The organism is Halorubrum sp. 2020YC2, assembly GCF_018623055.1.
Lineage (GTDB): Archaea > Halobacteriota > Halobacteria > Halobacteriales > Haloferacaceae > Halorubrum.
In genome coordinates this window covers 788,076-843,063 of record NZ_CP076019.1, presented here as the reverse complement: position 1 = coordinate 843,063, position 54,988 = coordinate 788,076, and the positions used below count along the sequence as shown (strand labels likewise).

Genomic DNA, 54,988 nt, shown 5'->3' with positions numbered 1-54,988 from the left:
CGCAGCCAACGATTTATAAATGAACGCGGCGGTGGCGCGTGCCGGTGAGCGCCGCACCGCGGCGCGAACCGCACGCGCGAGGGAGTCAGTCGCCGGAGCGAAGCGACGGCGACTGACGAGGCTGGGAGGTGTGAGGCTGTGGTCGGGACGGGACTCGAAGGGGCAGCCGGGAGGCCGGCGCACGCTCGCTGCGCTCCTCGTCACTCGCTTCGCTCGTTCCTGCGGTCCTTGCGTCGCCTGCGCCGGCCTCCCGGCTGGGGCTTTGGAGGAGTTCTTCACCGATCAGTAAGCAACCGTTTATAAACGAGCGGCCGGGGACTCAAGAGAGTTCCTCACCGACTCGTCGTCAACCACTTATAAACGACACTTTTAATCGTCGAGTTCTTCAGCCACGGAGTCCGGGGCCGCGTCGGGACCGCCGGCCGCGGCGTCAGTCATGTCCGTCTCCTCCACCTGCGACGTGAAATCGGGGTCGAACAGGCGGAGCGCGGTCCGGATCGTCTCCCAGTCGTCCTCGCCGGCGGCGTCCCGGAGCGAGCGCGTCGGGGCCGCGAGCAGCTGGCCGACCAGCGCGTCCGCCAGGTCCTCGACCGTCTCGCGCTGCTCGTCGGTCAGGCCGCCCTGCGCCTCCAGCTTCGACATCGCGCGGTCGAGCTCGCGCGCCTTCACCTGATCGGCGCCCGCGTACATCGACGAGATGGCGTCGTCCGCGCGCTTGCGCTTGTACGCCTCGAGGATGCGGTCCAGCTCGTCGTCGATGATCGCCTCAACGTCGCGGGCCTCCTGCGCGCGGCTCTCGCGGGTCCGGCGGGTGACGTCTTCGAGGTCGTCGATGTCGTAGACGGTGACGCCCTCGCGGGCGCCGGCCGCGGGGTCGACGTCGCGCGGCTGCGCGATGTCGATACAGACGAGCCGACCGGCCCCGTCGACGTACGACGGGTGGACGATCAGGTCCGGGCTGCCCGTCGCGGTGACGACGAGGTCGGCGTCGGGGATGATCGCCGGGAGGTCAGCGAGCGACACCGCCTCCGCGGGGGTGTCGACCTCCTCCGCGACGAACTCCGCGTTCGGGACGGTGCGGTTCGCGACGGTTATCTCGGAGACCGCGGTGTCGTCGAGCGTGCGCGCCGCGAGCGTGCCCATCTCGCCGGCGCCGACAACGACGGCCGACCCGTCGGTGAGGTCTATCTCGCTCGCCGCCAGCCGGACCGCCGCGGAGCCGAGCGAGACGACGCCCTCGTTGATCTCGGTCTCCGTCCGCGCGCGTTCTCCGACGTGGAGCGCCTTCGTCACGGCGTCCTTGAGGACGGGACCGATCCCGCCGGCGGACTTCGACTCCTCGTAGGCCTCGCGCAACTGGCCGATGATCTGGTCTTCCCCGAGCACGAGCGACTCCAGCCCGGAGGCGACTCTCATGAGGTGCTCCAAGCTCTCCTCGTGGTCGAGGCGACGGACCGCGCCGCCGCGCACCTCCGGCGCGAACGTCGACAGCGCCGTCGCGCCGTCGACCGTGCGGTCGGTGACGACGTACGCCTCCGAGCGGTTACACGTCTGCACCGCGAACGCCTCTTCGACCCCTTCGCGAGCGAGCAGGTCGGAGACGGTCGCGCGGACGCCGTCGCCGCCGGCGGCCTCGATCTCGTCGACGGTCGCGTCGCCGTGAGCGACGCTCGCGCCGGCGATCGCACCCGTCTCTCTCATCGATTGAGTACCTCCTCGATCACGGTGTCGGCCTCTTGCCGTCCGTTGGATCTCCCCTTTTGTAAACCCTTCCAAACCCCCCGCGATCTGACGACGCGCCGGACCGCCTCTCGGCGCTTCTCTGGGGCGATACCCGCCGATTTCAGCTCCTCGCGGATCTCCCCCGAGAGCGCCGCCATCTCGCCGGCCCCCTCGATCTCGCCTTCGATCCGCTCCCGGAGCGCCTTCGCGAGCGCGGGGCTGGTCCCCCCCGTCGAGAGCGCCACGGTCACGGGGTCGTCCTCGACGGTCGCCGGCACCACGACGCTCCCGGGGTCGCGGCCGCCCGAGACGTCCGTCCGGTTGACCAGGATCCCCCGGTCGAGCGCGGCCGACTCGACCGCGGCGTTGACCGCCGCGTCGTCCGTCGCGGCGACCGCGAGCGCCGGGTCGAACCGCTCGATCCACTCCGAGACCGCGTCGGCGTCCGGCGCGGCGCGGACCAGTTCGATCGGTCCGTCGGACTCGCTCGTACCGTCGTCAGCCGGGCGCAACCGTTCGTCGAACTCGGGGCTGACGACGACGACGCGCACGGCCTCGTCGAGCCCGCGCGCCTTCCGCGAGCCGACGGCGCCGCCGCCGAAGACGACCACCGTCTCGCCCGAGAGGTCGTGGTACAGCGGCGTCACGGCGCACCCCCGGGCGACTCGGTTCGGCTGGTCACGCCGTGTTGCTGTCCGCCCGGTCCGCGATGCGGATACCGGTCTTCTTCAGGATGCGCGTCGAGAACAGGGTGTCCCAGTCGTCGGCGCCGACGTCCCAGTGCTCGTCCATCAGCTCCCGCACCTCCGCGATCCGGCGCTCGCTCTCCGCCTCCGTGCGGCCGTGCGTCATCGCGAAGAAGTTGTACTCCCAGACGCCCGCGTGTCGCGGGCGCTCGTAGCAGTGGGTGACGAAGTCCAGCCCCGCCACCGCGGGACCCACCTCGTCGAGCGCGTCCTCGGGGACGTCCCAGACCGTCATCCCGTTCTCCGTGTAGCCGAGCGCGTAGTGGTTCGGGATGACGCCGACGCGGCGCACCTTCCCCTCCCGCTCGAACCGCTTCACCGTCTCGATAACCCAGTCGACGTCGGCGCCGATCGCGGCCGCCACGTCCGCGTACGGCGTCTCCGTCACCGGCAGCCCGCCCTGAATTTCGACCACGAGGTCGCGCTCGTCGGGCGTGAGCGTCCCGCGGTCGCTCGGCGTCACCTCGGGACCGAGGTCCGAGAGGTCCACGTCTCCCTCGGGGACCGGCCCGTCGACGAGGAACTTCGCGCCGACGTGGAACTCGCGGAGCTTCGGGAGGTTGTACGTCTCTTGCCCGGTCGTGGCCTCGATCTCTTCGAGCACCTCCTCGACGCGGTCGCTCCCGTCTTTGTCCGGGTCCGGGTGGTCCGCGACGCTCACCACGAACCACATGTTGAGATGGGGGTGTTCCCGCTCGTAGTTGTGCGCGACCGCGGTGAACTCGTTGACCGTCTCCGCGACCTCCTCGTAGCGGTCCTCGGGCGCGTGCATCGCCACGAGCGACGCCGCCCCGCCGATCTCCTCCGCGTTGACGAGCGCGCCGAACCGCGAGAGGATTCCCTCCTCGTCGAGTTCGCGCACGCGCTCGCAGAGCTCCGGGCCCGTCACGTCGACGCCGCGCTCGCGGAGCGCGGCCGCCGCCGCGTCGAAGGGGCGCTCCGCGACCGGGAAGCCGCCCTGGAACGCGTTGATGATCGCGCGGTCGAGCGCCGTCAGATCCGCGTCGACCTCTTGCATAAACTGATGTCGGGACCGAGCGAGAATAAGCGATCCGACCTGATCCGGCGGGCTCGCGCCGCGCCGCTTCAAACGGGATCGGTCGGCCGGTCGATCGGGGAGCGGCGCTACTCGTCGACGTCGCGGGCGATGTCCGCGAGCGACGACCGCGGCCCGCGGTTCGCGTCGTAGACGGTCCGCTCGCCCGGAATTCGAAGCCCGTACAGTTCGCCGGGCACGACCACGTCGAGGACGACGCCCTCGCCCGGCTCCCGGCCGTTCGCGTCGATCCACTCGACGAGGCGGTTCGCCCCCTCGCCGCCCTCGCGGGCGAGCCGCCGGTTGTCGAACGCGCCGCGGAGGAGCCGTCCCTTGGAGTCGCTCGCGACCCGCGCGTGGTGCTCCTCGCGGTCGATCGCGACGCGAACGATATCGCCCGCGCTCACGCCGAGTTCGTCACAGCTTCCGGACTCGACGCGCCCGTCGAGCGCGTCGTCGTCTGGGAGCCTGACGCAGGGGCGGCGAGTGCTGCCGCTCCGCGCAAGGGAGACGCGAACCGAGGAAACGTCCTCGCCGTCGGAGGGGACGCGAGGCATCGGACCCTTACTCGTCGGCGTCGTCCGCGTCGCCCTCGCCGAACGCGGCCGCCACGTCGCCGTCGCCGTCGACGACGCTCGCGTTGATCTGCGCGACATCGTCGTCGACCTCGCGGCCGCGGACGGTGATGCGCTTGCGCTCGCCCTCGCGGGACGGCTCGAAGCCGACGCCGCCTTCGAGGAGGAGCTCCTTCAGGCGGGTGCCGGAGACGTCCTCGCGCATCGGGCGCCCGGTCTCGTCGGAGCCGCCAGTGAGTTCGATCGTGTGCTCTGAGAGCCCGACGGCGTCGCCGCCGATCTCGTCGCCGAGTTCGCGACCGAGGAATCGGTTGGCGTCCTGTCCGTCGACCTCTCGCTGGAACGTCTCGCCGGTCTCGGGGTCGGCGACGACGACTTTGAATTCGGCCATGCGCGAACCCAGTCCCCCGCGCATAAAAAGCACGTCGAAACGTCGGAACCGCGGGCCGCGCCGCGCTCAGGCGTCTCCCCCGTCGACGCGCACGATCTCCCGCTCGCCGTCGCCCCACGCGCCCTCGACGAACGCGTCCTCGACCGCGCGAGCGACGGCGTCCGGGTCGCCCGGACCGCCCGCGTCCGCGACGCTCCCGACCGAGTCGGGGTCGAAGGGGACGTCGAGCGCGTCGTAGACGGGGTCGGTGACCCGCGCTATCGGGCCGGGGTCGTCCGCCGAGACGACGAGGACGCCCGCGACGAGCGCCGCGTCGGCGCGGACGCGCTGGGCGAGCCCCGCTATCTTGCCGTCGTCCGTTGCGTTCGCTTCGCCCGCGACCCGGAGCGAGTGGTCGCCGGGACAGAACGCGGCCGGCGGCTCTCCCCGGACCACGTCGGCGCCGAGCCCCCGGAGCGCGCCGCGCAGCGCCTCGGTCGCGACCTCGTACCGCGAGTCGATCGACCCGCGCCCGTCCCCGGTCGGCACCGCGACGCCGAACGAGAGCGTCGCCCCGGTGTACGCGACCGCCCGGCCGCCGACGTCGCGCTCGACGGCGGGGAATCCGGCGTCGCGAGCCGCCCGCTTCGCCCGCTCGAATCCGGACTCGCGGGCGTCTCGACGACCGAACGCGACCTGCCGGGGTGGCGCGGTGACGCGCACGGCCGGAACCCCGTCCGCGGCCGAGGCGAGCAGGTCTGCGGTCGGCTTCCGGTCCGCGGCGGGCGTGGCGAACTCGCCCCTGTACACGCGCATGGACGGGACTGACGGCGGGAGCGCACAAGCCGTTTGCGCCGAGCGGGGCGGTCGCGGTCCCCCGGTCCGGAGCGCGCTCGTCGCCGCGTGACACAACAGTTTTGTCCGCGCTGAGAGTGGTACGGATACCGATGAGCGACCTCGGCGCGCTGCCGGTCCAAGCGTACCTGACCGCCTGCCTGCTGGCGGGGGGCGTCGGACTCTGGCTCGGCCGGGTCGCGTGGCGGGAGCGCGACGAGCCGGGCGGGATCGAGGTCGCGCTCTACCTGCTGTGCGGCGGCGGCATCTCCCTCCTGTACGCCCTCCGCATCGCCGCGCCCGGGGAGGTCGCGATGACGGTCGCGCTCAACCTGGCGACGCCGCTGGTCGGCGCGCTGCCCGTGCTCTGGACCCTCTTCGCCTTCGCATTCACGGGCCACGACCGCTGGCGGACGGAGAACCGGATCGTCGCGCTCGCGACGCCCGCCTTCGTCTGGGTGCTGCTCGCGTGGTCGAGCGGGACCCACGGGCTGGCACGGGACGCGGTGACCCCCGTCACCGACGGGCCGTTCACGCTGCTCGGCTACGGGCTGGGCCCGGTCGGGGGCGCGTACGTCCTCCTCGCGTACGCGCTGTGCGTCGCGGGCGCGCTCCTCGTCGTGGACCTCTACGAGCGGACCGGGAACCGGTACCGGCTTCAGACGTTCGTGGTGCTGCTCGGCACGCTGTTCCCGTTCCTGGCCGGCGTGGCGACGTTCGTCGACCTCGGGAGCTACGCGCACCTCTCGTGGCTGCCGACCGCGTTCGTGATCCACGGCGTGTTCCTCTACGGCACCGTCTTCTGGCTCGGCACCCTCGACGCGGCGGTCGTCGCGCGCGACACCGCCGTCGAGGTGATGCAGGACCCGGTGATCGTCTCCGGTTCGGACGGCCGGATCCGCGACCTCAACCCGGCCGCCGAGGCGCTCCTCTCGCCGGACGCGGTCGGCTCGTCGCTGTCCGAGGCGTTCCCGCGGCTGGAGGACGGCGCCGAACACCCGGTGGTCGTCGGGGACCGCCGGTTCGACATCCAAGAGAACCCGATAACCGACCCGCGCGGGACCGACCGCGGCCACGTCTTCCTGCTCCGCGACGTGACCGAACGGGAGCGGCGACAGACGGAGCTCGAACGCCGAGAGGCGGAGCTGGAGCGGCAGAACGAGCGGTTAGAGGAGTTCGCCGGCGTGGTCTCGCACGACCTGCGGAACCCCCTCGCCGCCGCGTCAGCGGCCGTCGAGTTGGCCCGTCAGCGCGGCGACGACCCGGACGGCGCCTTAGAGCGGGCCGCGAACGCCCACGACCGGATGGACGACATGATCGAGGGGTTGCTCGCGCTGGCGACGGCGGGGGAGACGGTCGACGACCTCGACCGCGTCTCGCTCGACGGGACGGTCAGGCGCGTCTGGTCGCGGCTGGAGACCGCGGACGCGACGCTGGCCGTCGAGGGCGACGCGACCGCGCTGGCCGACCGCGACCGACTCGAACAGCTGATCTCGAACCTGTTCCGCAACGCGATCGACCACGCGAGCGACGACGTCGCGGTCACAGTCACCGTCACGGTCGGCGGCGGCGAGGTGACGCTCGCGGTCGGGGACGACGGCCCGGGGATCCCGCCGGCGGAGCGCGAGCGCGTCACCGAGCGCGGCGTGTCGCTCGGCGGCGGCACCGGCCTGGGGCTGGCGATCGTCGGCGACATCGTCGAGGCCCACGGCTGGGGCCTCTCGGTCGTCGAGTCCGACGCGGGCGGCGCGCGGTTCGTGATCGAGGGAATGGAGGCGGCGGAGCCGTGACGGGGGCGCCGACCGGCGACGACGATGACGGTGACGGCGCCACCGACCCCGACCCGCCGGCGCCGACGGTCTCGCTCCCGGCGGACGTGATCGAGCGCTACGAGAAGTTCTCGCGGTTCAACTCGCCGTACCCGGCCCACCGCCGCGGCCGCGCGGTGGACCTGTACCCCGGAGACGGCGTCGGGCGCTCCCCGGTCGCCGGCGTCGTCAGCGAGGTCCGCACTGTCGGCTGTCCGGACCGCCCGTACGCGGCCGGCGAGGACCACCTGATCGTCGTCGACCTCGCGGACGAGTGGTGCGCCCGCGCCGGCGTCGCGCCCGGGACGGTCGCGCGGGTCCTCCACGTGATCCCCGAGGTGGCACCCGGCGACCAGGTCGCGGTCGGCGACGCGCTCGGGCCGACGACGCGCTCCGGCTTCTTCGGCCAGTGGGTCGACGACCACGTCCACCTCGGCTTCCGCCCGCCGGACGCGAACCCGCTCAGGGCGAGCGGGTCGCTCCCGGTCGCCGTCGACGCCCCGGTCGAGCCGGTCGCGTGGGACGGGACGGGGACCGTCGTCGAGCGCGGCCCGACGCACGTTGTCCTCGACGGGCCGCGGCGCGGGGGCCCGGGCCGGTCCGAGTCCGGCCCGCAGTTCGCGGCGCTCGCGAGCGACGAGGGCGTCCCGCTCGACGGCGGGGTGACGCATTACGCGGGCGGCGGGACGTTCGGCGTCGGGGGCGGGACCGTCGCGGGGGGCGAGCCGGCCGAGGCGGTCGAACCGATCAAGCCAGACGACCCGCTCTCCCTCTTCGGCGCTCGAATCGGAACCGCGACCGACCATGGCGCGGGGGTGGGGCCGGGAGCACCCCGCGTCGAGTGGGCGCCCGTGGACGTCCTCGCGAACGGCGAGCGCGTCGTCGGGCTGTCGCTGTTCGCGGCGCGCGGCGACCGGTTCGGCGTCAAGATAGTCTGTCCCGACCGCGAGTTCGCGGTCGGGGAGTCGGTGACGGTCGCGGTCGTCCCGAGCGACGATCCGGTCCGCCTCGGCGTCGGGTGACCGGCGACTCCGGCGCCGACACGCCTGCGGCGTCCGTCGTCGACCCCACAATCGATCGCCGGTTGTCGGGCGTTTCCGGGGGCTACAAACCGTCCGAGAGCGAGTCCCGGAACATGGACCGCACGGACATCGCGGCGATGGACCCGCTCCCCGACGCGGCGACGGAGTTCGTCGAGCGGAAGCTGGAAGACGATCACGGCTACCTCTCGTGGCTGAACACGTCGGTCGAGACGATCGAGCGCGGCCGCGTCGTGCTCTCTATCCCCTTCGACGACAAGCTCACGAACGCCGACGGGCGGACGATCCACGGCGGCGTCGCGGCGACCCTGATCGACACGGCCGGCGGCGTCGCGCAGCGCACGACGTTCGAGGACCCGCTCGACGGCGGCGTGGCGACCGTGAACCTCAACGCGAACTACCTCCGGCCCGCGGACGGCGACCTCCGCGCGGAGGCAGAGGTCGTCAGGGCCGGCGGCTCGATCGGCGTCAGCGAGATGACGGTCACCACCGCCGGGAACGGGGGCGGGGCGGCCGAGGGAGACGACGGGAGCGACGGGACCCGCTCCGAGGTCGTCGTCGGTCAGGGGTCGTTCCGGCTGTTCCGGGAGTAGCCCGAGAGGTCGTCGAGGACCGCGCAGAAGGCGGAGGGACCGTCCGGAGCGTCGCCCTCAGAGCCCTCACCGGCCAGCTCGGCCGCCAGCGCCGCGACCGGCCCGCGGTCGGCGCGGTCCGAGGCGGCGCGAACGACGACGGACTGCTCGCCAAGCGAGACGAACCCGCAGCCGAGCCGGTCCGCGGTCTCGCGGAGGCCGAGCCCGGCGTCCGCGTCGCCGGCGACGACCGCGCGGACCGGGCTCTCGAACGCCTTCGCCGTGCGCTCGTAGCCGTCGATCCGCTCCGCGAGCGCGCGGCGGTCGGCGTCGCGGTCGCCCGCGACGTCGTCGAGCGCCGCGTCGAGGCTGCGACGGAGCCCCGAGACGGTCGGGCGGTTCCGGAAGCGGAGGTCGCGGTCGACGAGATCCGCGAGCCCCGTCACCCCGTCGGGGTTGCCCTCCGGGACGACGAGGCCCCACTCGCGGCTCCAGCCGCCGAGTTCCTCGGCGTCGGCGTCGCGGTCGGTCGGACCGGCGGTGACGGCCACGTCGGGGACGCCGTCGCGGAGCCGGCGGAGCCCCTCGCGCGAGCCGACGGCGAGGTACCGCGGGTCGTCGAGCCGGTCGAGCAGGCGGTTGAGCGCGGGGTCGTCCTCTCCGACGCCGAGCAGCGTCGGCGGGCGCACGTCGGGCGAGAACAGGTCGACGGAGACCGTCTCGCCGGCGTCGAGGTACTCCGTGTCCGGGTCGACCGCGACGACGCCGTCCGCCTCGACGAGGCTCGTCGTCGCGCCCGACCCCTTGTCGACCGGGTAGACGAGCGGGCGGTCGCCGTCAGCCAGATCGAGTAAGCCGACCGGCATCAGCCGCATGCGGCCCTCGCCGTAGCGCTCACCGACGCCCATCCGCCCCTCGACGGTCGCCGTCGCCGGCTCGGGCCGGCCGGCCGCCTCGCGGATCGCGGGCGCGACGAACGTCCGGAAGATGGTCAGGGCGGACACCGGGTAGCCGGGGAGGCCGATGTAGGCCGACTCGCCGGGTCGATCGCCGTCCGGACCGCTATCTCCGGTTCGGTCGAGCCGCCCGACGAGCATCGGCTTGCCGGGCTTGACCGCGACGCCGTGGAGGAGCAGTTCGCCGCGCGCCTCGATCACGCGGTAGATCACGTCGACCGCGCTGGCCGAGGTCGACCCGGAGGAGCACACGAGGTCGCACTCGTCGGCCGCCCGGCGGAGCAGCCGCTCCATCTCGTCGTAGTCGTCGCCGGCGTGCGGGTAGAGGACGGGCTCGCCGCCCGCCTCCTCGACGCCCGCGGCGATCGTCGTCGAGTTCACGTCGTATATCTCGCCGCGCTCCGGGTCGAGCTCCTCGCCCGGCCGGACCAGCTCGTCGCCCGTCGAGACGATCCCGACGCGCGGGCGGCCCTCGACCGGGACCTCGTCGACGCCGAGCGCCGAGAGCAGGCCGATCTCGCGGGGCGTCAGCCGCGTGCCGGGACCGAGCGCGCGGGCGCCGGCGGCGATGTCGGTCCCCGCGGTCATCACGTGGTCGCCCGGCGCGACCGAGGTCCGGACCGCGATGCGAGAGGGGTCGTCGCCGGCGTCGTCGCTCCCCCCGACCTCGTCCGTCCGCTCGACCATCACGACCGCGTCCGCGCCCTCCGGCATCACCGCGCCCGTCGATATCTCCGCGCAGGTCCCGGGCTCGACGGTCACGTCGGGCGCCGCGCCGGCGTGGACCGCGCCGACGAGGTCGAGTTCGACGGGGTCGGCCTCGTCGGCGCCGAAGGTGTCGCGCGCCCGCACGGCGTACCCGTCCATCGAGGCGCGGTCGAAGCCGGGCACGTCAATCGAGGCGTCGACCCGCTCCGCGAGGACGCGCCCGCGGGCCTCTCGCAGCGGGACCGCCTCCGGCGCCGGTGAGAGGTCGAGCGACGCGATCGCCTCGCGGGCGGCCTCGGGGGTCGCGAGGTCGCGGAACTCCTTGCGGTCGCTCATCGGTTTGCCTCCCACAGCTCCACGTCGACTGCCTCGCCCGCGTCGAGCCCCTCCCGCGGCTCCGGGACGACGACCCAGCCGTCCGCGAGCGCGACGCTGGAGAGGATTCCGGAGCCGCTCGCGCGGGTCGGCGTCGCGGTCGGGAGGCCGTCGTTGCTCTCGTCGTCGTCTTCGTCGGGGGGACTGAGCGTCACCCGGGCGAACGTCCGCACGCCCGGTTCGCTCGCGACCTTCCGGGCGAGCGTCGCGCGCCGCGTCGGGAACGGCTCCGCGTCGGTCCCACCGGCCCGCTTCATCGCAGGGCGGAGGAACTGCGCCGCGTTGACGATGCACGCGACCGGGTAGCCCGGGAGCGAGACGATCGGCGTCCCCTCCGCCCGTCCGAGACACACCGGGTGGCCGGGCTTCAGCGCGACGCCGTGGACGAGCACCTCCCCGAGGCCGTCGACGACTTCGGGGATCAGGTCCCGCTCGCCGACGGAGGAGCCGCCGGTGGTGACGACCACGTCGGCGTCGAGGTCGGACTCCACCGCCTCGCGCAGCGCGTCGGGGTCGTCGGTGACGACGTCGCGGTAGCGCGCCGCGCCGCCCCAGCGCTCGACGAGCCGCGAGACGGTGAGCCCGTTCGTCTCGATCACCTCGCCGGGGCCGGGGTCGGACTCGACCAACTCCTCGCCGGTCGGGATCACGGCGACCTCGGGCGGCTCGCGGACCGCGACGCGGTCGAGACCGACCGAGCGCAGCAGGCCGACGTCGGACGGCCGCAGGACGTGGCCCGGCTCGTAGAGCCGCTGGCCGGCCGCGACGTCCTCGCCGGCCTCGCCGACGTTCTCGCCGGCCGCGACCGCGTCGAACACCTCGACGTCGTCTCCGACCGACTCGACCTGCTCGATCATCACGACCGCGTCCGCGCCCTCGGGCACCGCGCTGCCGGTGTGGACGCGGGCCGCCTCGCCGGGCGCGACCGCGTCCGCCTCGACCGGCTTCGCCGCGAGGACCGCGGGCGAGCGGTCGCCCGCACCGAAGGTGTCGCTCGCGCGGACCGCGTACCCGTCCATCGCGGCGCGGTCGTACCCCGGTACCGGGGCGGGCGCGTCGATCGGTTCGGCGACGACGCGGCCGTCGGCCGCCGCGACCGGGACCGATTCCTCTCGGTCGTGGGGCGTGACGGCGTCGAGGAGCGTCGCCCTCGCGTCCGCGACCCGGGTCCGTCGCTTGAACCCGGACTCGCGTCTGTCGTGGCTCATACTCCACAATTCGCGGCCGCGGGCAAAAACCCCGTTCTCCGCGGGCGGCGTCGCCGGCATCCGCGTCGTTCGAAGGCCCGCCGACCCGTCAGGCGAACCAGGAGAGGAGCCGGCGGGTGCGGTGGGCCGACTGGAGGGCCGCGACCTTCGCGGCCGTGAGCGCGTCGCGGGCCGTCCGCTCGGTGGCCCGAGCGCCCCGAGACGCGCCGGTCCGGGCGTAGTACGCCGACCGACGCCCGGCCGCGCCGACGTAGTGTTTCGCGGCCATCCGGATCGGCGCGCGCCGGCCGTCGACGGTCGTCGTGCCGCGGCGGATCGCCGTCAGCACGTCGGCGGCGGTGACCGCGGCCGCCGACTCCCGGCCCGCTATCTCCAGTTCCGTGAACGCGCGCCCGACGTACTGGAGGTGGTGGGCGTCGCTGGCGGCGATCCCCGGGTAGCCGTGCTCGGCCGCGAACCGACGCGCGCGCCGGTTCCGGTACCCGGTGAACAGCCAGGCGTTGAACACCTCTATCGCGTCGACCTCCTCGACCGCGCCGAACTCCCCGACGCCGTCGGTCTCCGCGACCGAATCGGCCCGTTCCGGGGACGGTTCGGGCTCCCGGTCCCCCCTCGTCGACTCGTCGGCCGGGGCGGGCGTCGGAATGTTGCGCTGGCGGACGCCGTGGCGCGAGCGCTGGAACGGGTGGGGGACGACCGCGACGCCGCCCTGCTCGTGGATCCGGCGGACCGTCTCGGCGTACGGGCGGCCGCGCGGCGGCATCCGGTCGACGCCGATCGCCAGCAGGTGGCCGTGCGCGGTCGACACCTCGACGCCGGGGATGCCGATCAGCCCGTACTCGGAGGCGAGCTCCGCGGCGTGTTTCGACTCCCGGATCACGTCGTGGTCGGTGATGACGACGGCGTCAAGCCCGATCTCGGCCGCGTGTTCGAGAATCAGCTCGACCGGCTCGTGGCCGTCGTAGCTCCCCTCGGAGTGGACGTGCGGGTCGATGCTGACGGTGACGCGGGACACGCTCGGACTACGCGGCGGGAGCTATATAAATGGGCGAACGACGGCCGTCGGACAACTGACTCGCGTACATTCGCAAATTGACTCGCGGTGGCGCGTGCCTGCGAGGCCGCCTTTGCGGCCGAGCAGTACTGCGCGAGGGAGTCGCGGCCGCTTAAAAGCGGCCGCGACGAGGCTGGGGAGGTGTGAGGTGCTGTGCGGGGCGGGACTCAAAGGGGCAGTCGCGAGGGCGCCGTAGGCGACGCAAGGACCGCAGGGCGGGAGCGAGCGAAGCGAGCGACCAACCGAGGACCGCAGCGAGCGTACGGCGCCCTCGCGGCTGGGGCTTTGGAAGTGTTCACCGCCGATCCGCTATCACTCATTTATAAGCGAGCGACTGAAACTTCAGCGATGTCCTCCGCCGAGGCGTCTCTTTATAAATAACACCGAACGCAATTCGCCCGATTCAACCGAACAGCCCCTTGATCTTGTCGACGACCGAGCCATCTTCATCGGCCTCATCGGCCTCCTTCCGCTGCTGTTCGCGCAGTTCGCGGAGCTTCGCGGCCTGGTCGTCGGTCCCCTGCCCGCTGTCGGTCTTCGCCTCGCCGCCCTGGAGGCCCTCCAGCTCAGAGACGGCGTCGTTGACCGTCCCGGAGGTCGTCCGCGTCTCGGTGGCCGATCCCGCGAGCTTCTCGGTGTCGACGTCGACGTCGTCGACCGCGCTGGTGTTCAGCTCCAGCCGGCGCGTCTCGGAGCGCTCGACGCCGCCCCACGTCAGCTCCGCGTCGTCCAGTTCGCGCTCGATGTCGGCGCGGACCGCCTCGTCGGTGACTTCCTCGCCGCCGCCGGCCGCCCCCGAACCCGCCTCGCCGCCGGCGCTCGCGCCGGTGCCGTCACCGGCTTCGGCCGCGCTCGCACCGCCCGCGGCCGCGCCGCCCGTCGCGCGCTCGACGCGGTGGGCGACCAGCGCGCCGCCGGTCGCGCCGATGACCGCAACCAGCCCGACGGTGTAGACGGCGACGACCTGCGCGCTGTAGTCGGGGTTGCCGACGACGTTCCAGTTGTACGGGTACGCCCAGACGAACGCGCCGGTACCGGCGAGGGTGATCGCGACTCCGGCGCTCGCGAGGTACAGCATTCGGCGGTCGACGGGCAGGAGGACGACGGTGCCGAACAGCAGCGCGGGGAGCCCGACCGCGCCGGCGACGGCCGCGACCTCGCGGACCGCGAACGTCGAGAGCGCGGTCGGGTCGAGCGTCGCGCTGTAGAGGAACACGACGACCCCGATCACCCCGAGGGCGATGCCGGCGAAGAACAGCCCGAACCCGCCGTACACGTCGATCGTCCGCTCCGGGTCACCGACGTACCGCCGGTAGTACTCCATGAGGACGTTGTCGGCGTCCGCTTCGCTCATATGCGAACGTTTCCGCCGAGTGTAATGACTGTTACCCCGAGCGGCGACGGTCGGGAGTGGGGGCGAGCTCGTGGGGACGCCGGCGGCGGTGAGAGCGGGGGCGCGGCGCCTGGGAGCCGTCGGGCCCCCGACCCGTGCGTTTTTCACGGCGGGCGACGACCTCCTATGCGAGAATCCGTGTCGTCCGACTGCCCCCGTTGTGGCGCCGCCCTGTCGTCGCTCTCGCTGGGCGCCGCCACCGCCGTCGCGTGCGACGACTGCGGCTACGCCGACGTCGAGGCCGACCACTCCGGCGAGCCGGAGTTCGCAGAGAGCTGGGCGGACGCGCTCGCGCGCTTCGAGGAGGACCAGTAACCGCCCGACAGAGACCACACCATGCCAACGCTCGACATCACCGACGACCACGCGGACCGGATCGAAGCGCTCCGGCGGGAGCTCGCTGCGGCCCACGCCGGCCCGTACGCCTCCGTCGACCGCGAGGACGCGCTCGCGTACCTGCTCGACCTCGCGGACGCCGTCGACGACCCGGACCGCGCCGCGGACCCGGTAAGCGGCGACGACGGGGGCGACGACGAGGAGTCCGGCGACCGGGCCGACGCCGGGCCGCCCTTCGACCGCGACGAGGCCCGCGAGGCGCTGGCGGCGCGGAACCGGCGGCGCAGCGATCCGGATCCTGACGATCCGATGGACCTCTCCGACATCGCGGCCGCCTTCGAGGTCACGGGACGCAGCGAGATGACGAAGGCCGAACTCGTCGACGCGGTCCTCGACGCGGCCGAGCGGCTCGCCGCCGACCCCTTCGCGCGCGTCGACCTCGACCTCGACTCGGCCGGTGACGACCTCGACTCCCCCGGCGACGACTCCGACGCCGGCGAGACCGAACCCGACGGCGAGACCGAACCCGACGGCGAGTCCGACGACGGCGACGCGGTCGGCGACGACGACGACGGCGGCGCCGGCCAGTTGGACGCGATGATGAGCCTCCTCGACACCCACGGCGACAAGTGGCGGGAGGCCGACGGCGACGCGCGGTACGAGGTCGACCTCCCGGACGGGAGCGTCGAGACGGCGCGGACGAAAGACGACGTGCGCGCGCTGCTGTTCAAGAACTACTGACCACGACACCGACCAATGGGACTCATCGACGCGGTCCGCGCGTGGCTCTTCGGCGCGGACGACGACGCGGCCGACGCGGCGGAATCGGACGACGAGACGGAAGCGAGCGAGGCGGCCGGCGGCGGCGAGAGCGCGGTCGACGACGACGGGTCCGAGGGTCTCGACCCCGCCGCCGCCACCGAGACCCGGACCGCGACCGCCACCGACGACGCGGTCGACGCCCTCCGCGACGTCCGGGAGTCCGGACCGCCGGTCGACGGGGACGGCGAGACCGGAAACGGCGAGGCCGACGACGACGATGGCGCCCCGGAGCGACCGACCGACGGTGACCGCGGGAAGCGTTAGGTGCCCGGAGCGGGACGTGTCCGTATGGCAGACGAGAACGCGCCGGGAGACCCGGTCGCGGCCGACCTTCCGTCCGACGCGACCGACCGCGAGTACGTGGACCGAGCGATCGACTTGGCCGAGGCCGCCGTCGCGGCCGGCGACACGCCGTTCGGCGCGCTGCTCGTCGTCGACGGCGAGGTCGTCCGCGAGGCGCGAAACGAGACGCGGACCGGCGACGACGTCGCCGCGCACCCAGAGCTGACGCTCGCGCGGTGGGCCGCGCGCGAGCTGGACGCCGACGAGCTTTCGGCCTGTACGATGTACGCCAGCACGGAGCCGTGCCCCATGTGCGCGACGGCGGTCCACTACGCCGGGATCGACCGGGTCGTCTTCGGCGTCGACGGCGAGGCGCTCGGCGACCTCTCCGGCGGGGTGGTGCCGATCCCCTGCGAGGAGGTGATCCGACGCGCCGGCGGCGAGACGACCGTCGAGGGACCGATCGCCGTCGACGCGGCGATGCGCGTCCACGAGTCCTTTTACGGCGAGCCGTGACGCGGGGACCGGACTCCGGCGAGGCGGAGCGGGACCGCTCGCCCGCGGTCCTCTCCGTCGGCGCCGCGGCGATAGACGAGTGGTACGCGGTCTCGAACCTCCCTGAGCCGGACGGCGGCGCGTTCGCCCGCGAGGTCACGTCCGCGTTCGGCGGCGTCGGCGCGAACGTCGCGGTCGCGCTCGACCGCCTGGGCCGCGACGCGGGCCTCGTCAGCCGCGTCGGGGACGACGAGTACGGGCGGCGGGCGCTGGAACACCTCGCGGAGACCGGCGTCGACGCGACCCACGTCGCGGTCGGTGACGGGCCGCACACCCGGTCGCTGATCCTCCGCGACCCGGACGGCGAGCGCGCCATCGTCACCGCGGGCGAGAGCTTCCGGCGGCTCCGGCCGGACGGCGACGCGCTCGCGGCGATGGCCGACGCCGACGCCGTCTTCCTCACCGCCTACGCGCCGGACCGCGCGGCCAGGCGGGTCCTCGACCGGGTCGAGTCGCTCCGAGAGCGCGCCGCGGAGAGTCCGGAGGCCGACCCGCCCGCGCTCGTCTTCGATCTGTCCGGGCCGGTCGAGGAGCTAGTCGGGCGCGGGACCGAACCGCAGACGATCCACCGGTTCCTCCACCGGGCCGACGTGTTCGTCGCGGGCGGGGTGGCCGCCCCCGCGTTCTTCGGCTCGGCGGCGGCGGCCGTCGAGCGAGTCGCGGCCGCGCAGACCGGCGGGTCCGGGTCTCACTCCGAGGCCGGGTCCCGCTCCAAGGCCGGGTCCCGCTCGCGACGCGGGCCGACGTGGCCCCGGGCGGTCCTCACGCGCGGCGCCGACGGGATGACGGCGGTAGCGGGCGGCCAGGCTTCTCGGTTCGACGCGTTCGACGTCGAGACCGTCGACGCGACCGGCGCCGGCGACGCGTTCACCGCCGGGCTGATCGACCGGTGGATCGCGGGGCGGGCTGCCGGGGCGAGCGCGGAGCCGACCGCGGAGCCGCGCGACGACGGCGACGGGGTCGCCTCCGGCGTCAGGTTCGCGGCCGCGGTCGCCGCGATCAACTGCACCGCCCGGTTCACGCAGCCGGGGCTTCCGACGCGGAGCGAGGTCGAGTCGTTCCTCGCGGAGCGCGGGCACGGGCCGGACGGGAGCCGGTGAGGCGGGTCGGGGCTACGAGCGTCACCGGACCGCGTCGGCGGCCGCGACGAGGTCCGCGACGCGGTCCGGGTCGACCGGGGCGGTCGTCTCGCCGCCCTCCTTGAGCGCGGTGCCGACGATGGCGCCGTCGGCGACGCCGAGCAGACCGCCGACCGTCTCCGGCGTGACGCCGCTCCCGACGAGGACGGGGGTGTCGAGCCCGTGGCGCTCGCGCTCGGCCACGACCGCCTCGAGGGCGTCGGCGTCGACGGCTTCGCCGGTCCCGGGGCCGGAGGCGATGACGGCGTCCGCGAGGCCGCGCTCGGCGGTGTCCGCGAACGACTCGGCGGTGTACCCCGCCGGGGTCAGCGGCGCGGAGTGTTTCACGTCGGTGTCGGCGAAGACGCCGACGTCGACGCCGAGGCGGTCGCGCAGGCGGAGCGTCTCGTGGGCGCGCCCCTGAACGATCCCCTGGTCCGTCACGCGGGCGCCGGTGTGGACGTTCACGCGGACGAACTGGGCGTCGACGGCGGCGGCGACGGAGAGGGCGGCCTCGGCGTCGTTCCGGAGGACGTTGACGCCGAGCGGGAGGTCCGTCTCGGCGGCGACCGCGGTCGCGGCGCGGGTCACGCCCGCGACGACGTGGGGCGGGACCTCGTCGGGGTAGAAGGGCGCGTCCCCGAAGTTCTCGATCACGATCCCGTCGACGCCGCCGCGGTCGAGCGCCCGCGCGTCGCTCGCGGCCCGGTCGACCGCCGCGCGCATCGCCTCGCGCCCGTCGTCCGGCGCCCGGGGAGCGCCGGGGAGCGGCGGGAGGTGGACCATGCCGAGCAGCGGCGCGCCCGTGCCGAAGGTGGATTCGAACTCCATCGTCGAGGGCGACGGGACGGTCGGGTAAAAGCCTCCCCACAGCGTTTAGGGCGCCGACCGTCTGGATCCGTTCGAGATGGGAATCGACGCGACGACGCCCGGCGACGGGGACGTGACGCTGGTCTTCTCGCTCGGGGCCGCGCGGTCGCTCGCGGACCCGGCCGCGGCGTTCGACGACGCGCGGCGGTGGAGCCGCCACGTCGGCATCGTCGCGAACGAGGCCGACCGGGTGGCGGCGTTCGTTCGCGACCACGGGGTCGACAACGACTACGAGCTCACGAACTGGGACAAGTGGGGCACGCTCGCGGACGTCCGCGAGGAGAGCACGGCCCCGCGGTACGTGTTCGTCGGCACCACCCGCGCGGACGAGCGCGTGGCGACCGAGACCGGCTACGAGTACCTGCCGGTGACCGAGGCCGCCGAGAAGGCCGGGTGGGAGCTCTCGGAGCCGGGAGCGACGGGAGCGGACGGTGACGAGCGGGGCGGGGCGGACCGCGGGGGCGGGCGCCTCGCCCGACTGCGGCGGGCGGTCCGCGACGCGGTCTCGCGGCTCCGGTGACCGGTCGGGTCCCGCCGGCCGTCGGGCGGCGTTCCCCGCGGAAGGTACAAACCGCTCCTCGCACAACGTGGGGTATGTCCTCACCGCTCGCGGACGAGCCGGTCGAGACGGCCGGCGACGACGCGGAGCCGCTCGACGCCGACGAGTACGCCGACTACTTCGACGAGCTCGGTCCCGCGTGGGAGGTCGTGGACGACCACCACCTGGAGGCGAGCTACGAGTTCCCCGACTTCGAGACGGCGCTGGCGTTCACGAACGACGTGGGCGAACTGGCCGAACGGGAGTGGCACCACCCGGACATCGCGCTGTCGTGGGGCGAGGTCGGGGTCGAGATATGGAGCCACGAGGTCGGCGGCCTCACCCGGGCCGACTTCGTGATGGCGGCGCGGATGGACCGCCTGTACGCCGACTACGACGAGTGACCGGACGGCCGCCGGCCCGACACGGCAACGAACGGCTTTAAACCTCTCCCGGCGAAACGACGGGTAATGAGCGAGAACGTCTTCCTGGTCCCGATCGACCCGGAGAACTTCGACCGAACGGTCCGGTCGCCCGTCGACCTCACCGACTACCCGGACCGCCCCGAGCCCCTCGCGGACCTCGACGAGGCCCGCCTGTGGGCCGTCGACGACGACAGCGGCAACGGGTCGACGTTCGAGAAGATGGGCGCCGGCGACCTCCTGCTGTTCTACGCGGACGACGAGTACGTCGCGACCGGCCGCATCGGCGAGGCGTTCGCGGACGACGACCGCTGGGCGAGCAGCACGTTCTGGACCGCGTTCCCGACCACGCGGGTGTACACGGTCACCGGTTTCAACGCCGTCACCGCGCCCAAGCGCGCCGTCAACCGCATCTTCGACTACTCGTCGTCGTACACGCCCGGGTTCATGCGCGTCGCGGACAGCCGGGTGAACGCCGACCTCTCATCAATCGAGTCCGCGCTGGAACACTACACGAAACGGAACGCCTGAACGCGCCGGACGCCCCCCTTTTATTCCGCAACCGCGCCGGTGAGCGCCGCGTACGCCGATTCGTACCGCGACGCGATCCGATCCGGATCCCCGCGAACGTCGCCTGCGAGCGCCGGGAGCGAGGCGGTCGCGAGCGGTTCGATCATCTCCGTCACCGCGTCGACGTGCTCCTCGCGGGTGCCCTCTCGCGGGCTGCCGGCGGCGACCGCGCGGGCCTTCGCGTAGCGGTCGCCCGCGTAGACCCGCGCGCGACCGGGGTCGACGACGGCGACCGCGTCGGGGGCGACCGGCCCGTCGCGCGGGAGCGTCCCGGCGACGTCGGCGTACGACTCGACGACGACCGGGACCGGCGTCCGCGCGACGCGTTCCGCGAGCCGTCCGACCGCCGGGAGGTGCGCCTCGGCCATCACGTCGTTGAACTCGGGGACATCGTACACCCGGGTCGCGTCCGCGAGCGGGAGGCGCTCCGTCAGTCCCTCGGGGAGCAGCCCCGCGTCCTCGGCCGCGCCGTTGACGACGAACCGCGTCCCGGACGCGGTCGTCACGCGGTCACAGAGGAAGGTGCGGTCGGCGTCGCCCAGCATGCCGGTCCGGCCGGGCGTCGGTCGCCAGAGCCGGTGAACTGGGTTGATCGACTCGGGCGCGACCGCCGAGGGCGACGGGGACGCGTCGTCGACCGTCGCCAGCGGGCGGGTGGTCGCGGCCGCGAGGGTCCGGGCGTCCTTCCCGTACAGGCGGCCCGAATCGGTCGCGATCCGGTAGTCGTCGTGGTCGAACCAGAAGTCGTTGCCCGCGCGGGGCTTGACGCCGACCACGTCGCCCGCGCGGTCCGCGAGGTGCGCGACCAGCCCCGCCGAAAAGGTGGTCTTGCCGGCGTCGACGCGCGCGCCGCCGGCGACGAGGTAGGTCGGCGGGTCGGAGGCGTCCCCGGTCACGCCGACTCGTCGGCGTCTGCGGTGGCGTCACCCTCGACGTCCGGATCGGAGTCGGTGTCGGGCGCAGCGTCCGATTCCTCCTCGGTCGCCAGCCCGTAGTACCCCGGGCCGTCATCGTGTAGCGGCTCAGCGACGACCATGTCCTCGGCGTGGACCATCACCCACGGGACCGCCCAGTCGACCAGCACGGCCTCGGTGTCGGGGTCGACCTCGGCGTCCGGCTCTACCCCCTGAAGGAGGCGACCGATCTCGGGGATCGTGTACATCTGATCCGGCTCGAACAGCTCCGCGGGCTCGTAGAAGTCGCACGGGTAGGTGGCGTCGAACGCCGACTTCGGTTCGGGCATGCGCGAGGGTACGCGACCGCGTCCGTAAACGCTGCCGATACGACTCGAATCGATCTGGCAACACTCGATCCGAATGCGGTGGCGCGTGCCTGCGAGCGGCCGCCCTCGGCGGCCGAGCAGTACGCGCGAGGTCGTCGGGCTTCGCCCGACTACCAGAGGCGCGTCGCGCCTCGCTGTCACCGGACGAGTCCGGTTTCAAGCGAGAGCTTCGCTCTCGCCCTGTCGCCGGCGGCGAAGCCGCCGGCTGCCAGAGAATCTTCGATTCTCGCTGGAGTCGGTGGCCCGGAGCGAAGCGGAGGGCCACCGACGAGGCTGGGGAGGTGAGAGGTGCGGTGCTGTGCGGGGCGGGACTCAAAGGGGCAGCCGGGAGGGCGGCGCAGGCGTTCACGAGAGCGAAGCTCTCGTGAGCCAATCAGAACGCGAAGCGTTCTGATGACGAGGTAAGCACCGCAGCGAGTGAGCGGAGCGAACGAGCGAGGAGCGTGGTTCGAGAGAGGTCCGCTCTCTCGTCATCACGAGACGCCGAAGGCGTCTCGAACGACAACGAGCGTGCGCCGCCCTCCCGGCTGGGGCTTTGGAGGCGTTTTCCGCCGATCCGTAGTCGAGGATTTATAAGCAGATGGCTGGCCCTTGGAGGTGTTCACCGCTGACCCATCAGTAACCACTTATAAATCAACCAGCCCGAACGGAACAGTCGCTCACCGGGCAGCGTCCTGCGAAAAAATGCGGATCTCGACGCGCGTAACGCGCCCTCTCGGACGCGCTTACTCGAACAGCTCGACGGCCTGCTCGTAGCGATCCGACGGCTCCTCCCAGTCGACGACCTCGAAGAAGTTGTCGACGAACTCGCCGCGAGCCGGACCGTAGTCGTGGTAGTAGGAGTGCTCCCAGACGTCCAGCGCGAGGACCGGGTGACCGCCCCAGACCGCGCCCTGGTCGTGCTTGTCGACCACGACGTTGCGAAGCTGGTTCGAGAACGTGTCGTACACCAGAAGCGCCCAGCCGCTCGCGTCGCCCGCAGCGGCTTCGAACTCGCCCTTCCAGGCCTCGTACGAGCCGAAGTCCTCCGCGATGCGGTCCGCGAGCGCGCCCTCGGGCTCGTCGCCGCCCTCCGGCGACATGTTCTGCCAGAACAGGTCGTGGAGGATGTGACCCGAGGAGTTGTGGGTCACGTCGCGGATGGCGCCGGCGGACGAAGAGAAGTCGTGGGACTCACGGTTCCCTTCGAGCGTCTCTTCGGCGGCGTTCCAGCCGTTGACGTACCCCTGATGGTGGGTGTCGTGGTGCCATTCGAGCACCTGCTCGGAGATGTGCGGTTCCAGCGCGTCGTAATCGTACGGTAGCGGATCGAGTTCGTAACTCATGCTTGTATCACCTATTACGAACATGTGTCGGAACGCTGTTAAAGATAATGCGTCACGTGATACCACGCGACACCGGACGCGAGTGTTTCCGGCCGCGTCAGGCGATCAGCGGTGTGGTTGCGGTTCCGGAACGAAGTGCGCGGGAGCGAAAGTCAGCCGCGACTGACGGACGAAACGAGCGCGTAACTGTATTCAGTTTCATATTCCGAACGAACTGCGTCCGGCGCGAAGGTGCGCCGCGCGCTTACCGTGGGGCTGGGATTCGAAGCCTGCGAGACGGTCGCCCTCGTTCCACTCGGGCGCTGCGACTCCCAGCGACCGCTCTCCGCTCACTAGCGTTCGCGGAGAAGCGGTGGGACTGGGATTCGAACCCAGGAAGCCGTGAGGCTACCTGCTTTCAAGGCAGGCGCAATGGGCCACTCTGCCATCCCACCACACGTCACCGGTGGGGGTCGCCCGACTAAGTGGTGTCGGATCCGACGGAGCCGACCCCGACTCCCTCAGTCCCGAACCAGCCGCTGCTCGCCGTCCTCGACGACCACGTCCAGCCCCTTCTCGTGGACGAACGCGGCCGTGTAGTCCGGCACCACGCGCTCCGCGGCGAACCGCGCCCGCAACATGGGCACCACGTCGAGCAGGTCCTCGCCGGTCTCCAGCGAGGGCGACGGCTCGACGAAGTCGACCGAGCGGTCCGCGTCGCGGCCGCGCTCCGCGAGCGTCGGCAGGGCGGGCGCCTCGAACGCGCCGTCGAAGTCGATCGGTTCGGTAAAGCCCGCGTAGTACGCCCGGCCGTCCGACGACGGGCCGAGCACGACTTCCGTCGTCCGCAGCTTCATCGCCGCCGAGTCGACGCTCGTCCGCGAGAGCAGCGGCGCGGTCGGGGTGACGACCGCGACCGAGTCGGCGCCCTCCTCGCGCAGCAGGTGCGTGACGGTGTTGCCGGCGCGCGCGCCGAACGTGGAGCCGACCTGCCGCTCGAAGCGAACCTCGTCGGTCCCGCCGAGGGTGTCCGCGACGAGCGTCCGCAGTTCGGCCTCCGGACTCGTCTCGGTCCGGTACTCCGCGGGGAGGTCCTCCTCGTCGGGGTAGTTGACGAGGAGTTCGCCGCCGGAGCGGTCGACCGCGAGGACGGCGTCGCGGAACCCCGCCTCGTAGAGGTCGGCCGCCTCCGCGGCGGACAGCGGCGTCGACTCTGCGATCGCGGTTCCGACGAGCCCCTCGCGGGGCGGGTTCGCCAGCAGGGCGACGACGGTCATACCGGATCGCGGCGCGGGAGCGCCTTCAAGTCGCCGTTTCGGTCCGAGGGGAGAGCGTCCGAGAGAACAGGCCGGACCGAGACGGGAGAGAGGCCGCTCAGGAGAAGTCGCGCCGCATCGCGATCTCGAACCACGGGCAGAGTCGGAGCTGTCGGTACAGCGCCGGATTCTCGTGGAGGTGGTCGTAGTCGGCCCACAGCATGCCGCCGATCTCCTCCTCGTCCGGGTCGAGCGAGGTGTCGTCGAGCGTGACCTTCAGCACCGCGCACACCTCCCACTCGACGCCCTCGTTGGGGTAGTAGCGCTTGTACTCGAACTTGTCAGTCACGCGGAGGTCGCCGTACTGGTCGGGCGAGATGCCGAGCTCCTCTTCGAGCCGCTGCTCGGTGGCGTCCTCCTGTGACTGTCCCTCGACCGGGTGGGAGGCGACCGTCCCGTCCCAGTGGCCGTCCCACAGGCGCTTGTCCGGCGCGCGCTGAGCGAGCAGGATCCGGCCGTCCCCGTCGAAGACGAGGCAGGTGAACGCGCGGTGGCGGATCCCGTCGCCGGTGTGGGCGTCGAGCCGGTTCACCGTCCCCTGCGCGACGTCGTCGGGGTCGACGGCGATGACGTCCTGAAGCGCGTTCTCGTGGTCGGTCTCGCTCGCGCCGCTGCCCGTGTCGCTCGCGCCGTCGCCGGCGGGGTCACCCGACGCGGCCGCGTCTTCGGAACTCATGCGCGTTACGTCGCGGACCAGGGCTAATAAGGGTTCGATACGGCGTCCGGTTCCGACGGCACTCCCGCCGCCCGCGTCCGCCCGCACCCGCCGGCGCTCGGTTCGCGCCCGCGGCGCTTCGACGCTCCACGCCCGCGGCGCTTCGACGCTCTTAACCGCGTCCCGGCGCTACTTCGCGCGGATGAGTAACCCGGCGCTCGACGTCGTCGAGTTCGTGTTGACGACGCACTTCTACACGCAGGACCGCGACCTCGACGAGAACGACCTGCCCCCGCGGTTCCGGCAGGTGTTCTGGTCGGCCGACGCCGCCGAGGACGCCCCCGGCGGCGTGGAGCGACCGCTGAAGGCGACCGACGAGACGGCCCGCACCGCCACGGGCGTCGAGCGGCCGTGGGACGCGGTCTCCGACCTCCTCTTCACCCAGCGGACCGAGTTCTCCGGCGAGATCTCGCTGACCCAGCCGGTGATGGGGTTAGAGTGGTACCGCGACCACGCGGACGACGACCGGATCGGCGGGAACCCGACGATCGTCGCCGCGCTGGCGGCCGCCGAGGACCTGACGGCGCCCGTCACCCGCGAGGAGGCCAGAGAGGACGTGCGACCGGTCCAAGCCGACCGCGTCTGGATCGACGCGCTGCTCGCGGAGTACTTCGACGAGGACGAGGACGGGGAGATGCTCGACCTCGTCAACGTCCGCGCGCCCGAGGAGATCGAGACGACGCTGGCCGACCTCGTGTTGACCGGCGACCAGGAGGGCGAGATCCAGAAGATCGTCAAGGCGATCGAACACCGCGAGTACCTCGCGGAGATCGGCCTCCGCGAGATCGGGAAGCTGCTGTTCGTCGGTCCGCCGGGGACCGGGAAGACGACCGTGTCTCGCGCGCTCGCCCACGAGCTCGGCCTCCCGTTCGTCGAGGTGAAGCTCTCGATGATCACGAGCCAGTACCTCGGTGAGACGTCGAAGAACGTCGAGAAGAGCTTCGAGGTCGCCAAGCGGCTCTCCCCGTGCATCCTCTTCATCGACGAGTTCGACTCGGTGGCGAAGACCCGCCGCTCGGACGAGCACGCCGCCCTCAAGCGCGCGGTCAACACCCTCCTAAAGTCGATCGACGAGGTGTCGCTGGTCCGCGACGAGGTGCTCCTCATCGGCGCGACGAACCACCCGGACCAGCTCGACGCCGCCGCGTGGCGCCGGTTCGACGAGATCGTCAACTTCCCCAAGCCCGACCGCGACATGCGCGCGGACATCCTCCGTGTGGTGACCAAGGAGATGAAGATAGCCGACTTCGACCCTCAGGAGGTCGCGGACCGGACCAGCGGACTCACCGGCTCCGACCTCCGGATGGTGCTCCGGGAGGCCGTCCTCGGCGCGCTCACCGAAGACCGGATGACGATCACGCAGGCGGACGTGATGGAGGCGGTCGAGGACTTCGAGGAGCGCGACAACCTCAAGAATATGGACATGATCGACGGGGAGGGCGCCGAGGTGCTGGGCGAGACGGGGTCGAACGACGCTCACGACCACGACGAGCACGACCACAGCGACCACGACCACGGCGAGGAGGGCCACGACGAGGACTCGCCGGACCCGACCCGCGGCGCGGAGCCGCAGGGGCGGACGCAGGACTGACGCGCGGCTCTTTTTTTGATTGGGAGCGCCCGCGACCCCGACGGCTCAGCGCCGAACGCCGACGACCGTATAGCTCAGATCCGCCGACTCAACGCCGAACGCCGACGACCGTGTAGCCGAAGCCGCGGTCGACGATCCGCGGATCGAGGTCGGCATCGTCCATCGCGGCCGCGAGGTCGGCCGGCGTTCGGAACCGCGAGTCCATCCCGATCGCGTGCTCGCCGGCGACCAGCAGTCGTCCGAGCGGGTGGTCGGGGTCGAACTCGCGGACGACGAGCGCGCCGCCGGGCGCGAGCACGCGCGCCGCCTCCCCGAGCGCGGCGTCGTGGTCGGGGAGGTGGTGGAACGCGTCGACGACGGTGACCGCGTCGACGCTCGCGTCCCGGAACGGAAGCCGTCCCGCGTCGGCCGCGAGCCCGTCGAGTCCGCGGGCGCGTCGCCCCCGCGAGAGCATTTCGACGGAGGCGTCGACGACCGCGATGTCGGGACCGGTCAGCGCGGCCGCCGCGCGACCCGACCCGCCGCCGACGTCGATGAGGCGCTCGATCGGTCGAGTCGCGTGGTCGAGGCCCGCGGCCAGCGCCGCCCTGTCCGCCGGCGGCATCGCGAGGTCGTACAGCGGCGCCACCCGATCGAAGAACGCCACGTCACCGACTCCGTACATGGACGGAATGAGCGCCGCGAGCCTCAAAGAGCCACCGACCCCGTTTAGGGGCTCGCCGCCGTACGGCGCCCATGGAGTACGCGCTCGTGTGTCGCCCCGACGAAGGGGAGGCCCTGCGGCTCGACTACCGGGCGTTCGCGTACGCCGGCAAGTTCGTCGTCGGCGCGCCGGGCAAGTCGGTGGTCCGAACGACGGACGGCGGCCCGGCCGCGCCGGACTGGGAGCCCGACGAGCCGCTTCCGGACACGGTCGAGCCCGAGGCGTTCGACGGGGACGTGGTCGCGGCCGTCTCCTTCTCACCCGACCGGACCGACCCCGACTGCTGCCGGCTGCGGTACGTCACGGTCCACGCCGCGCGCCGCGGGGAGGGGATCGGCCCGCGCCTGATCGACGAGACCGTCGCGGACCTCGCCGCCGACGGCTTCGACCGCGTGAAGATCGCCGTGAACAACCCGTTCGCGTACGAGGCGTGCCACAAGTGCGGCTTCGCGTACACGGGTGCGCGGACGGGACTCGCGGAGCTGGAACTCGAACGCCCGGCCGCGGCGCCCGCGGAGGTCGACCCCGAGCGGTACCGCGACGGGATGGCGGCGTTCCGCGAGACGGACGGGGAGCTGAGCCGGGCGGAGCGCCGGTTCGTCGCGAAGCGCCTCGACCGCGGGCCGCCGTCGGTGGACGACGCGACGCCGGGGAGGGGTGACCGGCGCTAGTTGAGCGCCCAGATGGCGTAGTTGAGCGCGGTCGCGAAACAGACCCACGCGAGGTACGGGACGAGCAGCGCCGCGGCCCGTCGGTCGACGCGGTCGAAGGCCCGGACCGTCGCGACGACCAGCGGGAGGAGGACGGCGAGGACGACGAGTCCGAGGTCCGGGCGTTCGAGTCCCCAGAAGACCGGCGACCACGCGACGTTGACCGCGAGTTGGACGCCGAACAGCGCGAGCGCGGGCCGCACGCGTCCCGCCGTCGCGCCGCCGTCGCGCCCGGCGAGGTAGACGAGCGCGGCCGCGGCGCCGCACAGCGCGTACAGTATCGGCCAGACGACGCCGAACGCCCAGCCCGGCGGGTAGAAGCCGGGGAGTTCCAGGGCCGCGAACCAAGCGCTTTCCGTGGTCGTGAACGGGACGCCGAGCGCGCCGATCAGGTTGACGGCGACCGCCGCGGCGGCGATCAGGAGGGCGTCGCGTCGGTTGGGGAGTCGGGCGGTCGCGCTCGTCGCCATGGGTATCGTGGGCCGCGCTCGGGCTTAAACCCCGCTCAGATCGAGTCGTAGTCCTCGCGGAACGTCTCCAGCGCGGCCGCGAGCACGCCGATCACGATGGGACCGACGAAGAGGCCGGTGAACCCGACCGAGTAGATGCCGCCGAACACGCCGAGGAGGATGATCGCCGGGTTGAGGTGCGCCTGCTGGTCGATGACGAGCGGGCGGGCGTAGTTGTCCACCATCGCGATCACCGCGACCCCGTACACCGCGAGGAAGACTCCGGCCGTCACCTGGTCGACGACCACGAGGTACGCGGCCGCCGGTCCCCACACGAAGAAGGCGCCGATGAGCGGCAACAGCGCCAGCACCGCCATCACGAACGTCCAGAACACCACGTTGGGGATCCCGGCGACCCACAGCCCGAGCCCGGCGACGAGCGCTTGGAGGAGCGCGACCGAGATGTGCCCGATGACGACGCCGCGGGTCATCACGTTGACGCGCTCGACGAGGTCGGCGGTGACGCCCGGCGGCAGCGGGCTCGTGTCCCGGATCCACCTCACGAACGCCGGCCCGTCGATGAGGGTGTAGTACACTAAAAAGAGCGCGAGCGACAGTCCGACCGACGCCCGGATCGCCGTGGTGAGCACGCCGCTCAGGCCGCCGAACAGCGTCTGGACGAGGAGTTCGCCCACGGTCTGAAGCGCCTCTCCGACCTCCGGGTCCTGCCCCGTGAACGCGGCTATCTCCGCCTCGATGGCCGCGACGTCGACCGACGACTCCCCGGCGGCGATGGCGGTGAGGTCTCGCACGAACACCCACGTGATGTATGCGAGCGGGAGGATTACGGCGACGATGGCCGAGAAGATGAGGGTCAGCGCCGACAGCATCTGGCCGAACCGCTCCGAGACGCGCTTCCGGAGCCAGCGGGTGAGCCGCCGGTGGAAGGGGTAGAGGACGAACGCGAGGATGGCCGAGGCGATCACGTACTCGACGAACGGCAGGATGACGAAGAGCGTCAGGAGCGCGACGGACCCTATGAGGAGGAGGAGGAACGATTGCCCGCGGTTCATACCGCCCCGTGTAACCGTCGGATTATAAACGTGGGCGACGGGCTCGTCCCAGTCATCCCCTTCATAAGCGCTAAAGCCGCAGGTGTTCTCCTTGCCACGTATAATCGCGGCTGTCTCCCGAACTGTACGAGCAGATGTCTGTCGGGAGTTGCGCACGTATATATCCGGCATGGACTGTGAGACCCGGAGTGGTCCGCGAAACGAAACATACTGATGCACCATTTATGTATATTCACAGACCTATGAAATCGGACTCGTCAGTTACCCGGTTTGATCCGACGACTGCTCGGTCAGCACTCGACGCGGTGTTTACTGCTGTCTCCGAATTTAAAAACACAGATGTGAAAGAGCTTCGACGTCTCGACAGATATATCAACTCCGATACGATTAACCTGCTGTTTGGCGGTCCAGACAGTTCGACAACGCGTATTGAAGAGGGGAGCCTTTCGTTTCGATACGACGATGTATTCGTGACTGTGACACATGACGGATGGATTAAGATCGTCGACGCAGACGCGTTCCGCGCACGGTCAGCGCACCATGGACAGTCAGCGGACACACGCGAACAGCAGTCGACCGAAGCGGCTCTCAAAGCGGCGGCAGCGGCGCTCGCTGAGGCTGAAGAATACGTCTGGAGCGCCGCTAGCGACACTTCGGATACTGAACTCGGCGCTCCGCTCTGGGCAGTAGTAGAGCAGCTCTGGACCATTCAGACATCGATTGACGACCTGACCGCTCAGCCGTTTTCGACTGAACCGCCGGCGACACGGATAGATGACCAGCTGTGACGAGGTGACCGACGACGCGCTGTTCAACCTCGGCGTCGACCTCGACCCGGAGGAGACAGTCGGCGGCGCCGTTGATCGGACGCTGACTGCGGTCCGTACCACTCTGGGGGATGCATCGATTACCGTGTGGCGAAACCGCAACGAGCGCAACGGCGACCTTGAGCATGCCCAACCGCCGGAACAGTCGTCCCCACCGGTGTTCAGTTCCGAACACCGTACAGGTTGACCGGCTCGAACCCCTTCACCCGACGCAGCTCTAATCAAGCGATGTTTCACGGCTGATGCGCCGGTTCGAACCGACGGGGTGGCCGGACCAGTCGCACCGGACGATACCCGCTGGCTTCCGCGTCAGGAACTTTTCGTTCCGATCGAGTCCGAGCGTGTGCTATCGGTCGGCTGGGATCGCCGCGACCTCGCGACCGCGTTGGACGGGGTCGGTGTCCGCGACGTTCTCGAGCGAGCGGCGGGGTTACTCGCCGCGGCACTAGACCGTATTAGCTCCCGGACATTCGTCGGGTGATATCACCGTATTCACACCGAGGTAGACTCGCCGCCGTCTTCATCGACTATCTCGGAAGACTGTCGGTCCACTGCTTGGACCGACGCTTCACTATCCGAGCACGGCGCCGAGCCGACCACCTGCCACGTGGAGGCAACGTCTCGCTTCCCACACACTCGCGCCTCGGTCTGGCCGTCGTCGGTACGCATCTGGATAACGTAATCGAGGTGTGCCGACCCAAACCAGCTGGAACCGTCGATGTCGCTCGCTGGTGGCAGGTGGATGAGCCCGCCGATGCCCTGATTTCGCCACGGACCGACCAGTTCGTGGAGGAACCGATCGAGTGCGGTCGAGTCGTGGTGTGCCAGCAGTTGTGTCAGCGTCGCGATCGCGAACGTTCCCGTTCGGTCGCCCGTCGCGAGTTGCGTCGTCGCACGTTCGGCGGCGACACCAAGTGAGGTGAGATCGCCGCACCGGACCGGTGCGGAGTCAGTGGTCGCGACGTCAACGCCGCCGTCTGTCTCGGCACCGGGGGTGGAATCGATGACGAGAGGGTCCATCGTCGAGAGCCGCGAGCGGACCTCATGGCGTGGGTACTTCGTCGTCAACACCGCGCCCGTCTCGGTCATCGCCGCGTACATGGCGTAAAACAGGTCATCGTACAACTGGGAGCTCGGCGCGGCGAATCCAACGATGTCGTCGTGTCGGACCGCAACATCGGCGATGAAAGCCGGTGCGATCGTCTCTGGAGACGGGTGTAGAACGGCTTCGAAGGCCTCACCGGGGTGCCTTTCGGCTGCGAGGAGCCGGTCGACTAGCTCGTTCCCGTAGTCGTCGGCGTAGACGGAAGAGTCGACCCATGACGAACGGTCTTCACTCGTCGCAGTCGCGGCGGGCTCAGTGAACCGGTTCAGATACTCGTACACCATCATGGTCAACTCAGACGGCTGGGCACTCACTCTGTCTCACCTGTTTCGGTCGGTATCGGGTATAGAGGGCCCTTCGCCGAGATTCGCAGCGCGTCATTCCGTCCCAAAATCATACTTGCTATTCTTTCAGTATCAGTACTAGTTCTACGCCCGAAGATATGTGGCAGTCAGAATAGATACCAAACATATCCGTGTCTCGGTACCGGTCCACAGCCGTTCGTCACTCGAAGAATCCGCGGATGATCTTCGACTCCGCGGCGCGCAGATGCTGGTGGAGCGTCGACGAGGACACGTCGAACCGATCGGCGAGGTCGGCACCGTTGATACCACGGGGATCATCATAGTACCCCTGTCGAAGCGCTGTCTCGACGATCTCCCGCTGTCGGCTCGTCAAGTCTGTATTCCCGGCCGACTCGTCGCGTCTACCGGACGACCGAGACAGATGGCGCTTCGAGACGAGCTGACACGAATCGGAGACGGTGGACAGCTCCTCGCGGACCCGACCGATCACGCTCGGGTCCGTGGTCCGGAACTCCAACACGTCGGCGGTCGGGCGGGAACGGACACTGCTCAGTTGCGTGTCTGTCCGCATGAGTACGTCGCGAACCGAGGCTAGCGACCGGTCCGGCGTATCCCTCATCCGCACGGCAACCTCGTGGACGCTGCTATCGATCGAGTCAATACCGTCGAGTTCGATCCCCGGCGTCGCCGCGACGTAGTCGCGAAACGCGGTCTCGGTGTAGCCGTCGACGCGACCGGTTAGGTGAAAGTGTTCTCTGCCCGTTAGCGCGACGTGTTCGACGACGATTGTACCGGACGTCGAGAGGCCCGGGAAAAACGGCGACGGGCCCCCACACTCGAGGTCGAAGGCGACCGGTGCGTTCGACGTGCTCGCGGACTCGAGCGTTGACAGGCGCATTCCGGCGGCGTCCGCAACCGCACCAACCGCTTGGCGTTCTGGTTCGGCGAAGCGCTCGGCATCTGTACTGATGAACTCGGCGACGGCGTGGACGGTCCCGTAATGGCTCACCGGAACCGCGAGCGATTCCCGGTAGCCGAAATGGAGCAGTCGGTTGAGCCACTCGCCGTGAGTTCCCCCAGTCTCTTCTCCGTCGACGACACGCTGTGGTTCGTTTCGTGAGGCAGCGGTGATCGCGGGGAACGCCTGCCCGTCGTTTTCGTACAGCTTCGCCGGTCCGCCCGCCTCGGGCACTTCGACCGGGTCAATTCGCTCTGTGACCGGATCATACGTGCCAACGAACGCGTACTCCGCCACACGATCGCCGAAGTCGACAACCGCTTCACGCACTGCCGCCGGCGTCTCCGCAGTCACGATCGATTCAACGGCGTCAACCACCCCCTCCCACAGGCTCTGGTAGCGGTCCGCTTGCCGCTGGGTCCTGGCGACATCGTTCGAGAGCCCCGCTATCGATGTCTCCTGGCGGAGTTGCGTGAGTGCTGCCGAGACCTGCTGGCTCACCGCCCGGATGAACGATTCCAACGTCTCGTCCCGTTCGTCGACGACCACGCTCAACAGACTCGTCTCACCCAGCTGTGAGACGAGTACCTGCCTCTCGGCTGCGCCGTCCGCCTCGATAACGGCGTCGGCCGGGAGCCAGCACGTGTCCGCCTCGGTGAACGCTCGCCAGAGGTCCGTCTCGCCCGGGTGAATTCGCTGTCGGCTACGTGATTCGGCGTTGTCTCCCGCAGTCGCAAGCCGCACCAGCTCCCCTTTCGACGTATTGCGGTCGTATATCGCGAGCTCGTCAGCCGTCACCACGTCGGCAACCGCCTCGACGCACGCGTCGAACGCGTCTTGCGGGTCCGTTGATTTGAATACACGGTTGCTCACGGCGTAGAGGTTCGTCAACCGGCGCTGCCGGTCGAGCTCGTCACGCGCATCGGTGAGATCGGTGATGTCGTTGGCGACGCCGAGTACCGCGTCCTCATCGCTGTCGGCCGGGTTGAATGGTATTTTCCACGTTTCCAAGACCCGTTCGTTGCCTGCGGCGTCGGTCAGCGTCTCCTCGGTTCGATGGAGCGGCTCGCCGGTCTCAATCACCCGTCTATCGTCGTCGGTGAATGTGTCCACTTCGTCGGGCTCGGCCGTGTAGTCCGCATCAGTCGAACCGATCAGGTCCGAGACCGTTGTACCGTACGCGTCAGCGACCGCTTCGTTCGCGAGCAAAAATTCGCCGTCGGTGTTCTTCGCGAATATCAGCTGCGGGACCGTATTCATGACGCGGTCGAGCTGATTGCGTTCAGACGCTATGCGGTCCCGCGCAGCACGTAGCTGACGTCGCTGCGCGACGAGTTCGATTGCCGTCTGAAGATACTGCGTGACGATCAAAATGAGCTCGCGTTCGTCCTCGGCGAGATTATCAGTTTCCGGCGACCCGACGAGAAACACGCCATCGTCGTCGATAGGGACAATAAATTCGGTCCCGATCGGCGTCTCCCGGTTGTGAACGCCCACCTCGCCGGCGACATTCGGATAGTATGCCGGCGTCCCAGCATCGAACGCCTCCCACGCGAGCGATTCACCGGGGCGGAATTCCGGTACCGCCTCGACAATCGACGCTCCGCCACTGGAGACAGACACCGGAACGAGCACGTCGGTCGCGGTCCCTACAGTTCCAGTCGGATCCGCCGTATCCGTCCCAGCGGGTTCGTGTGCCCAATACCCAGAGAACGGGCGATCGATAATCTCCGTCACTCCCTCGATCGCAGTATCGACCACTTCCTCGTAATCGTCTGCAGTCATCAGCTCTTCGGCGAGCGAGCGTGTCTCCTCAAGGCGGCGGAGTCGGCGTTCTTGTTCGGTGAGATCGAGGTTCACGCAGGTGATTCCCCCGTCGGGAAGCTGTGCGAGCGACACGCGCTGTGTGATCGGCGTGCCGTCCCGTTTGACGCCGACCAACTCTCCGTCCCACGACCCCGTCTCCTCGACGACCGGGAGAACCTCGGTTTCGATCCGCTCGATGACGTCGTCCGCGTATATCTGCCGCCAGGTCCCGCCGAGCAGCTCCTCAGCGTCGTCGTACCCGAACATCGTGACGTGGGCGTCGTTGAGGTATGCGTACTCACCGTCTCGGTTTAATAACGCAATACCGGAGGTCGTCAGGTCCATCGCGGCCGCCTGCTGTTCGAGTCGGGCCAAGTTCTCCATGCTCTCCCTATCGTCTTGGAAGATTCCGAGGACGTACTCGGTGCCCGCGTGTGTGAACGTCGTTGACCGCACGTCGACGGGCACCGTCGACCCGTCGGCGCGCAGAATCGTTACCGGCTCCTCCGCGTCGGCGCGGACGTGTTTCTCCCGCCCGTCTTGGACTGCCTGAAATCCTTCTCGATGGCGCGTCTCACTCTCTGGAGGGTGAAGTTCGGTCTGGTGCATCCCAATAAGCGAAGAGCGGCTGCGACCGAACAGCTCGGTCGCAGCCTCGTTTACCGCCACGACGGTTCCAGTAGTGGCCTCCGCGGTGAGGACGGGTGCTGGAGATTTTATTGCCAGACGCGCGAGGAACGCGTCGGCCCCGTGGTCGGGCGACGTGGGTTCCGGACTCATCTTGTTGTATGACTCACTATTCTGTACCAATTTGAGAGTATCGCCGTAATAGGCGATAAATAGCTTTTACAACCGTAATAGTGGGTTTTGGCGCGCTGTTGAAACTCTCAGCAAGTGATATATTCTCACCCAGTCGCGGTCAGTACAGAGAACTCATTACCCATACAAAGCTTGAACCGACGGGAACGAACGTGATCGCAGATCCGTTTCTCGCGGAGCTGCCTGTTTTCAAACTGTTTCAGCAACGCCGGAGCAGAGGCCGCGAACAAGCGGCTCAGATCGTTCGCCTTCGCATGGAATCAGCTCATCTGAACACTACGGTGCGGTCCCGGCCGTCGAGTCGGGCGAAAAAGCCGGTGGGTGGGGAGATGGCGGTCCGAGTCGGGCGCTCAGGCGCTCGCCTCGTCCTCGTCGAGTCCGGGCGCGGCCGCAGCGTCGACCTCGTCCGGCTCCTCCGTGTCGCCGCCGACGACCGTCTCGCCCTCGTCGGTCTCGACGTACACGTCGTCCGCGAAGCCGGCCAGCGCGTTCTCGTACTCCGGCGAGTCGAGTTTCTCGGCCGTCTCCGGCGCCTCAACGACGCCCTCCGGCGGGCGGAACTCGCCCAGCGGGTCGTCGATCGTGATCGAGTACCGGGTGAAGAAGGACTCGTACCGGCGGTAGTGGGCCTCTAGCTCGTCGCCGGGGATCTCCATCATCTCCGTCCAGCCGTGGTTGAAGAAGTCGAAGTTCGCCTGAACGTGGGTGATCTCGCGGGCCTCCGCCTCCGGGAACCCGGCCTCCAAGGCGGCGACGTACGTGTCCATCGTCGCGTCGAAGAAGCTGTCGAGGTGGTCGCGGCGCTCCTCGCGTCGGTCTTCGTCGGCCTTGTTGAGGAAGATACTCGTGTGGAGGTCGACGAGCTTGTCGTTGGCGACGTCGCCCACGACCGGCGTGGTCAGCGCCTTCTTCGCGGCCCAATGGCGGATGTTCTGCCGGATTTTCATACGCCTAGTTGGGCCGGGACGGTCTTGAATCTGTGGCGTGGCGGCCCGCCGCGACGCCGCCCGCACCGTGGCCGTGCGCGTCACCGACCGCGCCGCGGAACTGTTATTGCGCTCAGCGAACAATACCGAGATAGATATGGCATCGAGCGAGGGCGACGACGACTGGGCGGGGCAGGTCGAGGCGCAGCGGCAGGCGAAGGCCGAACACTTCCGCGATTCGGGGCGCTCGCCGCTGCCGGTCTCGATGCGGGGCGACGCGTTCCCCGGGCTGGCGTACTTCGATCCGGACCCGGCGTACCGGTTCCGCCTCCCGCTTCACGAGCACGACGAGAAGGAGACAGTCACCGTCGAGACGACCGCCGACGGGGAGCAGACGTACCACCGCTGGGGCGAGTTCCGGTTCGAGGTCGACGGGGAGTCGACGACGCTCCAGGCGTACCGCCCCGCCGACGGCGACGACCGGTTCTGGGTGCCGTTCCGCGACGCGACCAGCGGCGAGGCGACGTACGGCGCCGGCCGGTACCTCGACTTAGAGCCCGACCGCGACCGCGTCGACGGGGAGTGGGTGGTGGACTTCAATCAGGCGTACAACCCGACGTGCGCGTACAACCACGCGTACGAGTGCCCGCTCGTCCCGACGGAGAACTGGCTCGACGTCGCGATTGAGGCCGGCGAGAAGGACTTCCCCGCGGAGCCGGCCGGCGCGGACCACTAATCGGCCTGCGCGACCGGCCCCGGAGCCGGCGCAGAACCGCTTTCGGCGGCGACTGCGGGAGATTCTCACGCCGCGAGACGCGGATGACAACCCACATTAGGCATGAATCCGAACGGCCGGTTATGAGCGATTCGTACGTGATCGTCGGTGACGGTATCGCGGGCGCGTCCGCGGCCGAGACGCTCCGCGAGGAAGCGCCCGACGCCGAGGTCACGGTTCTTACGGACGAGGGAGAGTCCCTCTACAACCGGATTCTGATCAAAGAGTACGCGAAGGGGAAACTCCCCGAGGCGCCGATATCGATCCACCAGGAGGACTGGTACGACGAACACGACGTGGACCTCCGGCTCAACACGGTCGTCGTCGACATCGACGTCGAGAACGACGCGGTCCACACCCACGAGGGAGGGACGTTCGAGTACGACAGCCTCCTGCTCGCGATCGGCGGCACCCCCCAGCAGCTCCCGGTCGAGAACGCCGACGCGGACGGGATCCACCACTTCTGGACGTTCCAGGACGCCCGCCGGATCAAAGAGAGCGTCGAGGGCGCGGAGAAGGGCGTCATCGTCGGCGCCGGCCTGCTCGGCATCGACTTCGCGGCCATCTGCGGCGCGCAGGACGTCGAGGCAAAGTACCTGATGCGCGGCGACAACTGGTGGCGCTACGCGCTCTCCGAGGAGGGCGCGGAGATCATGCACGAGGCGATGCGGGAGCGCGGCGTCGAGCCCGTCTTCGGCTCCGGGGTCGACCGCTTCGAGGTCGACGACGACGGCCACGTCGAGGCCGCGGTCGACCCGAACGGCGAGCGCTACGAGTGCGACTTCGCGGGCGTCGCCATCGGGCTGAACTTCAACACCGAACTCGTCGAGGACACGCCGCTGGAACTCGACGACGGCATCGCCGTCGACGAGTTCATGCGCACCAACGTCGACAACGTGTTCGCGGCCGGAGACATCACGACGTTCAACGACCTCATCCTGGGCGAGCGGGCGAAGAACGGCTCGTGGGGGTCGGCCAAAGAGCAGGGGACGGTCGCGGCCCGGAACATGGTCGAGTACGGCAGCGAGGAGTTCCGGTGGGTCTCCTCGTACTCGATCACCCACTTCGATTTCCCCTTCCTCTCCTTTGGCCACCCGACGCTCGGCGACGACTCGGTGGAGGCGACCACCGCCGAGGGCGAGTGGCGCCGCGTCGCGCTGAAGGACGGGAAGGTGGTCGGCGGTGTGCTCATCGGTGACCTCTCGCCGCAGTCCGCGTTCAAACGGCTGATGCGGGAGGGCCGCGACGTCAGCGACCAGACGGACCGCCTCATGGAGCCCGGCTTCTCGGTCGACGACCTGGCGGCCTCGACCGAGCAGTAACCCGGCGACCCCGCCCCCGTCTCGGCGGGGACCGATCGCGGCGACGGATTCGCGGCGAGCGACGTGTCCCGGATCTTTTCACCGTTGACGCGCTATCGTTTTTATATGTCATCCGGATCGCAACGGCCTCCGGCCGGCTTCTTCGCCTCCTTCGTCGAGGGGTGCTCCGATCCGGTCGTCTCCGTCGACCGAACTGGGACGGTGGTCTACGCGAACCCCGCCACCGAGGCGGTCCTCGGGTACGACCCGTCCGACCTCCGCGGCCGCGACCTCGCCTCCCTCGTCGCCTCCGAGGCGGCGGACGGGCGCGCCCGGTCGGTCAGCGAGCGGTTCGCACGGGTCGAGGGACTCGACGAGCGCGGGAGCTTCTCGGTCCCCGTCCGACACGCGGACGGCCACACCGTGACCTTTTCCGTCCGGTTCCACGAACACGCCGCCGGAGGCGACCCGGGAGGCGGCGGAAGCGACGGCGACGCCGACGCGGCGACGGGCGACACAGACGCCGTCTACACGGGGGTATTTCGGGACGGCGTCGAGGAGGTGGGCCGCACGGTGACCGAGACGTTCCGGAACCTCGTCGAACACGCCGGCCACGCCATCTACGTCACCGACACCGACGGGACCATCGAGTACGCCAACCCGGCGTTCACCGACCACACCGGCTACGACGCGGACGAAGCCCTCGGCGAGACGCCGGCGATCCTCAACTCCGGCGAGATGCCCGACGAGTACTACGACGGGCTGTGGTCGACGCTGCTGGACGGCGAGGTGTGGGAAGGGGAGATAATCGATCGCCGGCGGGACGGCGAGACGTACCACGCCCATCAGACCATCGCGCCCGTCATCGGCGACGACGACGAGGTGTCCCGGTTCGTCGCGATCCAGACGGACGTCACGGCGCGGAAGGCGGCGATGGGGCAGTTGAAACAGTACCGTGACATCGTCGAGCGGCTCGACGACCCGGTTCTCCTCCAGAACCGCGACGGCGAGTTCGAACTGCTGAACGGTGCGGTGAGCGAGTTCGCGGGCGTCGACCGCGGGGCGCTGTACGGCACCGACGAGTTCGCGTTTATGGACGCGGAGACGGCGGCCGAGGTCGACGAGCGCCGGCGGGAGGTACTCGAAACCGAGGGAGCAGCCGAGTACGAGATCTCACCGACGTTCCCCGAGAGCGACCGGGAGGCGACGTTCAGCACGCAGCGGTACCCCTACTACGACGCCGACGGCGACCTGGCCGGGACCTTCGCCATCTGCCGCGACATCACCGACCGGAAGGTTCGCGAGCGGGAGTTGGAGCGGTACGAGCGCGCGATCAACGGTGCGACGGACCTCATCGCCGCGGTCGACCGCGACGGGCGGCTGCTGTTCGCGAACCCGCAGTACCGCGAGTACCACGGGCTCGGCGGCCGCGACGTGACGGACCTGACCCTCGCCGACGTCGTTCCCGAGGAGGGCTACGAGGACGTCGAGCGGCAGGTGGAGTGCGCGCTCCGGGGCGAGCCGGTGGAGTACCGGACGACGCGGACGCACCCGACCCGCGGCAGGCGGACGTTCGACGTTCGGTACTACCCGCTCGACAGCCCGGACGGGGAGGCGCCCGCCGGGGTCGTCGGCGTGCTTCGAGACGTGACCGACAGCGAAAATCGCGCGCGGCAGCTCCGGGTCGTCGACCGCGTCCTCCAGCACAACCTCCGGAACGCGCTGACGGTCGTCCGGGGGCGCGCGGAACAGATCGCGGCGGGGACCGCAGAGCCAGCGGACGCGGCCGAGTACATCGTGTCTCGGGCCGACGACCTCTTACGGACGAGCGAGAAGGCCCACCACATCACCGAGATACTGAGCGACGCGCCGGAGACCGAACCGGTCGACGCCGGGCGGGTCGTCCGACAGGTCGTCGCCGCGCGGGCCGAAGAGTTCCCGAGCGCGTCGGTCGACGTCTCGGTGCCGGACGACGGGGTCGCGACGGCGTTGGCGACGACGTGGCTCTCGCGGGCGGTAGACGAGTTGGTCCGAAACGCGGTCGAACACCACGACCGGGACCGACCGACGGTCGCGGTGTCGGTCGAACCCCGCTCCGACGCGATCGATATCCGCGTCGAGGACGACGGGCCGGGGCTGACCGGCATGAACCGAGACGTCCTCGTCGACGGGACGGCGGTCGACGCCCTGTACCACGGCAGCGGTCTCGGGCTGTGGCTCGTCTACTGGGTCGTCCAGCAGTCGGGCGGCTCCGCCGCGGTCGCGGACGCGGAGCCCCGCGGCACCGTCGTGACGCTCACCTTCCCCCGAGCCGGCGACTGAACCGCCGCCGTCGCGTTCGCGGCGACGCTCGTCGCGGCGACGGGCGCCGCGAAACGTTTATGATTAATAATGTTGTATGGTACCATATGTCACTCAGAGACACCGGGCGACGGCTGCGGCTCCGCCGGACCGGTCGCGTCCCGGCCGACGCGCGGGTCAGGCACTACGACGAACTGGCCGACGACGAGCAGGGCGTCGTGCGGGAGTTGGCGGGCAAGCCGTGGACCGCGCCGGAGACCGGCGACCTCGACGACGGCGACGTGGTGAAGTTCACCGACTACTACCTCGTCCGGTCGCGGTAGCGGCGCTCGGGCCGCGGTGGCCGGTCGGGCGCGGTAGCGGCGCTCGGGCCGCGGTGGCCGGTCAGGTCGCCGCCCGGGCGGAAGCGAAGTTGTTTTCGCCGGCGGGGGGTAAGCGAGGCGCATGGACAGCGGCGGATCCACAGACATGACGCTGGCGTTCGAGTTGGAGGCGCTGAAAGCGCTCGCGGACCCCAACGCGGTGTTCAACAACGCCCGACAGTGGACGGAGTACGTCGGGGTCGTCAGCGAGAAGCCGACCTACGTCGTCACGAACTTCACGCGGAAACACCGCGTGCGACAGGACTTCTTCTCCGGACCGCGCGGCGTCGAGGAGAGCTTAGAGAACATCACCGGGCAGTTCGACACGGATCGGCACGTCTTCGTGGGGGTCGACGAGGACGACGAGGCGGTCGCGGAGGCGACGGGCTGGGAGTTCCTCCACGTCGAGGACGCCGCCGAGGCCGCGGGCTGGACCCTCGCGACCGGCGAGGCGGCCGACGAGGCGCCCGAGGAACAGGCCCGCGACGACTGGCCCTGAGTCGCGTCTCCGACTCCGGCACCCTCGACCGAGAGGTGTTTTGACGAGGGCGACGAACCCGGACGCATGACCGACCACGGTGACGGTTCCGAGACCGGGCATCACGGCGACGACGAGGGGCATCACCATTACGGCGACGACGACTCCGGCCACGACCACCATCACCACGACGTGGAGTCGGTCGCGGTCGCGGTCGTCACGGTGTCGTCGTCGCGGACCGCGGACGAGGACCCGGCCGGCGACTACGTCGCGACCGCCTTCGAGGAGGCGGGCCACGAGGTCGCGGTCCGGGAGCTAATCCCGGACGACTACGACAGCGTTCAGGGGACCGTCGACAGGCTGGCCCGCCGGAAGGACACGGACGCGGTGGTGACGACCGGCGGCACGGGCGTCACGCCCGACGACGTCACGCCGGAGGCGGTCCGCGGACTGCTCGCGAAGCCGCTCCCCGGGTTCGGAGAGCTGTTCCGCCGGCTCTCCTACGAGGAGGTCGGCACGCGGACGGTCGGGTCGCGCGCGACGGCGGGAGTCGTCTCCGCGACGCCCGTGTTCTGTCTCCCCGGCTCCGAGAACGCGGTCCGGCTCGGCGTCGACGAGGTGATCCTCCCCGAGATCGGCCACCTCGTCGGCCTCGCGGGGCGGGGGGTCGACGACGAGGAAGCAGACGAGGGCGGAGCGACGGGTCACGAGGAAGCAGACGAGGGCGGAGCGGCCGACGACGGATCGACGGGCGGCGAAACCTGACGCGCCAGCGCCTCAGACGCCGGTGAGGAAGTTCCGGACGAGGTCGTGGCCCGACCCGGTCAACACGCTCTCCGGGTGGAACTGTACCGCCTCGATCGGGCGCTCGCGGTGCCGGATCCCCATCACGATCTCCTCGCCGTCGTGGTCCGTAGTGGCCGTCACGGCGAACGCGTCGGGCACCTCGGTGGCCGCCAGCGAGTGGTACCGGCCGGCCCGAAGCCCCTGGTCGAGTCCGCGGAACACGCCCTCTCCGTCGTGCTCGACCGGGAACGCCTTGCCGTGGACCGGCTCGGGCGCGTGCCCGACGGTCCCGCCGTACTCGTGGACGGCGGCCTCCAGGCCGAGGCACACGCCGAGCGTCGGCACCCGCTGCGAGAGGTCGCGCAACACCGGCATCGTCACGCCCACGTCGCGCTCGTTCTTCGGGTGCCCCGGGCCGGGGCTGATGATCACCGCGTCGGGGTCCGCGGCCTCGATATCGTCGAGCGACGCGGTGTTCTTGAACACCTCGACGGCGACCGGCTCCCCGTCGACCGTCTGGTCGGAGACGTACTCGACGAGGTTGTACGTGAACGAGTCGAAGTTGTCGACGACGACGACCTTCATCGCTCGCCCTCCGGGCCGGTCGCGAGCGGCTCGTCGTCCCCCGACCGGTCGGCCGCGCCGCCGCCCTCGGTCGCCTCCTCGCGGATCCGGTCGATCGCGGTCAACACGCCGTCCATCTTCTGTTCGGTCTCCTCGTACTCCGCGGCCGGGTCGGAGTCCGCGACGAGGCCCGCGCCCGCCCGGACGCCGACGGTCGACCCGTCGCCCGACGCGTCGAGCGTCGCGGTCCGGATCACGATCGCGAAGTCGGCGTCGCCGGTCCACGAGTAGTAGCCGACGCCGCCGCCGTACGCCTCCCGCGGGGTCGTTTCGAGGTCGTCGATGATCTCCATCGCGCGCACCTTCGGCGCGCCGGTGAGCGTCCCCGCCGGGAACGTCGCGCGCGTCGCGTCGAACGCGTCGGAACCGGGCGCGAGCGTCCCCGTCACGGTTGACTCGATGTGCTGGACGTGGCTGTACTTCAACACGTTCATGAACTCCTCGACGCGGACGGAGCCCGGCTCCGAGACGCGGCGCACGTCGTTGCGCGCGAGGTCGACGAGCATCGTGTGCTCCGCGCGCTCCTTCCCGTCCGCGAGCATCTCGCCCGCGAGCCGCCGGTCCTCGACCGGGCTGGTCCCGCGCGGGCAGGTGCCGGCAATCGGGTTCGAGACGATCCGGTCGCCTTTCACCGACACGAGCGTCTCGGGGCTGGCGCCGACGACTGTCCGGTCGTCGTGGCGCAGCACGTACATGTACGGCGAGGGGTTCACGTCGCGCAGCGCCGCGTACAGTCCGAGCGAGTCGACCTCGCCGCGGAGCTCCCGGCTCCGCGAGACCACCCCCTGATAGATGTCGCCGTCGAGGACGTGTCGCTTGGCGGTCCGGACCGCCTCCTCGTACTCCTCGCGCGGGTCCGCGGACTCCTCCCGCACGCGGATCCCGTCGGGGTCCGGCGGCGCGGCCTCGCGCAGTTCGGCCGCGACCCGCTCGGTCTCCGCGACGAGGTCGTCGTAGGCCGCCCCCGGGTCGTCGTCGACGCCGATCACCGGCGTGAAGACGAGTTCGACACTGCCCTCGCGCTCGTCGAAGACGACCGTCCGGGTCGTGAGCGCGAACTCCGCGTCGGGGAACTCGGTCTCGGGGCGCTCGACGCCGACCTCCTCTAACCAGAGGTCGTAGACGGCCTCGTACGCGAGGAAGCCGACGAACCCGCCCGAGAGGATCTGGCGATCGGTGTCGGGGAAGCCGCGCAGGCTCACGTCGGGGAACGCCGCCCGGACGCGGTCGACCGCGTCGCCCGCGCCGGGACCCAGCTCTCCCTCGGCGCTTCGGTCCCCGGCGACGCTCGAATCGTCGGCGGCGCCGTCGCCAACGAACCTGGCCGCGGGCCCGAGTTCGGTCACCTCGGTGCGGTCCGGGTGGACCGAGACGACCGCCTCGGGGTCGTAGCCGACGAACGAGTAGCGAGCGTGTCTGTCGGCCTTCCCGCCCGAGGTGAACGCCCCGTCGGGGTCGCTGGAGGCGACCTTCTCGCCGGATTCGAGGAGGAACCCGTACGGGCTGTCGCCCACGAGGGTCGCGTACGCGCCGAGCGGAGTCACGTCGGCGTCCAGCGTCGCGGACGCGCGGACGACGACCGGCTTCTCGGCGTCCGCGGCGAGGTCGACGAACTCGGCCTTCGAGCGGTCGAGCGAGGGGGCCGGAGCGCTCATGCCAGCTCCATCTCCCGGCCCGCGTTGGCGACGAAGCGGGCCACCGCGTTGTGGTCCTTCCGGCCCTCCTCGATCTCGACGCCCGAGGCGACGTCGACGGCGAAGGGGTCCGCGACGCGGACCGCCTCGGCAACGCTGTCGGCCGTGAGTCCGCCCGCGAGCACGACCGGCGTGGTGAGCCGGGCCGCCAGCTCGCCGGTCGCGCGCCAGTCGTGCGTCTCGCCGGTGCCGCCGGCGCCCGAGTCGTCGGTGGAGTCGACGACCAGGGCGTCGACCGCGCCGTCGAACTCCTCGGCGCGCGCCGGGTCGTCGGCGTCGACCGTGAGCAGCACCTTGCGCTCCGTCTCCGCGCGCACGTACCGCAGTTCGTCTCGGGTCCACTCGCCGTGGAGCTGGATCGCGTCGGGCGCGACCGTGCGGGCGAGTTCGACCGCGCGCTCCGCGGAGTCGGGCATCGTCACGAGCGTCGCGGTGACGAACGGGGGCACGTCCGCGAGCAGTTCGGCCGCTTTCGCCGGGTCGACCTCGCGCGGCGAGTCGACCGGCACCTCGGTGATCATGCCGATCGCGTCGGCGCCCGCGTCGACCGCGGCGCGGAGGTCGGCCTCCCGGGTGATCCCGCAGATCTTCACCCGGGCCATCAGTCGTCGTCCTCCGCGGTCGTCGCCCCCGCGTCGGCCGCGAGCGACTCGTCGTCGCCGCAGAGCGCCGCGAACTTCTCGGCGGCCGCGCCGGAGTCGATCGCCTCGGCCGCGCGCTCGACGCCCGCTTCGAGCGTGTCGGCCTCGCCGGCGACGTAGATCGCTGCGCCCGCGTTCGCCAGAATCAGGTCGCGCTTCGGTCCCGTCACGGAGCCGTCGACGACCCCGCGGAGGTCCGCGGCGTTCTCCTCGGGCGTGCCGCCCGCGACGTCGTCGATGGGCGCGCGGTCGAGACCGAGGTCCTCGGGCGCGATCGTGAACTCCGTGACCTCCTCGCCGTCGACCTCGGCGGCGACGGTTTCGTCGTGGATCCCGATCTCGTCCATCCCGGCGCCGTGGACGACGAGGGCGCGCTCGACGGGCATGTGCGCGAGCGACCGCGCGATCGTGGGGACCAGGTCCGGGTCGTACACGCCGAGCACCTGCGCGTCGGCGCCGGCGGGGTTGGTGAGCGGCCCGAGCACGTTGAAGATGGTCCGCATTCCCAGCTCCTTGCGGGGGCCGATGACGGCCTTCATCGCCGGGTGGAAGACGGGCGCGAGCATGAACCCGATCCCGTCGTCCTCGATCGCGCCCTCGACGGCCGGCGGCTCGGCCTCGACGTCGGCGCCCGCGACCTCAAGCACGTCGGCGCTGCCCGACGAGGAGGAGACCGAGTAGTTGCCGTGCTTGGCGATCGGAACGCCTGCGCCCGCGGCGACGATGGCGGCGGTCGTCGACACGTTGATCGTGTCGTAGTCGTCGCCGCCGGTGCCGCAGGTGTCGACGAGCGGCTCGCGCTCGGGCTCGATCGTCCGTGCGGCGTCGCGCATCCCCTGCGCGAAGCCCGCTATCTCGGTCTCCGTCTCGCCCTTCGCGCGGAGCGCGGCGAGCAGCGCCCCGATCTGGGCATCAGTCGCCTCTTCGAAGACGAGCCGCGCGGCCTCGCGCGACTCTTCGAGGGTCAGATCCGTCCCGTCCGTCACGCGCTCGACCGTGTCGTTGAGATTCATTGTGTCCACCGATGTAGTATTCCGCGTTGTGATGTACAAGTATGTACACTAATTTAACGCTGTCGGCGGGGAGAGAACAGGTGGCACGCGAGAAGCAAGCGGGCGGGGCCCGACGGAGTCGGCGGCGAGCGCGGGGAGGCGGAGACCTGCGTGAGCCGGACCTACGCCGCGTCGAGCGCGGTCGATCCGTCGGCCTCGACGACCACGACCGGGACCTCGGCGTCGCCGACGACCGTGTCGGTGGTGGAGCCGAAGACGAACCGGCCGACGGTCCCCGTCGTGGGCGCGCCGACGACGACGAGGTCGTAGTAGGGCGACTGCTCGACGATAGCGCCGGCCGCGGTCCGGTCCTCGACGAGCCACCGGTCGGCGCGGTCGAACCCGCCGAGCCGCTCCTCGGCCGCGTCGAGGAGCCGCTCGCCGGCCGCGGCGTAGTCGGTTTCGGCCGCGTCGCCGGCGGCGGGCGCGGCCGTTCCGCTCGCGTCCTCGTCGGGTCCGGCGTCGGCCAGCGCCGCGTCCGAGGGGACGACGTGGAACAGTTCGAGCCACGCCTCGGTCGCGTTCGCTATCTCGCGCGCGACGTCGACGGTCGCCCCCGAGTGCGGACCGGGACCGACGGCGACGAGGATCGAGGAGACGCGGTCGGGGCGCTCCGCGCGGTCGGCGCCGTTCAGCGACACGTCGGCCGCGGTCGGGACCCCGCTCGCCTCGTCGACCGCGGGACCGATCACCGGGTCCCCGACCGCGAGCGAGTCGGCGCCGGCGGAGCCGCCGCTCGCGGTCGAGTCGCTCGATCCGCCGCGGGCGCCGCCGCTCCGAGTCCCGCCCTCTCGGGTGCTCCCACCGTCGGCGTCGCTCCCGTTCATACGCGAGCGTCTGACGCGCGTCAGATAAATCCCGTTGGTCCGCGCCGGTCCGCGAGAACGACCGCCGCGAGCGGGCGCTATTCCCGGAAGAACTCCTCGCGCTCGAACGGCTCGTCTTCCCCCTCAACGGCGAGCACGTCGAGCGCGGCGACTTCGGCGCCGACGCCGAGCAGGCCGGCGAGGCTCGGCTCGGTCCGCCCCTCGTCGCTCGATATCAGCTCCTTGATGTAGAGCCCGCCCTCGCCGCGGACCTCGACGGTGGCGTGGCGCGGGTCGTCGAGTTCGGCGGTCACCTCGTAGGCCTCGCGCTCGCGCGTCATGCTCGCGCGGCGGTGGTCGACGCGGTTCGGGGTGTACTGCTCGACGGTCGCGCCCTCCAGTTCCGCGGCCGCGTCCGCGAGCGCGTCGGCGTCGACGTCGGCGTCGAACGTCACCTGCGCGCGGTAGCGCTTCGCTGCGTCGTGTTCCTTCACGCGCTCGACGGTGTCGTAGGTCGCGAGGCGGAGTCCTTCGACCTCGACCGCCCCGTCCGCGAAGGCGTTGATGTCCGACTGGAGGCGGTCGGTGTCGACCCGGCGCCGGCGCGGCTCCTCGACTTCGATCACGAACGGGCGGCCGGTGCCGAGCATGAGGGCGTCGACGTCCTCGCGGCCCGCGCCGTGGAACGTCGCCTCGGTGCCGTCCATTACGTCCTCGACGACGGGCGCGGTGTACTCCTCGACGCTGTCGTCGTAGAGGTAGCCGGAGCCGCCGCAGTGGTCGCAGGGGTCCGCGCCCTGCCGCCCCGAGCCCTTACACTCGCGGCAGGGCCACTCCGTCTGCGGGATGTCGCGCTCCAGCTTCCGGTACCGCCCGTAGACGAAGGTGGAGTTGATCTTGGCGTCGACCTCGTCTTCGGCTAAGTCGATCGTGAACTGGACGTCCGGGCGGTCGAAGGACACCTCGGCGTCGGTGCGGCGGCCGACCCGCTTGCCGACCTCGCGGTTGAACTCCGACTTTAACGGCTCGCCCGCGTCCTCGTCGAGACCGGCGTCCGCGCGGAGCAGGGCCTCGTTCTCCTCGATCAGCGGCGGGGGACGCGTGCCGACGTTGTACGTGGCGAACTCGACCCCCTCGACCGCCGCCGCGGCGCGCTCGGCCCACTCGTCGAACTCCGCGCAGCGCCCCTCACAGACCCAACACTCCTCCGTTTCGACCGGCTCGTGGTCCTCGTCGTCGCGCAGCGAGAGCGAGACCCGGAGCGCCGACCCGCGCTCGGCGTTCGACAGCCCGAAGCTCCGGTCCGCGACGACCCGGCCGAGACAGGCGTCGCACACCGGCCCGGTCGCTGTCGCGCGCGCCGCGACGTCGAGTACGTCCATACGCCCTCAAACGCGGCGCGTGGTAACTGTCTTACTACTCGGCTGAAGCACCGCAGTCGGATCGTTCAATGTTGCCCGCGCGGAGGGGATCGATATGGGAACGCCACTCGACTCGCGGGACGAGCAGGTCGCTGAGGTCGTAGACCGGCTCTACGAGGAGTACCCCGACTCGACCATCTCGCTCAACTACTCGAACCGGCTGGAGCTGCTCATCGCCGTGATCCTCTCGGCGCAGTGTACGGACGAGCGCGTGAACAAGGTGTGCGCCGACCTGTTCGAGACGTACGAGACGCCCGAGGAGTACGCGAACGCTCCCCAAGAGGAGATGGCGGAGGCGATCGACTCGATCACCTACTACAACAACAAGGCGAAGTACATCCGCTCGGCGTGCGCGGACATCGCGGAGAAGCACGACGGCGAGGTGCCGGACACGATGTCGGAGCTGACGGATCTCGCCGGCGTGGGCCGGAAGACCGCCAACGTCGTCCTCCAGCACGGTCACGACGTGGTGGAGGGTATCGTCGTCGACACCCACGTCCAGCGGCTCACGCGCCGGCTGGGGATCACGGAGGAGGAGCGCCCCGAGGCGATAGAGCAGGACCTCCTCGACGTCGTCCCCGAGAGCGACTGGCAGCAGTTCACCCACCTCATGATCGACCACGGCCGCGCGACGTGCACCGCGATCAGTCCCGACTGCGCCGACTGCGTCCTCGCTTCCGTCTGCCCCTCGGAGAAGGGGGACGGCGACGTGGACCTCGCGAGCGGCGAGGCGTGGTAGCGGGCGGAAACGGCAAGAAACCGATGACGTTCGGCGGGTAGTATTTAAAAACCCCACAGATGCGGGGGACCGGCCGAATCCGTCCCGGCGGGGGGGAACTCGCTGCTCGGTTTATACGGGTCTCCGGCGTATCCGCAAGTGAGGAGAGACACTATGTCCACCAAAACCACGAACGAGTTCGGCGGAGAGTTCGGCGGCGTCACGCTACTGGGGAAGGCGCACTCGCTGTCGGCGCTGTTCATCGTCCTGCTCCGGGCGACCATCGGCGGGATGATCCTGTTCGCCGGCCTCGGTAAGGTCTCGGAGTGGCCGTTCGACGCCGCGGGCTACCTCGCGAACGTCGACGCCGCGAGTCCGGTCAGCGGGCTGTACGCCGCCATGGCGTCGAACGCGGCGCTGATGGAGTTCGTCAACGTCGTCGTCCCGGTGACGCAGGTGCTCATCGGTCTCGCGCTCATCGCCGGCGCGTTCGTCCGCCTCGCCGCGCTCGGCGGCGCGATGCAGATGATGCTGTTCTACCTCGGCGGGTGGAGCGGCGAGGCGCTCGCGCTGTTCGACTCGACGCTGGTGTACGCGATGGTGTTCCTCACGGTCGCCGCGTTCGGCGCGGGCCGCGTCCTCGGACTGGACGCCTACATCGAGCGGATCGAGGTCGGCGGGCAGGCGCTCGTGGAGAAGTTCCCGGCGCTCCGGTACGTCCTCGGCTAAGCGGGGACCGTGTCGGGCGAGGGGAACGGAGCGCGTGAGAGCGCGCCGCCGACTCGTTTTCGAGACGTGAAGCGCGGTGTCGTTGATTCGCGTTCCGTGCTCGATTTTGTAACGGAGAGCGTCGGCGTTGCTACCGCTCATTTATAACTGACAGACTGCGGATCACTGGAGAACACCTCCAAAGCCCCAGCCGTGAGGACGAAGACGCGCGACGCAAGGACCGCAGGGAGCGAGCGGAGCGAGCGACTGAGGACCGTGGTTCGAGAGAGCAAAGCTCTCTCGTCATCACGAGACGCCTTCGGCGTCTCGAACGACAGCGAGCGCATCGAGTCCTCACGGCTGCCCCTTTAAATCCCATCCCGCACCGCGACCGCACCTCGCGCCTCCCCAGCCTCGACGCTCACTTCGTTCGCGACTCCCTCGCGCGTGCGACTCGCGCCCTCCGGGCGCTCGCAGGCACGCGCCACCGCGACCGCCCGCCAGTTATAAGCAAACGGGTCAGTCGCGCAGTCCATTTAAATAGCCGTTCCCGACACTAGCGCTCCGTTTCGGGTTTCAATTCATATAAGACCGCGCGGGCGGAACGGAGGCGTAATGGAACTCGGTTCGCGGGACGCGTTCTCCCGGATGGGGACGCTCGGCATCGAAGAGGAGTTCTATATCGTCGATGCCGAAGGCCGCCCCACGTCCGGAACTGACGACCTCGTGTACGGCCGCGACCCGCCCGCGGCCGTGCCGGAGGGGTTCGACCACGAGCTGTTCGAGTGCACGATAGAGGCGCAGACGGAACTGATCGAGGACCCGGCGAACGCCGCGGACGCGCTCGAAACGGTCCGGGAGGCGCTCGTCGACCACGCCGCCGCCGACGGGTATCAGATCGCGGCCGCCGGACTCCACCCGACGGCGAAGTGGCGCGAGCTCGACCACGTCCAGAAACCCCGGTATCAGGCCCAGTTGGACCGGATACGGTACCCCCAACACCGGAACACGACGGCGGGCCTCCACGTCCACGTCGGCGTCGACGACGCGGACAAGGCCGTCTGGGTCGCGAACCGCCTGCGGTGGCACTGTCCGGTCCTGCTCGCCCTCTCTGCGAACTCCCCGTTCTGGAACGGGTTCGACACCGGGCTGGCCTCGGCCCGCGCGAAGGTGTTCGAGAACCTCCCGAACACCGGGATTCCCTCCGCGTTCGACGACTTCGACGCGTTCCAGCGGTACGAGCGCCGGATGGTCGAGACGGACTCCATCGCGGACCGCGGCGAGCTGTGGTTCGACGTGCGCCCGCACACCGGCCACGGCACCGTGGAGGTGCGCGCCCCCGACGCGCAGCGCGACCCCGAGGTCACGCTCGCCTTGGCCGAGTACGTCCGCGCGCTGGTCGTCGACTACGCGGCGCGCTACGAGGACGGCGAGTCGCCCCCGTCGCTGCGCCGCGAGCTCCTCGACGAGAACAAGTGGCGCGCGATCCGCCGCGGCCACGACGCCGCGTTCGTCGACCGAGACGGCGAGGGGACGACCCCGCTGGGCGAGATCGTCGCGTCCGAGTGCGACCGGCTCGGAATCGACGGGATCCGCGAGGTGTACGAGGCGGAGAGCGGCGCCGCGCGCCAGCGCCGGCTCCGCGAGGCGTCCGGCGTCGACGCCCTGTGCGAGGACCTCCTCGTGCGGGCCTGAGAGCCGCCGAATGCCTCGGGGTCGACCGGCCGCGCCGGATGCGTTTCGTCGGAACGAAAGCGACGAGAAACCCTTTTGCCCGCGTAGCCCCCACTCTCTGTCATGACCACGGACGATTCGCCTTCCGACCCGGCGGACGACCCGGAGGAGTCCCCGACGGAGCGGACCCGCGAGGAGCTTCGAAAGACGAAACAGCGGCTCGGGGAGGGCGCCGACCGGGCGGTGAAGGGGTTCGACGACAACGTCGTCGACCTGCTCGCGTGGGTCCTCGACACGGAGACCCGCGCCCGGATATACGTCTACCTCCGAGACAACCCACAGAGTACGAGCGACGAGGTCGCAGACGGCACCGGACTCTACCCCAGCACCGTCCGCGAGGCGCTCGCCGAACTCCACGACGAGGGCACCGTCGAGCGCGGCAAGCGGAAGGCCGAGGGGGCGGGCAACAACCCCTACGAGTACGAGGCCATCGCGCCGAGCGACCTGGTCCGCGGGGTCGTCGGTGACGTTCAGGCGGAGCTGAACGCCGTCTTCAACCTCGACCGACGGCTCGGCGGAGAGTCGCCCGACGGCGACGCCGAGCCGGTCCAGATATCCGTCGACGGCGACGGGGACGGAGACGTCGGCGCGGACGGAGAGACCGGCGTGGACGAGGAGAACGGGGGCGGCGCGGACGACGAGGACGAGGCCGACGTGGCGGCCGACTCCGGATCCGGGAACTGAGCCGTCCCGGTACGGTCCGGCGTCGGCTCGACCGCGGTTCGGGACGTTTTAAGTTCGACCCGCGCAACGGAGAGGCATGAACGTCGCGCTGGGAGGTACGTTCGACCCCGTTCACGACGGCCACCGCAAGCTGTTCGAGCGGGCGTTCGAGCTGGGTGACGTCACCGTCGGACTCACCGCCGACGATCTGGCGCCGGAGACCCGACACGTCGAGCGGTACGTCCGCCCCTACGAACGGCGCGAGCGCGACCTGGAGGCAGAACTCGCCCCGCTGGCCGACAGCCACGGGCGCGAGTACGAGATCCGGGAGCTGACGGAGCCGACCGGCATCGCGGTCGAGCCGGAGTTCGACGCGCTGATCGTCTCGCCGGAGACGGAGGCGGGCGGCGAACGCATCAACGAGATCCGCGCCGAACGCGGCCGCGACCCCCTCGAACTCGTCGTCGTCGACCACGTGGCGGCCGATGACGGCGAACGCATTTCCTCGACGCGAATCGTCGCGGGCGAGATTGACGAACACGGCAACCTCACCCCCGACCGCGAGGGCCGGGGCGCGACGCGACCGGAATGACGGGCGGCGAGACGGAGGGCGACGCGGGCGGGTCCGCGGCGCCCGACTCCGGCGTCGCGGCGCTTCGGCGGATCCTCTTGGGCGAGACGGGGTTCGAGCGCGCAGCGGTCTGGAGCGCGGTCGGACTCGCGCTGTCGTACGTCGCCTTCGACGCGACGGCCGCGCTCGGGGTCGGCGCCGCGGGGACCGCGGGCGCCCTCGCCGCGGTGACGGCGCTCGGCGCGCTCGCGTTCGTCGCGACGGGCGGCGGCGCGCTCCCGGCGGTGCTGCTCGCGTACGGCCCCTTCGCGGGAACTCTGCTCCGCGCGGTCGGACCGGAGCCGTACGTCCTCCCCCTCGCGGCCGGCGGCCCGAGCCTCTCCGCCGTCACCGCGCCGCTCGCGCTCGCCGTCGCGGTGGCGGTCGCGGTCGGCGCCGCCTCGGCCGTCGTCGGTTCCCTTCTCAGGCGGGTCGCGGCGTCGCGGTAGCCCCGCACGAGTCACGCTCGTCAGTCGTCGAGCGTTCCGTTCAGCACCTTCGCGGCGACGAGTATCGGGTCCCACACCGGGCTGAACGGCGGCGCGTACGCGAGGTCCAGCCGCTCGACCTCGGGCACCGTCATGTCCGCCTCGATCGCGGTCGCGAGCGTGTCGATCCGGATCGCCGCGCGGTCGGTGCCGACGACGCTCCCGCCGAGCAGGCGTCCCGTGTCGCGGTCGGCCACGAGCGTCACGTCCGTCTCGGCCGCGCCCGGGTAGTAGCCGGAGCGGGAGCCGGCGGTCACCGTCTCGCTGACCGGGTCGAAGCCGGCCGCGTCCGCCTCCTCGGGGTCCACGATTCCGACGCGGGCGGCCTCCGTGTCGAACGCCTTGACGGCCGCGGTGCCCGCGATGTCGCCTACCGGGGTCGGATCGCCCGCGACCGTCGCGCCGACGGCCCGCCCGGCGCGGTTCGCGGTGAGGCCGAGCGGCGTCCAGTCCGGCTCGCCGGTCACCGCGTGGCGCGCGGTCGCGCAGTCCCCCGCGGCGTACACGTCCGGGAGGCTGGTACGTCCGCGGTCGTCGACGCGGAGCGCGCCCCCCGGCCCGAGGTCGACGCCGGTGCCGTCGAGGAGGTCGGTGTTCGGCCGGATCCCGACGCCGACGACCGCCATGTCGACGGGGACCGTCTCGGCGTCCCCGTCGCTCCCGACCTCGATCGCTTCGATCCGGTCGTCACCGACGAGCGCCTCGACCGGCGTGTCCGTGTGAACGGTCACCCCCTCCGCTTCGAGCGCCTCCCGGACCCGGTTCCCGACCGGCTCCCCGAACGGCGAGAGGAGGTGTCCCGACCGGTGGAACACGTGGACCGAGAGCCCGCGCTCGGAGAGCGCCTCCGCGACCTCGACGCCGACGTACCCCCCGCCGACGACCGCGACGGTCCGGGGCGCCGGCATGGCCGCGTTGCGCTCGACGCGCTCGCGGTCGACCGCGCTCACGTCGGCGCGGTCGGGGTCGTACGCGTCCGGGTCGGCGACGTACGCGTCGATGGCGGCCGCCGCGTCCATGTCGTGTAGCGTGAAGGCGCCGTCGACGCCGCGCACGTCGAAGGGACCGGTCGTCGCGCGCGCTCCGGTGGCGACGAGCAGGTCGTCGTACGCCTGCTCGAAGCGGTCGCCGTCGGCCGTCTCGACCGTGACGCGCTTCGCGTCGGGGTCGACCGCGACCACCTCGCTGTCGCGCCGGAGGTCGATCCCGCGCTCGTCGACCTCGCTCGGTGACAGCGAGAGGAGGTCCGACATGCGGTCGACGTAGCCCGCGATGAAGTAGGGCATCCCGCAGTAGGCGTACGAGATCCACCGCCCCTTCTCGAAGACGACGACGTCGCGGTCGGGCGCCTCGCGCCGGAACTTGCTGGCCGCGCTCAACCCCGCCGCGTCGGCGCCGACGACCACGAACGGATCGCTCATGACTGGACATCGACGGGCCGGGTGAAAAAGTCACGCCGCCGGTGCGGCGCGGGTGCGTCACCGGGCGGGCGCGACCTCGCGCGGCCGTCGGCGGTCGAACCGCCACCGCACCCGGGGTCGCGCGCTCAGTCCTCGTCCGCCAGCCGGGAGAGCGTCTCGCGCGCGTTCTCGACGGCCTTCTCCTTTTTCGCCGGGTAGGCCTCGACCTTCGTGCGGACGGTGATCCCCGGGCCGAGCCGGACTTCGCCGCCGAACGCCGCCTGCTTGTCGAGGCGGAGGAACAGCGCGCAGTTGTCGTCGACCCGCTCGTCGAGTTCGTCGAGGATCCGGTCGAGGTCCTCCAGTTCGGAGAGCCGGTCGAGCACGTGCCGCATCTCGTCGGCGCGCTCGACGCGGGCCGAGAGCACGACGATCCGGTCCCCGTGGTGGCCGGCGTTCTCGACGCGGTCGAGTTCGACCTCCTCGGGCAGCAGGGAGTACAGCGCCTGCTCGACGCGTTTCACGTCCTCTGTGGCGTACGAGAACGCCCGGAGGTCGACGTAGTGGAAGGGGACTTTCGGCATGCGATACGGGTGGGGGCGGCGTTACTCCTCGCTCTCGACGGCG

At 70.7% G+C, this 54,988-nt stretch carries 58 protein-coding genes and 1 tRNA gene (1 of these 59 running past the window's edge); 27 read left to right on the top strand and 32 right to left on the bottom strand.

The window, feature by feature from the left end; all coding sequences use genetic code 11:
• Positions 1 to 369: 369 nt before the first annotated feature.
• The 6 genes from hemA to KI388_RS04145 form a co-directional block, all read right to left on the bottom strand.
• Positions 370 to 1,701, bottom strand: coding sequence for a glutamyl-tRNA reductase (hemA, locus tag KI388_RS04170; RefSeq protein WP_215088121.1), 1,332 nt, complete (start codon positions 1,699 to 1,701; stop codon positions 370 to 372).
• Positions 1,698 to 2,369 (bottom strand): NAD(P)-dependent oxidoreductase, encoded by a 672-nt coding sequence (locus KI388_RS04165; RefSeq protein ID WP_215088120.1) that lies wholly within the window; start codon positions 2,367 to 2,369, stop codon positions 1,698 to 1,700. Before KI388_RS04165 ends, hemA begins: the two co-directional genes overlap by 4 nt.
• 31 nt (positions 2,370 to 2,400) lie before the next feature.
• Positions 2,401 to 3,486: an Lrp/AsnC family transcriptional regulator gene (locus KI388_RS04160; RefSeq protein WP_215088119.1), complete on the bottom strand. Its 1,086-nt coding sequence runs from the start codon at positions 3,484 to 3,486 to the stop codon at positions 2,401 to 2,403.
• Positions 3,487 to 3,593: 107 nt separating this feature from the next.
• Positions 3,594 to 4,061 carry a hypothetical protein gene (locus tag KI388_RS04155; protein ID WP_215088118.1) on the bottom strand — a complete coding sequence of 156 codons (468 nt, stop codon included), beginning with the start codon at positions 4,059 to 4,061 and terminating at the stop codon, positions 3,594 to 3,596.
• 7 nt (positions 4,062 to 4,068) lie between these two features.
• Positions 4,069 to 4,470, bottom strand: coding sequence for a 30S ribosomal protein S6e (locus KI388_RS04150; RefSeq protein ID WP_215088117.1), 402 nt, complete (start codon positions 4,468 to 4,470; stop codon positions 4,069 to 4,071).
• A gap of 66 nt (positions 4,471 to 4,536) precedes the next feature.
• Positions 4,537 to 5,265 (bottom strand): lipoate--protein ligase family protein, encoded by a 729-nt coding sequence (locus tag KI388_RS04145; protein WP_215088116.1) that lies wholly within the window; start codon positions 5,263 to 5,265, stop codon positions 4,537 to 4,539.
• Positions 5,266 to 5,396: 131 nt separating this feature from the next.
• Here KI388_RS04145 and KI388_RS04140 point away from each other — a divergent pair, with 131 nt between their 5' ends.
• The 3 genes from KI388_RS04140 to KI388_RS04130 all read left to right on the top strand — a co-directional run bounded on the left by KI388_RS04140 (position 5,397) and on the right by KI388_RS04130 (position 8,724).
• Positions 5,397 to 7,073: a histidine kinase N-terminal 7TM domain-containing protein gene (locus tag KI388_RS04140; RefSeq protein ID WP_215088115.1), complete on the top strand. Its 1,677-nt coding sequence runs from the start codon at positions 5,397 to 5,399 to the stop codon at positions 7,071 to 7,073.
• Entirely contained in the window at positions 7,070 to 8,113 is a 1,044-nt protein-coding gene (locus KI388_RS04135; protein WP_215088114.1) for a hypothetical protein, read from the top strand. Before KI388_RS04140 ends, KI388_RS04135 begins: the two co-directional genes overlap by 4 nt.
• A 113-nt stretch (positions 8,114 to 8,226) precedes the next feature.
• Positions 8,227 to 8,724: a PaaI family thioesterase gene (locus tag KI388_RS04130; RefSeq protein ID WP_215088113.1), complete on the top strand. Its 498-nt coding sequence runs from the start codon at positions 8,227 to 8,229 to the stop codon at positions 8,722 to 8,724.
• On the opposite strand, the gene KI388_RS04125 is transcribed toward KI388_RS04130, so the two are convergent.
• From KI388_RS04125 to KI388_RS04110, 4 genes are all read right to left on the bottom strand, one after another.
• Positions 8,694 to 10,703 carry a molybdopterin biosynthesis protein gene (locus KI388_RS04125; protein WP_215088112.1) on the bottom strand — a complete coding sequence of 670 codons (2,010 nt, stop codon included), beginning with the start codon at positions 10,701 to 10,703 and terminating at the stop codon, positions 8,694 to 8,696. The two genes, KI388_RS04130 and KI388_RS04125, sit on opposite strands and share 31 nt — an antisense overlap.
• Positions 10,700 to 11,950 (bottom strand): gephyrin-like molybdotransferase Glp, encoded by a 1,251-nt coding sequence (gene glp, locus KI388_RS04120; RefSeq protein ID WP_215088111.1) that lies wholly within the window; start codon positions 11,948 to 11,950, stop codon positions 10,700 to 10,702. Before glp ends, KI388_RS04125 begins: the two co-directional genes overlap by 4 nt.
• A gap of 88 nt (positions 11,951 to 12,038) precedes the next feature.
• Positions 12,039 to 12,965 (bottom strand): PHP domain-containing protein, encoded by a 927-nt coding sequence (locus KI388_RS04115; RefSeq protein ID WP_215088110.1) that lies wholly within the window; start codon positions 12,963 to 12,965, stop codon positions 12,039 to 12,041.
• Between the two features lie 442 nt (positions 12,966 to 13,407).
• Positions 13,408 to 14,358 carry a permease gene (locus KI388_RS04110; RefSeq protein ID WP_215088109.1) on the bottom strand — a complete coding sequence of 317 codons (951 nt, stop codon included), beginning with the start codon at positions 14,356 to 14,358 and terminating at the stop codon, positions 13,408 to 13,410.
• Positions 14,359 to 14,523: 165 nt separating this feature from the next.
• Here KI388_RS04110 and KI388_RS04105 point away from each other — a divergent pair, with 165 nt between their 5' ends.
• Genes KI388_RS04105 through KI388_RS04085 form a run of 5 tightly spaced genes read left to right on the top strand, consistent with a single transcriptional unit; the run spans position 14,524 to position 17,492 of the window.
• Positions 14,524 to 14,712, top strand: coding sequence for a hypothetical protein (locus KI388_RS04105; RefSeq protein WP_215088813.1), 189 nt, complete (start codon positions 14,524 to 14,526; stop codon positions 14,710 to 14,712).
• A 21-nt stretch (positions 14,713 to 14,733) separates the two neighbouring features.
• A complete protein-coding gene (locus KI388_RS04100) occupies positions 14,734 to 15,474 on the top strand; it encodes a hypothetical protein (RefSeq protein ID WP_215088108.1) in 741 nt (246 codons plus the stop codon).
• A 15-nt stretch (positions 15,475 to 15,489) separates the two neighbouring features.
• Entirely contained in the window at positions 15,490 to 15,819 is a 330-nt protein-coding gene (locus KI388_RS04095) for a hypothetical protein (RefSeq protein WP_215088107.1), read from the top strand.
• Between the two features lie 24 nt (positions 15,820 to 15,843).
• Positions 15,844 to 16,353 (top strand): nucleoside deaminase, encoded by a 510-nt coding sequence (locus tag KI388_RS04090; RefSeq protein ID WP_215088106.1) that lies wholly within the window; start codon positions 15,844 to 15,846, stop codon positions 16,351 to 16,353.
• Complete coding sequence (locus KI388_RS04085; protein ID WP_215088105.1) at positions 16,350 to 17,492, top strand: carbohydrate kinase family protein; 1,143 nt, start codon at positions 16,350 to 16,352, stop codon at positions 17,490 to 17,492. Before KI388_RS04090 ends, KI388_RS04085 begins: the two co-directional genes overlap by 4 nt.
• Positions 17,493 to 17,513: 21 nt before the next feature.
• Here KI388_RS04085 and KI388_RS04080 read toward each other — a convergent pair whose 3' ends face one another.
• The gene (locus KI388_RS04080; protein ID WP_215088104.1) at positions 17,514 to 18,341 is read right to left on the bottom strand and encodes a BtpA/SgcQ family protein; all 828 of its coding nucleotides are present in this window, start codon (positions 18,339 to 18,341) and stop codon (positions 17,514 to 17,516) included.
• Positions 18,342 to 18,417: 76 nt separating this feature from the next.
• Here KI388_RS04080 and KI388_RS04075 point away from each other — a divergent pair, with 76 nt between their 5' ends.
• The 3 genes from KI388_RS04075 (at position 18,418) to KI388_RS04065 (ending at position 19,871) form a co-directional block, all read left to right on the top strand.
• A complete protein-coding gene (locus tag KI388_RS04075) occupies positions 18,418 to 18,900 on the top strand; it encodes a hypothetical protein (protein ID WP_215088103.1) in 483 nt (160 codons plus the stop codon).
• A 74-nt stretch (positions 18,901 to 18,974) separates the two neighbouring features.
• Positions 18,975 to 19,322, top strand: a complete 348-nt coding sequence (locus tag KI388_RS04070; RefSeq protein ID WP_215088102.1) for a 4a-hydroxytetrahydrobiopterin dehydratase — start codon at positions 18,975 to 18,977, stop codon at positions 19,320 to 19,322.
• 66 nt (positions 19,323 to 19,388) lie between these two features.
• On the top strand, positions 19,389 to 19,871 hold the full coding sequence (locus KI388_RS04065) for a hypothetical protein (RefSeq protein ID WP_215088101.1): 483 nt from the start codon (positions 19,389 to 19,391) through the stop codon (positions 19,869 to 19,871).
• 20 nt (positions 19,872 to 19,891) lie between these two features.
• Here the strand turns inward: KI388_RS04065 and KI388_RS04060 are convergent, their stop codons facing one another.
• From KI388_RS04060 to KI388_RS04035, 6 genes are all read right to left on the bottom strand, one after another.
• Complete coding sequence (locus KI388_RS04060; RefSeq protein WP_215088100.1) at positions 19,892 to 20,806, bottom strand: ATPase; 915 nt, start codon at positions 20,804 to 20,806, stop codon at positions 19,892 to 19,894.
• Positions 20,803 to 21,153, bottom strand: a complete 351-nt coding sequence (locus KI388_RS04055; RefSeq protein WP_215088099.1) for a DUF5827 family protein — start codon at positions 21,151 to 21,153, stop codon at positions 20,803 to 20,805. The genes KI388_RS04060 and KI388_RS04055 overlap by 4 nt, the downstream gene beginning before the upstream one ends.
• A gap of 764 nt (positions 21,154 to 21,917) precedes the next feature.
• A complete protein-coding gene (gene sod, locus KI388_RS04050; protein ID WP_215088098.1) occupies positions 21,918 to 22,517 on the bottom strand; it encodes a superoxide dismutase in 600 nt (199 codons plus the stop codon).
• Between the two features lie 350 nt (positions 22,518 to 22,867).
• Positions 22,868 to 22,951, bottom strand: a tRNA-Ser gene (locus KI388_RS04045).
• Positions 22,952 to 23,017: 66 nt separating this feature from the next.
• On the bottom strand, positions 23,018 to 23,773 hold the full coding sequence (locus KI388_RS04040; protein ID WP_215088097.1) for a DUF2064 domain-containing protein: 756 nt from the start codon (positions 23,771 to 23,773) through the stop codon (positions 23,018 to 23,020).
• Between the two features lie 97 nt (positions 23,774 to 23,870).
• Positions 23,871 to 24,488, bottom strand: coding sequence for an NUDIX domain-containing protein (locus KI388_RS04035; RefSeq protein WP_215088096.1), 618 nt, complete (start codon positions 24,486 to 24,488; stop codon positions 23,871 to 23,873).
• Positions 24,489 to 24,669: 181 nt separating this feature from the next.
• On the opposite strand from KI388_RS04035, the gene KI388_RS04030 reads away from it, so the two are divergent.
• Positions 24,670 to 26,118, top strand: coding sequence for an ATP-binding protein (locus tag KI388_RS04030; protein WP_215088095.1), 1,449 nt, complete (start codon positions 24,670 to 24,672; stop codon positions 26,116 to 26,118).
• Positions 26,119 to 26,206: 88 nt separating this feature from the next.
• Here the strand turns inward: KI388_RS04030 and KI388_RS04025 are convergent, their stop codons facing one another.
• Entirely contained in the window at positions 26,207 to 26,782 is a 576-nt protein-coding gene (locus tag KI388_RS04025) for a class I SAM-dependent methyltransferase (protein WP_215088094.1), read from the bottom strand.
• Between the two features lie 71 nt (positions 26,783 to 26,853).
• On the opposite strand from KI388_RS04025, the gene KI388_RS04020 reads away from it, so the two are divergent.
• Positions 26,854 to 27,492: a GNAT family N-acetyltransferase gene (locus tag KI388_RS04020; protein ID WP_215088093.1), complete on the top strand. Its 639-nt coding sequence runs from the start codon at positions 26,854 to 26,856 to the stop codon at positions 27,490 to 27,492.
• Here KI388_RS04020 and KI388_RS04015 read toward each other — a convergent pair.
• The gene (locus KI388_RS04015; RefSeq protein WP_215088092.1) at positions 27,489 to 28,001 is read right to left on the bottom strand and encodes a TspO/MBR family protein; all 513 of its coding nucleotides are present in this window, start codon (positions 27,999 to 28,001) and stop codon (positions 27,489 to 27,491) included. The genes KI388_RS04020 and KI388_RS04015 overlap by 4 nt on opposite strands.
• Positions 28,002 to 28,036: 35 nt before the next feature.
• The gene (locus KI388_RS04010) at positions 28,037 to 29,053 is read right to left on the bottom strand and encodes an AI-2E family transporter (RefSeq protein WP_215088091.1); all 1,017 of its coding nucleotides are present in this window, start codon (positions 29,051 to 29,053) and stop codon (positions 28,037 to 28,039) included.
• A gap of 188 nt (positions 29,054 to 29,241) precedes the next feature.
• On the opposite strand from KI388_RS04010, the gene KI388_RS04005 reads away from it, so the two are divergent.
• Positions 29,242 to 29,841: a HalOD1 output domain-containing protein gene (locus tag KI388_RS04005; RefSeq protein ID WP_215088090.1), complete on the top strand. Its 600-nt coding sequence runs from the start codon at positions 29,242 to 29,244 to the stop codon at positions 29,839 to 29,841.
• Entirely contained in the window at positions 29,828 to 30,067 is a 240-nt protein-coding gene (locus tag KI388_RS04000; protein WP_215088089.1) for a hypothetical protein, read from the top strand. Before KI388_RS04005 ends, KI388_RS04000 begins: the two co-directional genes overlap by 14 nt.
• A 305-nt stretch (positions 30,068 to 30,372) precedes the next feature.
• Here KI388_RS04000 and KI388_RS03995 read toward each other — a convergent pair whose 3' ends face one another.
• The 3 genes from KI388_RS03995 to KI388_RS03980 form a co-directional block, all read right to left on the bottom strand.
• Positions 30,373 to 31,272, bottom strand: a complete 900-nt coding sequence (locus tag KI388_RS03995; protein WP_215088088.1) for a hypothetical protein — start codon at positions 31,270 to 31,272, stop codon at positions 30,373 to 30,375.
• 217 nt (positions 31,273 to 31,489) lie between these two features.
• Positions 31,490 to 34,834, bottom strand: coding sequence for a PAS domain-containing protein (locus KI388_RS03990; protein ID WP_215088087.1), 3,345 nt, complete (start codon positions 34,832 to 34,834; stop codon positions 31,490 to 31,492).
• A 389-nt stretch (positions 34,835 to 35,223) separates the two neighbouring features.
• The gene (locus tag KI388_RS03980) at positions 35,224 to 35,820 is read right to left on the bottom strand and encodes a DUF6149 family protein (protein ID WP_215088086.1); all 597 of its coding nucleotides are present in this window, start codon (positions 35,818 to 35,820) and stop codon (positions 35,224 to 35,226) included.
• Between the two features lie 136 nt (positions 35,821 to 35,956).
• On the opposite strand from KI388_RS03980, the gene KI388_RS03975 reads away from it, so the two are divergent.
• The 6 genes from KI388_RS03975 to KI388_RS03950 all read left to right on the top strand — a co-directional run bounded on the left by KI388_RS03975 (position 35,957) and on the right by KI388_RS03950 (position 41,781).
• Positions 35,957 to 36,535 carry a DUF1684 domain-containing protein gene (locus KI388_RS03975; protein WP_215088085.1) on the top strand — a complete coding sequence of 193 codons (579 nt, stop codon included), beginning with the start codon at positions 35,957 to 35,959 and terminating at the stop codon, positions 36,533 to 36,535.
• A 122-nt stretch (positions 36,536 to 36,657) separates the two neighbouring features.
• Positions 36,658 to 37,896: an FAD-dependent oxidoreductase gene (locus tag KI388_RS03970; RefSeq protein ID WP_215088084.1), complete on the top strand. Its 1,239-nt coding sequence runs from the start codon at positions 36,658 to 36,660 to the stop codon at positions 37,894 to 37,896.
• 105 nt (positions 37,897 to 38,001) lie between these two features.
• The gene (locus tag KI388_RS03965) at positions 38,002 to 40,197 is read left to right on the top strand and encodes a PAS domain S-box protein (protein ID WP_215088083.1); all 2,196 of its coding nucleotides are present in this window, start codon (positions 38,002 to 38,004) and stop codon (positions 40,195 to 40,197) included.
• An 86-nt stretch (positions 40,198 to 40,283) separates the two neighbouring features.
• Positions 40,284 to 40,499 carry a hypothetical protein gene (locus tag KI388_RS03960; protein WP_251133202.1) on the top strand — a complete coding sequence of 72 codons (216 nt, stop codon included), beginning with the start codon at positions 40,284 to 40,286 and terminating at the stop codon, positions 40,497 to 40,499.
• Between the two features lie 121 nt (positions 40,500 to 40,620).
• Positions 40,621 to 41,037 (top strand): hypothetical protein, encoded by a 417-nt coding sequence (locus tag KI388_RS03955; RefSeq protein ID WP_215088082.1) that lies wholly within the window; start codon positions 40,621 to 40,623, stop codon positions 41,035 to 41,037.
• Positions 41,038 to 41,103: 66 nt separating this feature from the next.
• Entirely contained in the window at positions 41,104 to 41,781 is a 678-nt protein-coding gene (locus KI388_RS03950; protein WP_215088081.1) for a MogA/MoaB family molybdenum cofactor biosynthesis protein, read from the top strand.
• A gap of 12 nt (positions 41,782 to 41,793) precedes the next feature.
• Here the strand turns inward: KI388_RS03950 and trpG are convergent, their stop codons facing one another.
• The 6 genes from trpG to KI388_RS03920 form a co-directional block, all read right to left on the bottom strand.
• Complete coding sequence (gene trpG, locus KI388_RS03945; RefSeq protein WP_215088080.1) at positions 41,794 to 42,387, bottom strand: anthranilate synthase component II; 594 nt, start codon at positions 42,385 to 42,387, stop codon at positions 41,794 to 41,796.
• Complete coding sequence (gene trpE / locus KI388_RS03940; protein ID WP_215088079.1) at positions 42,384 to 44,081, bottom strand: anthranilate synthase component I; 1,698 nt, start codon at positions 44,079 to 44,081, stop codon at positions 42,384 to 42,386. Before trpE ends, trpG begins: the two co-directional genes overlap by 4 nt.
• Positions 44,078 to 44,722, bottom strand: a complete 645-nt coding sequence (locus tag KI388_RS03935; protein ID WP_215088078.1) for a phosphoribosylanthranilate isomerase — start codon at positions 44,720 to 44,722, stop codon at positions 44,078 to 44,080. The genes trpE and KI388_RS03935 overlap by 4 nt, the downstream gene beginning before the upstream one ends.
• A complete protein-coding gene (gene trpD, locus KI388_RS03930) occupies positions 44,722 to 45,774 on the bottom strand; it encodes an anthranilate phosphoribosyltransferase (RefSeq protein ID WP_215088077.1) in 1,053 nt (350 codons plus the stop codon). Before trpD ends, KI388_RS03935 begins: the two co-directional genes overlap by 1 nt.
• 161 nt (positions 45,775 to 45,935) lie before the next feature.
• Positions 45,936 to 46,640, bottom strand: a complete 705-nt coding sequence (locus tag KI388_RS03925) for a universal stress protein (RefSeq protein WP_215088076.1) — start codon at positions 46,638 to 46,640, stop codon at positions 45,936 to 45,938.
• 77 nt (positions 46,641 to 46,717) lie between these two features.
• The gene (locus tag KI388_RS03920) at positions 46,718 to 48,001 is read right to left on the bottom strand and encodes a tRNA pseudouridine(54/55) synthase Pus10 (protein WP_215088075.1); all 1,284 of its coding nucleotides are present in this window, start codon (positions 47,999 to 48,001) and stop codon (positions 46,718 to 46,720) included.
• Between the two features lie 94 nt (positions 48,002 to 48,095).
• On the opposite strand from KI388_RS03920, the gene nth reads away from it, so the two are divergent.
• From nth to KI388_RS03890, 6 genes are all read left to right on the top strand, one after another.
• Positions 48,096 to 48,779 (top strand): endonuclease III, encoded by a 684-nt coding sequence (gene nth / locus KI388_RS03915; RefSeq protein ID WP_215088074.1) that lies wholly within the window; start codon positions 48,096 to 48,098, stop codon positions 48,777 to 48,779.
• Between the two features lie 153 nt (positions 48,780 to 48,932).
• Positions 48,933 to 49,487, top strand: a complete 555-nt coding sequence (locus tag KI388_RS03910; RefSeq protein ID WP_215088073.1) for a DoxX family membrane protein — start codon at positions 48,933 to 48,935, stop codon at positions 49,485 to 49,487.
• Between the two features lie 594 nt (positions 49,488 to 50,081).
• Positions 50,082 to 51,161 carry a glutamate--cysteine ligase gene (locus KI388_RS03905; protein WP_215088072.1) on the top strand — a complete coding sequence of 360 codons (1,080 nt, stop codon included), beginning with the start codon at positions 50,082 to 50,084 and terminating at the stop codon, positions 51,159 to 51,161.
• Positions 51,162 to 51,263: 102 nt separating this feature from the next.
• Complete coding sequence (locus tag KI388_RS03900) at positions 51,264 to 51,884, top strand: winged helix-turn-helix domain-containing protein (protein ID WP_215088071.1); 621 nt, start codon at positions 51,264 to 51,266, stop codon at positions 51,882 to 51,884.
• Between the two features lie 76 nt (positions 51,885 to 51,960).
• Positions 51,961 to 52,455 (top strand): phosphopantetheine adenylyltransferase, encoded by a 495-nt coding sequence (locus KI388_RS03895; protein WP_215088070.1) that lies wholly within the window; start codon positions 51,961 to 51,963, stop codon positions 52,453 to 52,455.
• Positions 52,452 to 52,922, top strand: coding sequence for a hypothetical protein (locus KI388_RS03890; RefSeq protein WP_215088069.1), 471 nt, complete (start codon positions 52,452 to 52,454; stop codon positions 52,920 to 52,922). Before KI388_RS03895 ends, KI388_RS03890 begins: the two co-directional genes overlap by 4 nt.
• A gap of 20 nt (positions 52,923 to 52,942) precedes the next feature.
• On the opposite strand, the gene KI388_RS03885 is transcribed toward KI388_RS03890, so the two are convergent.
• The 3 genes from KI388_RS03885 to KI388_RS03875 all read right to left on the bottom strand — a co-directional run.
• A complete protein-coding gene (locus KI388_RS03885; RefSeq protein WP_215088068.1) occupies positions 52,943 to 54,382 on the bottom strand; it encodes an FAD-dependent oxidoreductase in 1,440 nt (479 codons plus the stop codon).
• A 125-nt stretch (positions 54,383 to 54,507) separates the two neighbouring features.
• Positions 54,508 to 54,945 (bottom strand): RNA-binding protein, encoded by a 438-nt coding sequence (locus KI388_RS03880; protein WP_215088067.1) that lies wholly within the window; start codon positions 54,943 to 54,945, stop codon positions 54,508 to 54,510.
• A gap of 21 nt (positions 54,946 to 54,966) precedes the next feature.
• Positions 54,967 to 54,988: the 3' end of a hypothetical protein gene (locus tag KI388_RS03875; RefSeq protein WP_004050211.1), read on the bottom strand. 167 nt of this gene lie beyond the right edge of the window; the window shows 22 of its 189 coding nt (coding positions 168-189); the start codon falls outside the window, past its right edge; its stop codon occupies positions 54,967 to 54,969.

Coding starts and splice junctions, on each gene's coding strand:
- KI388_RS03935 (WP_215088078.1), bottom strand. CDS start 44,722: ATGGCCCGGGTGAAGATCTGCGGGATCACCCGGGAGGCCGACCTCCGC.
- KI388_RS03975 (WP_215088085.1), top strand. CDS start 35,957: ATGGCATCGAGCGAGGGCGACGACGACTGGGCGGGGCAGGTCGAGGCG.
- KI388_RS03890 (WP_215088069.1), top strand. CDS start 52,452: ATGACGGGCGGCGAGACGGAGGGCGACGCGGGCGGGTCCGCGGCGCCC.
- KI388_RS04125 (WP_215088112.1), bottom strand. CDS start 10,703: ATGAGCGACCGCAAGGAGTTCCGCGACCTCGCGACCCCCGAGGCCGCC.
- KI388_RS03905 (WP_215088072.1), top strand. CDS start 50,082: ATGGAACTCGGTTCGCGGGACGCGTTCTCCCGGATGGGGACGCTCGGC.
- KI388_RS04090 (WP_215088106.1), top strand. CDS start 15,844: ATGGCAGACGAGAACGCGCCGGGAGACCCGGTCGCGGCCGACCTTCCG.
- KI388_RS04095 (WP_215088107.1), top strand. CDS start 15,490: ATGGGACTCATCGACGCGGTCCGCGCGTGGCTCTTCGGCGCGGACGAC.
- KI388_RS03990 (WP_215088087.1), bottom strand. CDS start 34,834: ATGAGTCCGGAACCCACGTCGCCCGACCACGGGGCCGACGCGTTCCTC.
- trpG (WP_215088080.1), bottom strand. CDS start 42,387: ATGAAGGTCGTCGTCGTCGACAACTTCGACTCGTTCACGTACAACCTC.
- KI388_RS04110 (WP_215088109.1), bottom strand. CDS start 14,358: ATGAGCGAAGCGGACGCCGACAACGTCCTCATGGAGTACTACCGGCGG.
- KI388_RS04030 (WP_215088095.1), top strand. CDS start 24,670: ATGAGTAACCCGGCGCTCGACGTCGTCGAGTTCGTGTTGACGACGCAC.
- KI388_RS04000 (WP_215088089.1), top strand. CDS start 29,828: ATGACCAGCTGTGACGAGGTGACCGACGACGCGCTGTTCAACCTCGGC.
- KI388_RS04070 (WP_215088102.1), top strand. CDS start 18,975: ATGTCCTCACCGCTCGCGGACGAGCCGGTCGAGACGGCCGGCGACGAC.
- KI388_RS04105 (WP_215088813.1), top strand. CDS start 14,524: ATGCGAGAATCCGTGTCGTCCGACTGCCCCCGTTGTGGCGCCGCCCTG.
- KI388_RS03920 (WP_215088075.1), bottom strand. CDS start 48,001: ATGGACGTACTCGACGTCGCGGCGCGCGCGACAGCGACCGGGCCGGTG.
- KI388_RS04035 (WP_215088096.1), bottom strand. CDS start 24,488: ATGAGTTCCGAAGACGCGGCCGCGTCGGGTGACCCCGCCGGCGACGGC.
- KI388_RS04145 (WP_215088116.1), bottom strand. CDS start 5,265: ATGCGCGTGTACAGGGGCGAGTTCGCCACGCCCGCCGCGGACCGGAAG.
- sod (WP_215088098.1), bottom strand. CDS start 22,517: ATGAGTTACGAACTCGATCCGCTACCGTACGATTACGACGCGCTGGAA.
- KI388_RS04160 (WP_215088119.1), bottom strand. CDS start 3,486: ATGCAAGAGGTCGACGCGGATCTGACGGCGCTCGACCGCGCGATCATC.
- hemA (WP_215088121.1), bottom strand. CDS start 1,701: ATGAGAGAGACGGGTGCGATCGCCGGCGCGAGCGTCGCTCACGGCGAC.
- KI388_RS03880 (WP_215088067.1), bottom strand. CDS start 54,945: ATGCCGAAAGTCCCCTTCCACTACGTCGACCTCCGGGCGTTCTCGTAC.
- KI388_RS04130 (WP_215088113.1), top strand. CDS start 8,227: ATGGACCGCACGGACATCGCGGCGATGGACCCGCTCCCCGACGCGGCG.
- KI388_RS04100 (WP_215088108.1), top strand. CDS start 14,734: ATGCCAACGCTCGACATCACCGACGACCACGCGGACCGGATCGAAGCG.
- KI388_RS04055 (WP_215088099.1), bottom strand. CDS start 21,153: ATGCCCGAACCGAAGTCGGCGTTCGACGCCACCTACCCGTGCGACTTC.
- KI388_RS04155 (WP_215088118.1), bottom strand. CDS start 4,061: ATGCCTCGCGTCCCCTCCGACGGCGAGGACGTTTCCTCGGTTCGCGTC.
- trpE (WP_215088079.1), bottom strand. CDS start 44,081: ATGAGCGCTCCGGCCCCCTCGCTCGACCGCTCGAAGGCCGAGTTCGTC.
- glp (WP_215088111.1), bottom strand. CDS start 11,950: ATGAGCCACGACAGACGCGAGTCCGGGTTCAAGCGACGGACCCGGGTC.
- KI388_RS03900 (WP_215088071.1), top strand. CDS start 51,264: ATGACCACGGACGATTCGCCTTCCGACCCGGCGGACGACCCGGAGGAG.
- KI388_RS03970 (WP_215088084.1), top strand. CDS start 36,658: ATGAGCGATTCGTACGTGATCGTCGGTGACGGTATCGCGGGCGCGTCC.
- KI388_RS04065 (WP_215088101.1), top strand. CDS start 19,389: ATGAGCGAGAACGTCTTCCTGGTCCCGATCGACCCGGAGAACTTCGAC.
- KI388_RS03965 (WP_215088083.1), top strand. CDS start 38,002: ATGTCATCCGGATCGCAACGGCCTCCGGCCGGCTTCTTCGCCTCCTTC.
- KI388_RS04075 (WP_215088103.1), top strand. CDS start 18,418: ATGGGAATCGACGCGACGACGCCCGGCGACGGGGACGTGACGCTGGTC.
- KI388_RS03980 (WP_215088086.1), bottom strand. CDS start 35,820: ATGAAAATCCGGCAGAACATCCGCCATTGGGCCGCGAAGAAGGCGCTG.
- KI388_RS04040 (WP_215088097.1), bottom strand. CDS start 23,773: ATGACCGTCGTCGCCCTGCTGGCGAACCCGCCCCGCGAGGGGCTCGTC.
- nth (WP_215088074.1), top strand. CDS start 48,096: ATGGGAACGCCACTCGACTCGCGGGACGAGCAGGTCGCTGAGGTCGTA.
- KI388_RS04140 (WP_215088115.1), top strand. CDS start 5,397: ATGAGCGACCTCGGCGCGCTGCCGGTCCAAGCGTACCTGACCGCCTGC.
- trpD (WP_215088077.1), bottom strand. CDS start 45,774: ATGAATCTCAACGACACGGTCGAGCGCGTGACGGACGGGACGGATCTG.
- KI388_RS03925 (WP_215088076.1), bottom strand. CDS start 46,640: ATGAACGGGAGCGACGCCGACGGTGGGAGCACCCGAGAGGGCGGGACT.
- KI388_RS04015 (WP_215088092.1), bottom strand. CDS start 28,001: ATGGCGACGAGCGCGACCGCCCGACTCCCCAACCGACGCGACGCCCTC.
- KI388_RS04080 (WP_215088104.1), bottom strand. CDS start 18,341: ATGGAGTTCGAATCCACCTTCGGCACGGGCGCGCCGCTGCTCGGCATG.
- KI388_RS03910 (WP_215088073.1), top strand. CDS start 48,933: ATGTCCACCAAAACCACGAACGAGTTCGGCGGAGAGTTCGGCGGCGTC.
- KI388_RS03960 (WP_251133202.1), top strand. CDS start 40,284: ATGTCACTCAGAGACACCGGGCGACGGCTGCGGCTCCGCCGGACCGGT.
- KI388_RS03885 (WP_215088068.1), bottom strand. CDS start 54,382: ATGAGCGATCCGTTCGTGGTCGTCGGCGCCGACGCGGCGGGGTTGAGC.
- KI388_RS04010 (WP_215088091.1), bottom strand. CDS start 29,053: ATGAACCGCGGGCAATCGTTCCTCCTCCTCCTCATAGGGTCCGTCGCG.
- KI388_RS04020 (WP_215088093.1), top strand. CDS start 26,854: ATGGAGTACGCGCTCGTGTGTCGCCCCGACGAAGGGGAGGCCCTGCGG.
- KI388_RS03895 (WP_215088070.1), top strand. CDS start 51,961: ATGAACGTCGCGCTGGGAGGTACGTTCGACCCCGTTCACGACGGCCAC.
- KI388_RS03955 (WP_215088082.1), top strand. CDS start 40,621: ATGGACAGCGGCGGATCCACAGACATGACGCTGGCGTTCGAGTTGGAG.
- KI388_RS03995 (WP_215088088.1), bottom strand. CDS start 31,272: ATGATGGTGTACGAGTATCTGAACCGGTTCACTGAGCCCGCCGCGACT.
- KI388_RS04025 (WP_215088094.1), bottom strand. CDS start 26,782: ATGTACGGAGTCGGTGACGTGGCGTTCTTCGATCGGGTGGCGCCGCTG.
- KI388_RS03950 (WP_215088081.1), top strand. CDS start 41,104: ATGACCGACCACGGTGACGGTTCCGAGACCGGGCATCACGGCGACGAC.
- KI388_RS04150 (WP_215088117.1), bottom strand. CDS start 4,470: ATGGCCGAATTCAAAGTCGTCGTCGCCGACCCCGAGACCGGCGAGACG.